At 59.8% G+C, this 49,454-nt stretch carries 43 protein-coding genes and 1 pseudogene; 25 read left to right on the forward strand and 19 right to left on the reverse strand.

The features are described from left to right. Positions 1-232 precede the first annotated feature (232 nt). Together HZA03_06400 and HZA03_06405 are read left to right on the forward strand one after the other, a co-directional pair. On the forward strand, positions 233-733 hold the full coding sequence (locus HZA03_06400; protein MBI5637581.1) for a purine-binding chemotaxis protein CheW: 501 nt from the start codon (positions 233-235) through the stop codon (positions 731-733). Positions 734-945: 212 nt separating this feature from the next. Next, positions 946-1,806, forward strand: coding sequence for a methyltransferase domain-containing protein (locus HZA03_06405; protein MBI5637582.1), 861 nt, complete (start codon positions 946-948; stop codon positions 1,804-1,806). Here the strand turns inward: HZA03_06405 and HZA03_06410 are convergent. Further along, positions 1,772-2,065, reverse strand: a complete 294-nt coding sequence (locus HZA03_06410) for a hypothetical protein (GenBank protein ID MBI5637583.1) — start codon at positions 2,063-2,065, stop codon at positions 1,772-1,774. The genes HZA03_06405 and HZA03_06410 overlap by 35 nt on opposite strands. 78 nt (positions 2,066-2,143) lie before the next feature. Here HZA03_06410 and HZA03_06415 point away from each other — a divergent pair, with 78 nt between their 5' ends. From HZA03_06415 to HZA03_06445, 7 genes are all read left to right on the forward strand, one after another. Then, on the forward strand, positions 2,144-4,174 hold the full coding sequence (locus tag HZA03_06415; GenBank protein MBI5637584.1) for a chemotaxis protein CheA: 2,031 nt from the start codon (positions 2,144-2,146) through the stop codon (positions 4,172-4,174). A 3-nt stretch (positions 4,175-4,177) separates the two neighbouring features. Then, on the forward strand, positions 4,178-5,068 hold the full coding sequence (locus HZA03_06420; GenBank protein ID MBI5637585.1) for a chemotaxis protein CheW: 891 nt from the start codon (positions 4,178-4,180) through the stop codon (positions 5,066-5,068). A gap of 14 nt (positions 5,069-5,082) precedes the next feature. Beyond that, entirely contained in the window at positions 5,083-6,138 is a 1,056-nt protein-coding gene (locus tag HZA03_06425) for a chemotaxis response regulator protein-glutamate methylesterase (GenBank protein ID MBI5637586.1), read from the forward strand. Positions 6,139-6,233: 95 nt separating this feature from the next. Continuing rightward, positions 6,234-7,814: a response regulator gene (locus HZA03_06430; protein ID MBI5637587.1), complete on the forward strand. Its 1,581-nt coding sequence runs from the start codon at positions 6,234-6,236 to the stop codon at positions 7,812-7,814. A 95-nt stretch (positions 7,815-7,909) separates the two neighbouring features. Then, positions 7,910-10,537 (forward strand): valine--tRNA ligase, encoded by a 2,628-nt coding sequence (locus tag HZA03_06435; GenBank protein ID MBI5637588.1) that lies wholly within the window; start codon positions 7,910-7,912, stop codon positions 10,535-10,537. Between the two features lie 172 nt (positions 10,538-10,709). After that, positions 10,710-12,050, forward strand: coding sequence for an NCS2 family permease (locus tag HZA03_06440; GenBank protein ID MBI5637589.1), 1,341 nt, complete (start codon positions 10,710-10,712; stop codon positions 12,048-12,050). A 5-nt stretch (positions 12,051-12,055) separates the two neighbouring features. Beyond that, positions 12,056-12,883 (forward strand): hypothetical protein, encoded by an 828-nt coding sequence (locus HZA03_06445; protein ID MBI5637590.1) that lies wholly within the window; start codon positions 12,056-12,058, stop codon positions 12,881-12,883. Positions 12,884-13,026: 143 nt separating this feature from the next. Here the strand turns inward: HZA03_06445 and HZA03_06450 are convergent, their stop codons facing one another. From HZA03_06450 to HZA03_06480, 7 genes are all read right to left on the reverse strand, one after another. Continuing rightward, positions 13,027-13,857 (reverse strand): TIGR00282 family metallophosphoesterase, encoded by an 831-nt coding sequence (locus HZA03_06450; GenBank protein MBI5637591.1) that lies wholly within the window; start codon positions 13,855-13,857, stop codon positions 13,027-13,029. A gap of 26 nt (positions 13,858-13,883) precedes the next feature. Continuing rightward, positions 13,884-15,437: a ribonuclease Y gene (gene rny, locus HZA03_06455; protein ID MBI5637592.1), complete on the reverse strand. Its 1,554-nt coding sequence runs from the start codon at positions 15,435-15,437 to the stop codon at positions 13,884-13,886. Between the two features lie 79 nt (positions 15,438-15,516). After that, a complete protein-coding gene (locus HZA03_06460; GenBank protein ID MBI5637593.1) occupies positions 15,517-15,834 on the reverse strand; it encodes a hypothetical protein in 318 nt (105 codons plus the stop codon). Between the two features lie 280 nt (positions 15,835-16,114). Beyond that, a complete protein-coding gene (locus HZA03_06465) occupies positions 16,115-17,704 on the reverse strand; it encodes a DUF1957 domain-containing protein (GenBank protein ID MBI5637594.1) in 1,590 nt (529 codons plus the stop codon). After that, positions 17,701-19,023, reverse strand: coding sequence for a DUF4912 domain-containing protein (locus tag HZA03_06470; protein ID MBI5637595.1), 1,323 nt, complete (start codon positions 19,021-19,023; stop codon positions 17,701-17,703). Before HZA03_06470 ends, HZA03_06465 begins: the two co-directional genes overlap by 4 nt. A 219-nt stretch (positions 19,024-19,242) precedes the next feature. Beyond that, positions 19,243-21,078, reverse strand: coding sequence for an ATP citrate lyase (locus tag HZA03_06475; GenBank protein MBI5637596.1), 1,836 nt, complete (start codon positions 21,076-21,078; stop codon positions 19,243-19,245). Positions 21,079-21,089: 11 nt separating this feature from the next. Further along, on the reverse strand, positions 21,090-22,295 hold the full coding sequence (locus tag HZA03_06480) for an ATP citrate lyase (GenBank protein ID MBI5637597.1): 1,206 nt from the start codon (positions 22,293-22,295) through the stop codon (positions 21,090-21,092). Between the two features lie 190 nt (positions 22,296-22,485). Between HZA03_06480 and HZA03_06485 the strand changes: the two genes are divergently transcribed. The 3 genes from HZA03_06485 (at position 22,486) to tsaD (ending at position 25,880) form a co-directional block, all read left to right on the forward strand. Beyond that, positions 22,486-23,904, forward strand: a complete 1,419-nt coding sequence (locus HZA03_06485) for a S41 family peptidase (GenBank protein ID MBI5637598.1) — start codon at positions 22,486-22,488, stop codon at positions 23,902-23,904. Positions 23,905-23,982: 78 nt separating this feature from the next. After that, entirely contained in the window at positions 23,983-24,870 is an 888-nt protein-coding gene (locus tag HZA03_06490; GenBank protein MBI5637599.1) for a divergent polysaccharide deacetylase family protein, read from the forward strand. Beyond that, on the forward strand, positions 24,870-25,880 hold the full coding sequence (gene tsaD / locus HZA03_06495; GenBank protein ID MBI5637600.1) for a tRNA (adenosine(37)-N6)-threonylcarbamoyltransferase complex transferase subunit TsaD: 1,011 nt from the start codon (positions 24,870-24,872) through the stop codon (positions 25,878-25,880). Before HZA03_06490 ends, tsaD begins: the two co-directional genes overlap by 1 nt. Positions 25,881-25,884: 4 nt before the next feature. Here the strand turns inward: tsaD and HZA03_06500 are convergent, their stop codons facing one another. Genes HZA03_06500 through HZA03_06510 form a run of 3 tightly spaced genes read right to left on the reverse strand, consistent with a single transcriptional unit; the run spans position 25,885 to position 28,789 of the window. Continuing rightward, on the reverse strand, positions 25,885-26,796 hold the full coding sequence (locus HZA03_06500) for a hypothetical protein (GenBank protein MBI5637601.1): 912 nt from the start codon (positions 26,794-26,796) through the stop codon (positions 25,885-25,887). Then, positions 26,793-27,812: a DUF58 domain-containing protein gene (locus tag HZA03_06505; protein MBI5637602.1), complete on the reverse strand. Its 1,020-nt coding sequence runs from the start codon at positions 27,810-27,812 to the stop codon at positions 26,793-26,795. Before HZA03_06505 ends, HZA03_06500 begins: the two co-directional genes overlap by 4 nt. Beyond that, complete coding sequence (locus tag HZA03_06510) at positions 27,812-28,789, reverse strand: MoxR family ATPase (GenBank protein ID MBI5637603.1); 978 nt, start codon at positions 28,787-28,789, stop codon at positions 27,812-27,814. Before HZA03_06510 ends, HZA03_06505 begins: the two co-directional genes overlap by 1 nt. A 176-nt stretch (positions 28,790-28,965) precedes the next feature. Between HZA03_06510 and HZA03_06515 the strand changes: the two are divergent. After that, positions 28,966-29,094, forward strand: a pseudogene (locus tag HZA03_06515) (transcriptional regulator). Between the two features lie 303 nt (positions 29,095-29,397). On the opposite strand, the gene HZA03_06520 reads toward HZA03_06515, so the two are convergent. From HZA03_06520 to HZA03_06530, 3 genes are read right to left on the reverse strand one after another with little or no spacing between them, the layout of a single operon-like run. Further along, a complete protein-coding gene (locus HZA03_06520; GenBank protein MBI5637604.1) occupies positions 29,398-29,925 on the reverse strand; it encodes an HAD-IIIA family hydrolase in 528 nt (175 codons plus the stop codon). Then, complete coding sequence (locus tag HZA03_06525) at positions 29,925-30,887, reverse strand: KpsF/GutQ family sugar-phosphate isomerase (GenBank protein MBI5637605.1); 963 nt, start codon at positions 30,885-30,887, stop codon at positions 29,925-29,927. The genes HZA03_06520 and HZA03_06525 overlap by 1 nt, the downstream gene beginning before the upstream one ends. Positions 30,888-30,896: 9 nt before the next feature. Then, positions 30,897-31,451 carry a phosphatase PAP2 family protein gene (locus tag HZA03_06530; protein MBI5637606.1) on the reverse strand — a complete coding sequence of 185 codons (555 nt, stop codon included), beginning with the start codon at positions 31,449-31,451 and terminating at the stop codon, positions 30,897-30,899. Positions 31,452-31,719: 268 nt separating this feature from the next. On the opposite strand from HZA03_06530, the gene HZA03_06535 reads away from it, so the two are divergent. The 4 genes from HZA03_06535 to HZA03_06550 are packed head-to-tail and all read left to right on the forward strand — an operon-like array spanning position 31,720 to position 35,856. Beyond that, a complete protein-coding gene (locus HZA03_06535; GenBank protein ID MBI5637607.1) occupies positions 31,720-32,676 on the forward strand; it encodes a peptidyl-prolyl cis-trans isomerase in 957 nt (318 codons plus the stop codon). A 14-nt stretch (positions 32,677-32,690) separates the two neighbouring features. Next, a complete protein-coding gene (locus HZA03_06540) occupies positions 32,691-33,608 on the forward strand; it encodes a peptidylprolyl isomerase (GenBank protein MBI5637608.1) in 918 nt (305 codons plus the stop codon). Between the two features lie 26 nt (positions 33,609-33,634). Beyond that, positions 33,635-34,657 (forward strand): hypothetical protein, encoded by a 1,023-nt coding sequence (locus HZA03_06545; protein MBI5637609.1) that lies wholly within the window; start codon positions 33,635-33,637, stop codon positions 34,655-34,657. A 26-nt stretch (positions 34,658-34,683) separates the two neighbouring features. Then, the gene (locus tag HZA03_06550) at positions 34,684-35,856 is read left to right on the forward strand and encodes an aminotransferase class V-fold PLP-dependent enzyme (protein MBI5637610.1); all 1,173 of its coding nucleotides are present in this window, start codon (positions 34,684-34,686) and stop codon (positions 35,854-35,856) included. Positions 35,857-35,880: 24 nt separating this feature from the next. Here HZA03_06550 and galU read toward each other — a convergent pair whose 3' ends face one another. The 3 genes from galU to HZA03_06565 form a co-directional block, all read right to left on the reverse strand. Beyond that, entirely contained in the window at positions 35,881-36,798 is a 918-nt protein-coding gene (gene galU, locus HZA03_06555; GenBank protein ID MBI5637611.1) for a UTP--glucose-1-phosphate uridylyltransferase GalU, read from the reverse strand. Between the two features lie 183 nt (positions 36,799-36,981). After that, positions 36,982-37,170, reverse strand: coding sequence for a hypothetical protein (locus HZA03_06560; protein ID MBI5637612.1), 189 nt, complete (start codon positions 37,168-37,170; stop codon positions 36,982-36,984). Positions 37,171-37,241: 71 nt separating this feature from the next. Further along, positions 37,242-37,409: a hypothetical protein gene (locus HZA03_06565; protein MBI5637613.1), complete on the reverse strand. Its 168-nt coding sequence runs from the start codon at positions 37,407-37,409 to the stop codon at positions 37,242-37,244. 278 nt (positions 37,410-37,687) lie between these two features. Here HZA03_06565 and lepA point away from each other — a divergent pair, with 278 nt between their 5' ends. From lepA to lepB (HZA03_06580), 3 genes are read left to right on the forward strand one after another with little or no spacing between them, the layout of a single operon-like run. Beyond that, on the forward strand, positions 37,688-39,469 hold the full coding sequence (gene lepA, locus HZA03_06570) for an elongation factor 4 (GenBank protein ID MBI5637614.1): 1,782 nt from the start codon (positions 37,688-37,690) through the stop codon (positions 39,467-39,469). Between the two features lie 5 nt (positions 39,470-39,474). After that, positions 39,475-40,053 (forward strand): signal peptidase I, encoded by a 579-nt coding sequence (gene lepB, locus HZA03_06575; GenBank protein ID MBI5637615.1) that lies wholly within the window; start codon positions 39,475-39,477, stop codon positions 40,051-40,053. 7 nt (positions 40,054-40,060) lie between these two features. After that, a complete protein-coding gene (lepB, locus tag HZA03_06580; protein MBI5637616.1) occupies positions 40,061-40,663 on the forward strand; it encodes a signal peptidase I in 603 nt (200 codons plus the stop codon). 82 nt (positions 40,664-40,745) lie between these two features. Here the strand turns inward: lepB (HZA03_06580) and HZA03_06585 are convergent, their stop codons facing one another. Then, positions 40,746-42,191, reverse strand: coding sequence for a mannose-1-phosphate guanylyltransferase/mannose-6-phosphate isomerase (locus tag HZA03_06585; GenBank protein MBI5637617.1), 1,446 nt, complete (start codon positions 42,189-42,191; stop codon positions 40,746-40,748). Positions 42,192-42,360: 169 nt separating this feature from the next. Between HZA03_06585 and HZA03_06590 the strand changes: the two genes are divergently transcribed. The 5 genes from HZA03_06590 (at position 42,361) to HZA03_06610 (ending at position 48,651) form a co-directional block, all read left to right on the forward strand. Further along, entirely contained in the window at positions 42,361-43,413 is a 1,053-nt protein-coding gene (locus HZA03_06590) for a c-type cytochrome (GenBank protein MBI5637618.1), read from the forward strand. A gap of 179 nt (positions 43,414-43,592) precedes the next feature. After that, the gene (locus HZA03_06595; protein ID MBI5637619.1) at positions 43,593-44,840 is read left to right on the forward strand and encodes a response regulator; all 1,248 of its coding nucleotides are present in this window, start codon (positions 43,593-43,595) and stop codon (positions 44,838-44,840) included. Between the two features lie 135 nt (positions 44,841-44,975). Next, the gene (locus HZA03_06600; protein MBI5637620.1) at positions 44,976-46,373 is read left to right on the forward strand and encodes a sigma-54-dependent Fis family transcriptional regulator; all 1,398 of its coding nucleotides are present in this window, start codon (positions 44,976-44,978) and stop codon (positions 46,371-46,373) included. 24 nt (positions 46,374-46,397) lie between these two features. Continuing rightward, positions 46,398-47,303 (forward strand): hypothetical protein, encoded by a 906-nt coding sequence (locus HZA03_06605; protein MBI5637621.1) that lies wholly within the window; start codon positions 46,398-46,400, stop codon positions 47,301-47,303. A 7-nt stretch (positions 47,304-47,310) separates the two neighbouring features. Continuing rightward, complete coding sequence (locus HZA03_06610) at positions 47,311-48,651, forward strand: NAD(P)-binding domain-containing protein (GenBank protein ID MBI5637622.1); 1,341 nt, start codon at positions 47,311-47,313, stop codon at positions 48,649-48,651. A 19-nt stretch (positions 48,652-48,670) separates the two neighbouring features. Here the strand turns inward: HZA03_06610 and HZA03_06615 are convergent, their stop codons facing one another. Further along, the gene (locus tag HZA03_06615; protein MBI5637623.1) at positions 48,671-49,270 is read right to left on the reverse strand and encodes a lipase; all 600 of its coding nucleotides are present in this window, start codon (positions 49,268-49,270) and stop codon (positions 48,671-48,673) included. Positions 49,271-49,454: the final 184 nt, after the last annotated feature.

Consider the following 49,454-nt stretch of genomic DNA (forward strand, 5'->3'; position numbering starts at 1 on the left):
GAAACAGGTTCAATTGGTCAATGCTCTGTAACTCGTTCAGGCTCATGATGGTATTCATCCCCCTATCATGAACAGCTTTCAGACTCATTTCATGTTGGAATCACGTCCCCCCTTCAGACTCATTCCATATTGGAAAAGGCTTTCGCTTGCGTCTTGTGGCAAGGTGGAATAAAATGTTGGCAGCGGCTAAAAAATATGTATCTGGTTGGAACATCCGAGGGAGGATTTTATAATGAGCCAGGCGGTGGAAACAAGATTTGACGCGGCCGAAGGGAAGGCCAAAGAAGGCAAGTACCTGACCTTCGTCCTGGGACACGAAGAGTACGGCCTTGAAATCCTCAAAGTGCGCGAAATCATCAGCGTAATGGAAATCACCGAAGTGCCGCAGGTTCCCCCGTTCATCAAAGGGGTTATCAACCTGCGCGGCAAGGTGATCCCGATTATCGACCTTCGGATGAAATTCGGCATGGCCCCGATCGAATACACCCGCGAGACCTGCATCATCGTCGTGAATGTGCATGAGCTTCTGCTCGGCATTGTGGTGGACACCGTCGCCGAAGTTTTGGATATCCCCGAAAAGGACATCGACCCCGCCCCCACCTTTGGCGGCTCCATCAAGACGGACTTCATCCTCGGGATGGGGAAAGTGAAGGGGAAGGTCAAGATATTGCTCGATATTGAAAAAGTCCTCTCGTCCGAAGAGCTTGAAGCCGTGGTCGCCGTCGAGGCGTAACCACCGGTTTTGATACGAGTCCGCGCCGCCGCCCCTGGGTGTCGGCGCCACGAGGGCCGGTGAAAAGTTTCCAGGGGCGGCACTCGTTTTTCCCGATGCCCTTAAAACCCGGTTAATAATGTTTTCCAACCGCTCCATTTTTCATTTCTTTCATTTGCTATAATGGCGCGGACAGACGATTGTCCGGGAATACAAAGAGGTTGAACATGGGGATGCTGGATACATTATCCGATGGTGATTTCGAGCAGTTCCGCCGCCTTATCTATGAGCAAAGCGGGATTGCCCTCAACGAATCGAAGAAGGAACTGTTGCGCACCCGCCTGCGGTCGCGGCTGGAGCGGGAGGGGTACAGCACATACCGCGAATATTTCGATCATATTAAATCGGACAGGACCGGGGACATGCTCGTCCCGCTGCTGGATGACATCAGCACCAATCTCACCAGCTTTTTCCGCGAGGTCAATCACTTCAACTTCCTCAAGAAGATACTGCCGGAATGGATCGAGCGCAAACAGCGGGCGGGGATAAAAAGCTGGCGTATCTGGAGCGCCGGCTGTTCCACCGGCGAGGAACCGTATACCCTCGCCTTCACCATGCTGGAAATGCTGGGAGCGCGGGCGGCAAGCTGGGATGTAAAGGTGCTTGCCACCGACCTTTCCACTGAAGTGTTGGGGCGGGCCGCGCAGGGATTGTACGACCGCGAGCGGATGAAGGATGTGCCAAAGTCGATGCAGAACGCCTATTTCACCGGAGAGCAGGCGGAACTGACCACCAAACAGGGGAAGCGCCTCGGCATGCGTCCCTGTGTGCGGGTGATTCCCGAAGTGCGGCGGATGATAACGTTCAAGCGGCTTAACCTGATGGCGCCGCAGTATCCGTTCAAACATTATTTTGATTTCATCTTTTGCCGGAACGTGATGATTTACTTCGATAAGCCTACGCAGGAAACGCTGGTGAACAAGTATTACCGCCATCTGGCCCCCGGGGGGTATCTCTTCATAGGCCACTCGGAAAGCCTGACCGGCCTTAAACATCAATTCAAATATATCCAGCCGACCATTTATCAAAAATAGCGTGGCGGCAAAGGGGGACGGGGAAGGGAGTGCGGGTGGTTGGCAAAAGCGGTACGGCGGCGCGCATATTGAACGGATTACGCAAAACACCGGCATCTTCGTCCGCTGCGGCGGGAACAAAGTGAAAATCGGCTTTGACATTAAAAAAATCAATGAATACAACGGGATGATTCAAGTTATAATGTCGGCTGACTATGTAACCATTGATAACAGATTGAATTGTTTTTACCGCTGTGGAAAGCTGGCCGGATGGAAGCATAGACCGAACGGCCTTATCAGATTGAAGAGCTAAAGAGATGGATAGGCATTGCGTTATACCGGTTCATAGGGGAAATGAATGTCTGAAGAGATGATGGATCCAGAGGTATTTAAAGAATACCTTGCGGAAGTTTTCGAGTCCCTCGCCGGCTTGGATGAGAAGTTCGTCGCGCTGGAGCAAGCCCCCGGCGACCTCAAAATTATCGATGGCATTTTCCGGCCCGTGCACAGCATCAAGGGAAGTTCGGCATTTTTCGGCCTCAACCACGTCAAGAGTTTCGCGCACATACTCGAAAATCTGCTCGACGACCTGCGCAAAGGGGTTCGCGTTGTAACTCCCGTCATCATCGATAACCTGCTGAAGGGAACCGATTACCTGCGGGCGATGTTCCAGCGCGTGGTGGATGGCGATATGAATTTCGTCCTCACCGATGATGAAGACACGTGGATCAAGGGGCTGGCCGGGCGTATTGGCGGCGGGCCGGTGGAGAAAGAGGAGGAATCGCTGGGCGGTTGCCTGAATCTGATGCACGGCCTGTTGGATGAACACAAAAAAACGGGGAAGTTGACCGGCGACATGCTTGATTCCCTGGATTATTATCTGAGCAAGGCGCGTAAGATGGCCGTCGAAGGGGGCCTCGCCGCCCAGAAAGAGACCGTCCCCGCGCCGCCGGAGCCAGAGAAAAAAACCCACGAAGAGGGCGAAGGGGAAGAGGAACCGGTCAAGGTGGAAAAACTGGGTGAAATACTCCTTGCCAGCGGCAAAGTATCCACCGCGCAGATCGAGGAGGCGCTGCGGAACAAGCTTGAGGGGGAGAAGCTGGGGGACGCGCTCATCCGGCAGGGGGTTATCACGCGGGAGGGGCTGACCGACGCGATGGAATCGCAGAAAAAGCAGGCCGAAGAGGCGGCGAAGAAGGCGGCTCCCAAAAAGACCATGCGCATCGAAGAAGAGCGGGTGGACGAATTCATGGCCCAAATCGGCGAACTGGTCATTATTTCCGAAACGCTTAATTATCTTGAAAAACGGCTTGATGCCATTCCCGGCGCGTCCGCCATTTCGAAGGAATTCAAGAACTCCAATATCACGTTCTCGGAGCTTACCTATCAGTTGCAGCGCGGTCTTTCCGAAGTCCGTAAGGTCAGCATCAAGGGGCTGTTCCAGAAAGTGCCGCGCATCATCCGCGATACCGCCACGTTGCTGGGAAAAAGCGCCAATGTGGAAATCGTTGGGGACGACGTCCTGCTGGACAAAAGTCTGCTGGAAAAACTGGAAAGCCCGATCGTGCATATGGCGCGCAACGCCATCGATCACGGCGTGGAGATGCCCGACCGGCGCGAAGCGGCGGGCAAGCCGCGTGTCGGCCAGGTGAAAATATCGGCCGAGATCATCGGCGAGAACCTGGTGATCAAGCTCAAGGACGACGGCGCGGGGCTTCCGCGCGCGAAGATACTCCAAAAAGCGGTCAATCGCGGATTGATCAGCCAGCAGGCCGGGGACCAGCTTGCCGACCGCGACGTGTTCGATTTCATCTTCGCTCCCGGATTTTCCACCGCCGAAAAAATTACCGACATATCGGGACGCGGCGTGGGGATGGACGTGGTGAAGAGCGCGCTGACCGACGTGAAGGGGAAAATCGTGATAGAATCGGCCGAGGGCGCCGGCACCACGTTTAACATTTCGCTTCCCATGACCACCACGCTGGTCACCATCAACGGCCTTGTCGTAATGGTGGGGGAATCGCGCTTCATCCTGCCGGTGGAGGACGTCAAGGAATCGATCCGCCCGCGGCGGGAAGAAATATTCACCGTGAAGGACGCGCGGGAAATGGTGAATATCCGCGGCGAACTATATCCCCTGGTCCGGCTGTACAAAAACTACCGGATACAGACGAACGTCACCGATGTTACCGATGCGGTGGGCATTCTCATCGAAAAGGGGGGGAAGCGGTGCTGCCTCATGGCGGACGCCATCGTGGAGCAGCAAAACGTGGTGCTTAAGGATTTGGGCCGCCCCTTCCGGAAGGTGCGGAGCATACGCGGCGGGGCGATCCTGGGAGATGGCTCCATCGGGCTTGTTATTAACGTCGAAGGATTGCTGGAGGTTTGACCTATGGCATCACCAGCGGCTTTGGCCGCCTTTTTCAGCGAAACCGATACCCATACCGAGGTTATCGAGCAGTCCCTGATCGCATTGGAAAAGGACAGCGCGAACCCGGAAGTCATTAACGAGCTTTTCCGGGCCGCGCACAGCCTGAAGGGGAACGCCGGCCTTGTGGGACTCATGGATATCCACGCTCTCGCCACCGAGATGGAATCGAAGCTCTCCGACATCCGGGAAACCGGCGCCGCAGTGGACCAGCAGGTGAAGGACAAGCTCTTCGAGTACCTGGACAAGGTCAAGGGGCTGGTTGAAAAGGCGCGGGGCGGATCCGGTGAACCGGCGCCCATACACAAGGACGAACCGCGGGCCGCCGCTGAGGAGCACGATGATGAGCATCACGACGATGAGCATCACGGAGGGGGGCACGAGGGCGCCGCCGCCGGGGGGGCGCGTGGCAAGCCGGCCGGGGGGCGTTGTTCGTATCTCACTTTTACGCTGGGCCGCGAGGAGTATGGTTTCGTCATCACGTCGGTGCGCGAAATCATCCTCCGCCGGCACATCACCCACGTGCCGAATACAAAGGACTTCGTCGCCGGCATTATGAATTTGCGGGGGATGGTGATTCCGGTGGTCGACGCCAAGCGCAAGCTCGGCTTCGCCGGAGCCGAGGACAAGGCCGAAAACATCATCATTTTGGAAAACGAGGGGATGGTGACCGGCGTGCTTGTGGATAGCGTAAAGGATATTGTCACGTTTGAGGAGAACATGATGGTGCCCGCCGAAACCGCGCTCGGCGCCATGCGGGGGGATTTCATCGACCGGATCGGCAAGTCCGACAAACACTCCATCCTGCTGCTCAATACCGGCAGATTCTGCGATACCAAGGAAAAGTACTATTAAGATGGAACGGCAATATGGCAAACGGTAAAATAAAAGTCCTCATCGTTGACGATTCGGCGGTCGTTCGCAATATCCTCTCCGAGGCGCTTTCCAGCGATCCGGAAATCGAAGTGGTCGGCACCGCGCCCGATCCGTTCGTGGCGCGTGAAAAGATAGTGCAGCTCAAGCCGGATGTGATTACGCTGGATGTGGAAATGCCCCGCATGGATGGCATCACCTTTTTGCGTAAACTGATGGCGGCGAAGCCGATGCCGGTGGTGATGGTAAGCGCCATGACCCAGAAAGGCGCGTCCACCACGATGGCGGCGCTGGACGCCGGAGCGGTGGAGATCGTCGCCAAGCCCCCCATCGACCAGCGCGTGGGGGTGCGCGAGATTCAGCAGGAAGTGGTGGACAAGGTAAAGGCCGCCTCCAAGGCGAAGATGAGTGTTTACGCCGCGCAGATCAACCGCAAGCTTGATACCACGGTCATAAAATCGTCCACGTCGCTGCTGAAGACCACCGATAAAATCATCGCCATCGGTTCCTCCACCGGCGGCACCGAAGCTCTCAAGGAAGTGTTGGTGCGGCTTCCCACCTCCACACCCGGCATGGTCATTGTGCAACATATGCCCGAAGGGTTCACCAAGGCGTTTTCCGAGCGGCTGAACAGCCTTTGCCAGATACAGGTCAAGGAGGCCGCGGATGGTGATGCCATTATTCCCGGCCGCGCATTGATCGCCCCCGGCAACAAGCAGATGATTTTCCGCCGCTCCGGCGCGAAATATTATGTGGAAGTAAAGGAAGGGCCGCAGGTGATGCGCCACCGTCCATCCGTTGAGGTTCTGTTCCAGTCGGTGGCCAAATTCGCCGGGGCCAACGCCGTTGGCGTGATGCTTACCGGTATGGGGAACGACGGCAGCACCGGCATGCTGGAAATGAAAAAGGCCGGGGCTTATAATATCGCCCAGGACGAAGCCTCATGCGTGGTTTTCGGCATGCCCAAAGAGGCCATCAAGCTGGGGGGGGTGGATCAGGTGCTCCACTTGGACAAGATTCCGCAGGCGATGCTCGACGCCGCAATGCGCTGACGGCCGGGAGTTTCCCCCGAAGACCGGCAAAAAACATGACGGATGCCGTCAAGTTCAGTTATACTTCTACCGATGAATCCTGCCGGGGGTGTTTTTTGAGTATTAAGCTTCTATTTGCCGATGATTCCGTCACCATGCAGAAGGTGATCCAACTCACGCTGGAGAACGAGAAAGTCGACCTTCTGTTCGCCAGTGACGGAAACAAGGCATTTGCCCTCGCGCGGGAAGAGCGTCCCGATGTGGTTATCGCCGATGTTTATATGCCCGGGCTGGACGGCTTTCAGCTCTGTGAAAAGCTCAAAAAAACTACCGAGACCGCCGCCATTCCGGTGATTCTTATTTCCGGCGAACTGGAAAACTACGACCCCGCGCAGGGGGCCGCCGCCGGCGCCGTAGGCCACATCACCAAGCCGTTTAAGAGCGGCGAATTCATAGAGCTTATTAAACAATATTCCGGTTCCGCCGCCGGGGAAGCGCCCAAGAAGGCGGGGAGGGGCAAGGTTAAAACCGTTCCGGCCCCGGTTATGGACACTGAGGCGGAGGATGAAGATGAAGCGTTCGAGCCGGCGGTGATCGAATTGATTGACCGCGCTGCGGGCGAACCGGCCGACACGCTGGATGCCGGCGAAGAGTTGGAAGTGGTGGACGAGGACATCGACGACTTGGCGGAAGACCTGGATGAACTTGATGAAGAGATAGAGGGGGAGATACTGGAAGAGGACGAAGCCGCGGATGAAGAGGAAGAGCCGGCCGCCGCGGCCGCGCCATCGTCCCGGAAGGGGAGGGTGTCCCTGGATGACGTACTCCCTTCCGCCGGCGAGGTGGACGCGGCTATCGCCCTTGAAGCTGTGCGGGAAACCACCGCTTCTCCCGCGGAGGATCTCCGGATTTATGATGACGGTGCGGGCGACCTGGTTGCGGAGGCCCACGGAGCGGATCTTCCTTCCGTCCACATGGAGGAGGGGGATGACGCCGCGCGTATTTTGGCCGATGTGCTGAATGTGGCCGAGGCGCCTCCCGCGGAGCGGAAAGAAGAGGTGCAGCGGGGGGATGAAGCGTTGGAAGACGCCCTCGATTCGCTGGATCGCGCGGCTACGGCCCCCACCCCTGAAAAACCGGCGCCGGCGAAGCCGGTGGCTGGCCGCGCCGCGGCGCATGCCCCCGAAGACGATTTGTGGGACAAATCGCTGGACGAGGTTGACCAGGCGCTGGCCGTTACCGAAGCGGAGCGGGAGCCGGTGAAGGAAGAGGGCAACGACGGCATTTGGAATGCCCCCAAACGGGAGTTGGAAGAAGCGGTGCGGCGCGCGGTGGAGACATCCGCCCCGGCGATCATCGCCGCGGAAACCGGCGGTCTGCCGCCGGAACGGTTGGAAGAGCTGTTCCGCGAAACGGTGGGGCGCGCGGTGGACGAATTTATCGCCGCGCGGGCCGAGGAAGTATTCCGCGGGGAGATGCGCCGCGCCATCGAGACCCGTTTCAAAGAATCGCTGGACACCCAGATGGAAAAGGTTTTCCGCGAGGAAATCGGCAGGGTGATGGCGGCCGGCTTCCAGAAAGCGATGCCCCGGATGCTGGCGATCATCGACAAGATCACTGTCCAGATCACTCCCCGCATCGCCCAGCACATGATAAAAATCGCCATTGAACGCATCAAGAAAGGCGAGATAAACTAATCACCGCCATTAACGCGGGGAATCCCTATATAATACCGCCATTACCGGCCGCCTTTTCATAAAGGCGGCCTTTTGCATTTATGAGGTGAGAAGACATGGAAGAATTGAGCACGCGGTACGAACCGGCTGAAGTAAGCAAACGCTGGTACGCCTATTGGATGGAAAAGGGCTATTTCAAGGCGAAGGACGGCGATACCCGCCCGTCGTTCTGCATCGTCATTCCGCCCCCCAACGTTACCGGCTCGCTCCACGTGGGGCACGCGCTGGATAACACCTTGCAGGACATCCTTATCCGCCACCGCCGGATGAGCGGCTACAACACCCTCTGGATGCCCGGCACCGACCACGCCGGCATCGCCACCCAGAACGTGGTGGAGCGTGAACTCAAAAAAGAGGGATTCGACCGCCATCAACTGGGCCGCGAGAAATTCATCGAGCGCGTATGGCAGTGGAAAGAGGAGTACGGCCACAAGATCATCAACCAGCTTCAGGAACTGGGGGCCTCGTGCGATTGGGACCGCCAGCGCTTCACCATGGACGAGGGGCTGTCCCGCGCGGTGCGCGAAGTGTTCGTCCGCCTCTATGAAGAGGGGCTGATCTACCGCAGCAACTACATCACCAACTGGTGCCCCCGCTGCCACACGGCGCTTTCCGACCTCGAGGTGGAATACGCCGAACGGAACAGCCAGTTCTACCACATCAACTATTCGCTGGCGGACGGCGGCGGCGCGCTCACCATCGCAACCACCCGCCCCGAAACGATGCTGGGGGATACCGCTATCGCGGTGAACCCCGAAGACGAACGCTATAAACGGTTCATCGGCAAAACCGTCATCCTGCCGCTGGTGGGACGCGAGATTCCGGTTATCGGCGACAGCTATGTTGCGGCGGATTTCGGCACCGGCGCGCTCAAGATCACCCCGGCGCACGATCCCAACGACTTTGAGATCGGCAAGCGGCACAACCTTCCGTCCGTGGTGGTGATAGGCCGCGACGCGCGGATGCAGAACTGCCCCGAAAAATATGTGGGGATGTCGCGCGAAGAGTGCCGCAAGGCGATAGTGGAAGACCTCAAGGAGCAGGGCTTCCTTGTGGAGGCGCGGGCGCACAAGAACGCGGTGGGCGAGTGCTACCGCTGCAAAACGGTGGTGGAGCCGAACCTTTCGATGCAGTGGTTCGTCAAGACCGCGCCGCTGGCCGAAGAGGCTGTGAAGGCGGTGAAAACCGGCGATATCAAGTTCGTCCCGCAATCGTGGGAGAACACCTACTTCGAGTGGATGAACAACATCCGCGACTGGTGCATCAGCCGCCAGATATGGTGGGGACACCGCATTCCCGCGTGGTACTGCGAGGACTGCGGCCATGTGAACGTGGCGCGCGAAGAGGTGGTGAAATGCGCCGAGTGCGGCGGCATCACCCTGCGGCAGGAAACCGATGTGCTCGATACCTGGTTCTCGTCGGGCCTCTGGCCCTTTTCCACCCTCGGCTGGCCGGATAACACCGAAGCGCTGAAGACCTTCTACCCCACCAGCGTTTTGGTGACGGGGTTGGACATCATTTTCTTCTGGGTGGCCCGCATGATAATGATGGGCATAAAATTCACCGGCAAGCCGCCGTTCAGCACGGTCTACATCCACGCCCTCGTGCGCGACGCCGAAGGGAAGAAGATGAGCAAGAGCAAGGGGAACGTGGTCGACCCCCTGCAACTGATGATGCAGTACGGCACCGACGCGCTCCGCTTCACCATCTGCGCCAACGAAACGCAGGGGCGCGACGCGCGGATGAGCGAGAAACGGATCGAAGGGTATCGCAACTTCGTGAACAAGCTCTGGAACGCCAGCCGCTTCGTGCTGATGAACAGCGGCGATTACGACGGCACGGCCGATCTCTCGAAAATGAAGCTGGAAGTGGCCGACCGCTGGATTTTAAGCCGCCTGCAAAAAACCATTGCCGAGGCCGACGCCGCGCTGGAACAATACCGGTTCAACGACCTTGCCAACGCGCTCTACCGCTTCACCTGGGGCGAGTTTTGCGATTGGTACATCGAGCTGACCAAGCCGCGCCTCGTGGCGGGCGACAAAGCCGCCGTCGCGGTGTTGACGCATGTGCTGGATAACATGCTCCGCCTGCTGCATCCGATAATGCCATTCGTCACGGAAGAGATTTACCAAAAACTTCCCAATCATGGCGAGTCGGTGATGATAGCCCCGTACCCCAAGCCGGATACCGCGCGCATCGACGCGGCGGCCGAGGCCGAGATGGAATTGGTGATGGCGCTTGTATCCCGTGTGCGGGCAATCCGTGCCGAACTTCAGATACCGTTCAGCGTGGAACTCCGCGCGATAGTGAAATGCCGCAACGCCGAAACCGAAGCAAAGGCAAAGGCGCACGAGCAGTCGTTCCTCAGCCTCACCAAAGCGGCCGGCATTACCTTTGATACCGCCGCCGCCCGCCCGCCGCAGAGCGCCACCGGCGTGCTGGCCGACGCGGAGATATATGTGCCGCTCACTGGCATCATTGATTTCGACAAGGAGATCGGGCGCATCCAGCGCGAACTGGCGAAGGTGCAAAAAGAGCTGGCGATGTTCGATAAAAAATTCGGCGACGAGAATTTCATGAAGAACGCGCCGGAAGAGGTGGTGGAAAAAGACAAGGCCGCTTACGAAGAAGCCCAACGCCGCCAAAAGGGCTTGGAAGACTCCCTCTCCTGGCTCAATCCCTGACCCGCTATCAGGTGGGTACACAATTCATTGTGTACATCATGCCGCGAGGCATGACCTGTTTGTCCAAGACAGTCGGTCCTGCGGGCCGATTTACAGACTAAATCCGTACTTAACCTAAGAAAGCACGGGAGAGCCTGCTGGAAGGGAAAGACGGGGGTATAATCATCCCAATATGCTCGAACGAACTTTTAAGATACGCGAGCGGGGGAGCAGCCTCTCCACCGAGGTGTTGGCGGGGCTGACCACGTTTGCCACGATGTCGTATGTGATATTCGTCCAACCGGCGGTGCTGGGCGCGGCCGGGATGGATTTCGGGGCGGTGCTCACCGCCACCTGTCTTTCCGCCGCTTTCGGCTCCATCCTGATGGGGCTTTTGGCGAACCTGCCGATAGCGCAGGCACCCGGCATGGGGCAGAATTTCTTCTTCGCCTTCACCGTCTGCGGCGGGATGGCGATGGGGGGATACGGTTTCACTTGGCAGCAGGCGTTGGGGACGGTGTTTTTTTCGGGCGTGATATTCGCGCTCTTCACGCTGGGCGGGATGCGCGACCGGGTGATGAAGGCGATACCCGCGTCGCTTCGATACGCCATCGGCGCGGGCATCGGCCTGTTCATCGCGTTGATCGGATTTGAATGGGGCGGCGTGGTGGTTGCCAGTCCCGGCACCATGCTGAAGCTGGGACACATCAGCCACGGCCCCGCCCCGATGGTGCTCGCCAGTGTGCTGGTCATCGCGCTGTTTATGGCGTTGCGGGTGCGGGGGGCCATCCTGCTCGGTATCGGCTTCGCCGCCGTCTGGTCGCTGCTGGCGGGGTATACCCGCTGGCACGGGGTGGCCGCCATGCCACCATCGATTATGCCCACGCTGATGCAGCTCGACCTTACGGGGGCGCTGAGCCAGCGGCATATCGGGGTGGCGGTTTTCACCTTCACCGTGATGGTTTTGTTTGACAGCATCGGCACCATCACCGCCATGGCGCACGAAGCGCAACTGGTGAAAGACGGCGAAATCCCCAAAGCGCGGCAGGCGCTGCTTTCGGATGCGGCGGCGACCATCGCCGGATCGCTGCTGGGGACAAGCACGGTGACCAGCTATATCGAAAGCTCCACCGGCGTGGCGGAAGGGGGGCGTACCGGCCTCAGCGCGGTGGTGACCGGCGGCATGTTTCTGCTGGCGCTCTTCATCTACCCGCTCGCGCGGATGATCGGCGGCGGCTATGAAGCCGCCCCCGGCGTCTTCCTTTACCCGATTATCGCCCCGGCCATGATCGTGGTCGGCTCCTTCATGGTGCCGCTGGCGGCGCAGGTGGCGTGGGACGAGCCGGCCGAGGCGATACCGGCTTTCCTCACGATGGTTGCCATGCCGTTCACCTTTTCCATCACCGAGGGGCTGGCGTTCGGCCTCATCGCCTACAGCGTTCTCCACGCCGGCATCGGGCGGCTGCCGAAAACGCATCCAATAATCCATTTACTGGCGGCGGCGTTTTTGCTCCGCTACCTTTTTCTGGGATAAACGCCATGCGCCGGATATTCGCCGCGTTGCTCTTGATAACGGCATTCGGCGCGGGTGCCGCGCGGGCCGAAATATCCGTGGAGGTCTTGCCGGTGTTTTACGGCAACGCAACGGCGCTGGTGGAGCCGCTTTCCAAGCTCCTTTCGGAGCAGGGGAAAATAGTCGTTGATCCCAAGAGCAACTCCCTCATCGTGCGCGACTGGTTGGCGAACATTCGCGCCGTGCGGGAAGAGCTGACAAAACTTGATGTCCGTCCCCGCCGCGTCCGGCTTATCGCGGCGTTGACGCTCCGCGCCCGCGGGGAGGATTCGGTTCGCTGGTTTTTCAGCACCCCGGATTGGGGACAGGGGCGGCTGAAGGATGGCCTTGACCTTTTTTTCGGCGTGGAAAGCACGCCGCTGGGAGCCGGGAAAGGGTTGTCCACGTTCGGGCGGCAGGAACTGCTGATCGATGCCGGCGCGCCGGGCAAGATAGTGATATCGGAGCGTGTGACGGACGCCGCGTTCCTGTTCCGCTATGGCATCGCGGAGGGATATATCGCCCCGCAAGCCCAATTCCGCGACATCGGCACGGTTATCACCGTCACCTGCGCCATAACCGACACCGGCGGGGTGGCGGCAACACTTACCCCCACGCTGACCCGGCTGGATGGCGGAAGCGCCATTCCATTTCCCAAAGCGCACACGCTGGCGGTGCTGGAACCGGGAAAAGCCGTCGTGCTGGGGGGAAGCAATAATGATCCCGAAAGTTTCGGGGCGCGGTTTCTGACGGTCTTTATGCCGGACGGCACATCGCAAAAGGTGCTGCTGATAATGACCGCCAGGGCGGAGTAGGCTGGATTTCACCAATTGGGTGATTGATCGACAGTTTGGTGCCGCAGGATTCATCCCGCGGTTGTTTCCGTAGGAAACAAGAACTCTTGGCCCTTGTGGGCCAACAACAGGTTGAAACCTGTTGTACCAACGCCACCGAAGGCTTAGCGGCGTTGGGTGTGGTGATGTTGCGGCGGGGCTTCGTCCTTCACTGTGTATTTCGGTGCGATGCGGGTGATTGATTCCGCATGGCCGGTTTTCACGTCCAATTCCACGATGACGGCGTTCATGATCGCTTCCCCTTTTGCCACCTCCATGAAGCGGTGGGGGATGCGGGTGTGGAACCGCTGCATTGCCTCGTACTTGTTCAGGCCGATGACCGAGTCGATGGGGCCGGCCATGCCGACATCGGTGATGTAGGCGGTACGGCCCGGCAAAACCCGTTCGTCGGCGGTCGGCACGTGGGTGTGGGTTCCCAGTATGGCGGTCACGCGGCCGTCCAGATAGTAGCCCATCGCCTGCTTTTCGCTGCTCGCCTCGCCGTGGAAATCGACGAAGATGATGTTGGTCTCGCTCCGCACACTTTGAAGCTGTTCGTCGGCTCCGCGGAAGGGATCGTCGTAAAAATCCATATAGACGCGCCCGATGAGGTTGATGACGCCGATGGCGGCGCCGTCCTTGGTGTATACGCCGGCGCCGCGTCCCGGCACCTTGCCCGGGGGGTAATTGGCGGGACGGAGGATGCGTTTGTCCTCCTCCACCAGTTTCAGCGCCACCTTTTTATCCCATACGTGGTTGCCGGTGGTGAGTATGTCGACGCCGGCGTCGAACATCTCCTGCGCGGTTTCCTTGGTGAGGCCGAAACCGCCGGCGAGGTTCTCGCCGTTGGCGATAACAAAGCCGATCTTGTAAAAGTCGATGGTCTTGGGGAGGAGGTTCTTAACCGCCTCCCTTCCGATTCTGCCGATGACGTCGCCGATAAAAAGAACTTTCATGCCGTATCCATGCCGCCTGCCGGTTGCTATTTCGCTATTTCGGTCACGCGCGTTTCGCGTATGACGGTCACTTTGATTTCGCCGGGGTAGGACATCTCGCTCTCGATTTTTTTGGCGATGTCTTTTGCCAGCAGGAAGGTCGCGCCGTCGCCGATGGTTTCGGGCACCACCGTGACGCGTATCTCGCGGCCGGCCTGTATGGCGAAGGTTTTTTCCACACCCTTGAAGGAGTTGGCGATTTCCTCAAGCTGCTGCAGGCGTTTCACATAGGCCTCCAGCATTTCGGTGCGCGCCCCGGGGCGCGATGCCGACAGGCTGTCCGCCGCCGCCACGAGGGTGGCTATGACGGTTTCCGCCTCGATGTCCTCGTGATGGCTGCCGATGGCGTTCACCACTATCGGTTTTTCGTTGTAGCGCCGGGCGAAGTCCGCGCCGATGGCGGCGTGCGAGCCTTCGATTTCATGGGTGGCCGCTTTGCCGATGTCGTGCAACAGGCCGCAGCGCCGCGCGACCTTCGGGTCGAGCCCCAGCTCCACCGCCATCATGCCGGCGAGGAAGGCCACCTCCACCGAGTGGAGCAGCACGTTTTGCGAGTAGGATGTGCGGTACTTGAGGCGTCCCAGCAGCTTGATGATTTCGGGATGAACCTGGTCGGCCCCCACTTCCATGACGGCCTTTTCGCCCGCTTCCACGATGACCTTGTCCAGGTCCTTGCGCACCTTGTTGACAACGTCTTCGATGCGGGCGGGGTGGATGCGTCCGTCGGCGATGAGGCGCTCCAGCGAAAGGCGGGCCACTTCGCGCTTGATCGGATCGAAGCTGGAGAGAATGACCGCTTCGGGGGTATCGTCGATGATGAGGTCGACGCCGGTGGCCTGCTCGATCGCCTTGATGTTGCGTCCTTCGCGGCCGATGATGCGCCCCTTCATTTCGTCGCCTTGCAGCGAGACGACCGAAACGGTCGATTCCGCCACGGTGTCGGCGGCGCAGCGCTGTATGGCGATGCTGATGATCCGCTGGGCCTTCTTGTTGGCTTCGGCGATGGCTTCCTCCTCGATTTTCTTCATCAGGATGCCGCACTCGTTGCGGGTGGTCTGCAGCAGGCGTTCTTTCAGGTCGGCCTTGGCCTCTTCCTGCGTCATGGCGGCGATGTGTTCCAGCTTGCGTATCTGATCCTGCAGCAGCGATTCGTAGCGTCCTTCGGCCTCGCGCGATTTATCCATCTGGCGCCTGAGGTCCTGTTCCTGCTTCTCCATCTCCCTTTCGCGCTGCTCCACCTGATCCATCTTTTTATCCAGTTGGCTCTGGCGCTGCTGGAGGCGGCGGTCGGCCTGTTCGCGGTCCTTTTTGGCCTCGCGCACTTCGCGGTCGAATTCGTTGCGGGCCTTGAGGATGAGGTCTTTGGATTCCAGCTTCGCGTCTTTTACGATGCTGGCCGCTTCTTTGCGGGCGTTATTGATGATCTGGTCGGCTTTTTGCTTGGCTTCGGCCGCTTTGTTCCGTTCGATCAGGAGACTGATACCGACGCCGATGCCGATGCCCACGGCGCCGATAACCGCGTAAATAATGATGTCGCTCATACCGTTCCATTCCCTTCCCAAAAACGCCAAAAAGGGGCGCGCCTTTCATGCGGCGGGAGGAGCAGACAGCGGCGGACGGTTATCGGACGGGAAGCGGTTGCGGCGTACCCGATGTGTTCGGGCTTGTGTCACGCATGATCGATTGCAACCCCGGCTGGGCAAGGAGGCGGCGCATGGCGGCCACCGTGGCGTTAAGGGCGCGAGCCGGAATACCTGGCGTCATCGGCGTGGCAAATAGGGCCGACACGGCATGGGAAAAAGTCTGGATAACCGTCTGGGTGCAAGTCTGTTCTCCGCCGCAAACCTTTTGTACCCTGATAACGGGGAGCGGCCGCGCCAAACGCCGTGGGCAAGCGAGCATCGTAACCGACATCACGATAAAAACGAGATTAATCACGGTTATTCCACCAACTTGCGCGTTTGTTCCAGCCGTTCCCGCCACCAAAGGATTGCGGGTGTTTTTTAACTTAAGGTAAATTACCATATTCCCCCGGTGAACTCAAGGTTAACTGACAATTTTTTGCGGGGTTCCGGGATATTGGGGAAGCGGGCGGCCATGGGCATACGGAATGTTGCATTTATTAAAAGAGGGTCTCCGGCTGGCGGGGGGCGCCAGCCGGAGGGGAGAGGGACAATCCGCGCCGGAGAACCCGGCGGGATTGGATTTGGGATCTTTTTTACGCGTATACCCGGAAATCGATCTCCGGAAAAATGTTGTCCAGCGATTCGATCCGCTCAAGCCATTCGTAATCGACCTGCCCGCTATCCGTCTGGTCGGCCAAGCGGTTGAAGCGCGAGATGTGGTCGTTGGTCCGCTTCACGGCGTATTCGACCATCGTGCCGGTCTTCATGATAAAGGCCCAGTCGGATGCCTGCGCCAGCAGCAGTTCGCGCGCCGCCTGGTTCAGCAGCCGTTCCTTGCCGTTGGCGGTGTTCCGGTGTTGTTGCGCCAGGGTTACCATCCGCTCGGCGGCCCGGGTAAGGTGCGGGTAGACCCAGTCGTTGCTTCCTTCCAGCCAGACCTCGTTGTACCCTTTGTAGCCCCACGAGCACATCGGCGGCTGGCAGACCTGGTTGCGCGGGAATTCCTGCAGGTATTCCGACGGCGTAATGGTCTTGAAAACATTCTGGTCGTAGTTGATCTTCCGCAGCAGGAAGTTTATCCACTCCGGCCCTTCGTACCACCAGTGGCCGTACAGTTCCGCGTCGTACGGGGCGACGATGATGGGCGGTTTGCCCCCCATCACCCCGTGCAGGTGTTCGATCTGCTTCTCGCGGTTGTACATGAAGTTCCCCGCGTGCGACGCGGCCTTTTCAAGGGCGGCGTACTGGTTGTACGGCTCTTTGTGGTTGCTCACGCCGGTGATCTTGTAATATTTGAGGCCGGTCATTTTCCGCAGCCCGTTCGGCTGGATGTAGGGGCGCACATACTCGAAGTCGAGGTCGTACCCCACGTCGCGGTAAAATTCGCGGTAATCGTAATCGCCGGGATAGCCTTCAACGGAACTCCAGACCTGCTTGCTGCTTTCCACGTCGCGCGCGAAGGCGGCCACGCCCGCGGGGGTGTAGACCGGCGCGTAGACGCCGTATTTCGGCCGCGGCGCGGCATGCAATACACCGTGGGTATCCACCACGAACCAGCGGATGCCTTCCTCTTTCAGGAGGCTTTCCACGCCGGGGTGATAGGCGCATTCCGGCAACCAGATACCGCGCGGGCGCCGCCCGAAATGTTTTTCGTAATGTTGCGCCGCCACCCGTATCTGGGCGCGGACGGCATTCGGTACGCTCTGCATTAGCGGCAGAAAGCCGTGGGTGGCTCCCACCGTGATGACTTCCAGCACCCCTTTGTCCTGGAATTCCTTGAAGGCGGTCACCAGGTTGCAGCGGTAGCGCTGGGCGAAGAGTTCCCGCGTCTTGGTCAATTTCCAGTGGTACATTTTCGCCAGGTCGTTGAATTGCGGCTCGAAGCGGGTCCGCTCAATCTCCTTGTTGGCAAGCTCTATAAGTTTGTTCAGGTGGCGCAGGTAGCGCTGTTGCAGCAACGGGTCGACAAGCATCGATATCAGCGAAGGACTCATCGACATGGTGATGCGAAAGTGAACGCCGTCGCGCACCAGCCCGTCAAACACCTCGATGAGCGGGGCGTAAGTTTCGGTGATCGCTTCAAACAGCCAGTCTTCTTCCAGGAAGTCGTCGTATTCCGGGTGGCGCACATAGGGCAGGTGCGCGTGGAGGATCAGCGACAGGTATCCTTTGGGGGCGCTCATTCTTCGGTTTCCTCTTTCAGTTCCGGGCGGTTCTGCAGCACCGTGGTGCCGCGGGAAACCGTGGGGGTGATGGTCTTTTCAAATCTCCGGTTGGCCGAGACCGCCTTGGCCTCGATTATTTGTATGCCGTCCGGCAGCGCGAAACGGGCGGTGAAAGTGCCGTCAGGGCGCAGTTGCATGGTCTGGCCGGCCAGCGTCACGTTGGCGTCCGGCTCGGTCGCCCCGTAAACGATCAGTTCGCAGTCAAGGCGGAACCAGAATTGATCCGGTTTCCGCGTGGGGCGCGTCGGCGAGCCGGCGAAGCTGCTCACCGCGCCGGAGCTGGTTTCACCCGAAAGACGCTGGCGCATCTGCTCCTGCATATCGATGCTCATCGAGGAGCCGCGGGCCTGGAAACCGCCGCTCAGGGCGTACATTTTCCAAAAATCATCGTCGGCTATCATCCAATCCTCATCCGTCCGGTTGGAGACGGAGCCGCGCCCCATCATGATGACATTCGAGCGGGCCATCATGAAGAACTCGCCCTTGCGGCTTTTCAGGCCGATTTCGGCCACCCAGGCGCGGTCTTCTTCCGGCACATTGACGTACCAGCTGTTTTTGAGGCCGTGTACGCCGATGTCGAAATGCTTGTGGGCGTTGCGGCCGTTGAAGGAGACATCGGTTACGTCGTACACCCGCAGGGCGAAGTGGCATTCGCCCAGATTGGTGCCGTTTCGGGCGGCGGTATCGGCTGGCAGGTTCGGATGCAGATCCCAGAAGGTGTGGCCCCAATAGGGGTCGCGCGCCAGCAGGACGATACGGTTGTCTTCGTAGCGGTCGGGAATGGTTGCCGCTTCAAGGTGTTCCTGTGTTTGGGCGACATGGTACTTGCTCTCTTCCACTACTTCTTCTTCTCCGGCACGGTATTTCGGCGACGGTGAAACGGTCGTTTTAACCTTGGCGGAGGAAAAATTTGCGGCAAGACCTGCTTTGGGAGAGGGGGGGGATACAGGCCTTGCCGCGTTTGTGGCAATTGATTTTGTTTTTATGGGGGCGGCCGCCTTGGGGGCGGATATTACTTCGGCTTTCTCAGAAGCGGCGGCCTTGGCTGCGCTTTTCTTAGCCGCGGGAGCTTTGCTCCCGCTCTTGCCGGCGGTCACCGTTTTCTTGGCAACAACTCCGTTCTTGGCCGGAGCGGCCTTTTTGTCGGCTTTAAGGATCGCCGCCATCATCTCATCCTTGGAGAGAGTGGCTTTTAGGGTAAGGCTGTAAACCTTTCCCAGACGGGCCAGTTCTTCCTTGGTTTGTTTCGCCAGTTTTGCTTTATTTAATTTTTCCATACCCCCATATAGAGCCATATCCATGCCATGCTGGCGTATGTGTAAATAGTTTTAAAACAATGCATTGCGTTTAATTATGCATTGACGTGTCATGTGATGGGGTGTAGATGCCCCATTTATTGGGGTATATATGCCCGATTTGCCTTCCCTGAAAGTGGGTCGGAAATAAAAAAGGCGGGTGGATTGCTCCACCCGCCCTTGGTTGGCTGAAATCGCCGTTTATTTTTTCGGCAGTTTCGGCACCGGGCGCCGGGGGGTGACGGCCCAGTTGATAAGGTAGTTGTACATGCGGATGAGGCGGCCCTGATTGCGCTTCTGGTCTATCCAGTGGCCGATCATGCCGATGGTGCGCGCCAGCATGAAGAAGCCGTTCAGCGAATCGACCGGGTAGCCCATGTCGAGCAGCACACAGCCTATCGTGCCGTCCACGTTGAGGATCAGGTTGTCCTTCTTCGTGGTGGTGATGGCTTGCACCTTCAAGGCGTAATCCAGGCGCGGCGAGGTGATCTTGTTCTCGCGCACGAACCGGATGATCTCCTCCACCCGCTTGTCGGGGTTCTTGAGGCTCTTCACGCGGTGGCCGATGCCCGGAACCGGTCCCACTTCCTTCTTCATATAGGCAAGGAAGCCGGGAACGTCGTTCGGGTAGTTCCTCAGGCCGTAATCCATATAGACGGCCGCGTCGGTTACCGCGCCGCCGAAGCGCGGTCCGATCATGATCATGCCCGCGGCGACGGATTGCGGCAGGCCGATCCCCGCGCAGGCGGCGAGAATGGTGCCGAACGCGCCGGAGACGGCGGGTCCGTGGTCGGCGGAGAGGATGATTATCCGCTTGATGAGTTCCGCTTCCAGCGGGGTGGGCAGCTTTTTGTTCCAGAGCAGGCCGATGACGTGGGGAATGTCGTATCCCTCGTTAATCAGCTCGCTGGCCGCATAGCCGCAGTAAAGCGGTTCTTCGCCGCGGTCGTCGGTGATGGTGTTTTTGAAAAGCGGCTCCACGGCGATGGTGCCGGACTTGAGCCCTTCTTCCACCTTTCTGGGAAGCTGCGGCAGCTCGGACGGCGCGAGGTCTTCCACTTTTGTCGTCTGGCCGACGGCCTTCAGGTCTTCATACACCTTCTTGATGGCCGGTCCCAGCGCGCCGAAGGTTTCAGGGACGATGGCCCCGGCCTTTTTCAGCGCTTCCGCCTTGGAACGGGCCGAGCCTTCGCCGTGGGCTCCTTCTTTTGCGCCCGCGTGGCCGAACTTCATCCCCTTGGGGAGTTTTTCCTGGCAGAAGCCGCCCACAACGCCGATCAGCTTGATGCGGCGCGGTTTAGCGGCAAGCCATGCGGCGGCCCCTTCTTCGAGGTTGCCCCCCATTTCGCCCACGATGACCACGGCCTTGGTGTCCGGGTCTTTTTCGAAAAGCTCAAGGTAGTCCACGAAGTCGGTGACCGGGTAGGAGTCGCCGCCGATGCCGATGGCGGTGGTGATGCCGTCGGCGAACTGCGAGATGATCCACATGATTTCGTTCGAGAGGCCGCCCGACTTGGTGATGACGCCGAACGAGCCTTGGCGGTAGAGCTTCGAAAGGATCAGGTTGTTGTACTCGCCGCCGATCACGCCCAGCCGGGCCTTGCCGGCGGACATGATGCCGATGGCCGAGGGGCCGTTGAGCAGCTTGCCGGTCTTCTTGGCTTTCTTGATCATCAGCTTGGCGTCTTTCTCCGGCACCCCTTCGGTGATCATGGAGATCGATTTGATGTTCGGGTTGTCCATCGCTTCCATCGCGGCCGCCGCGGCGCGGGCCGGGCCGATGTAGACCAGCGCGGTGTTGATGCCGCCGTGCGCGGCGGTTGCCTCGCCCAGCGTGGCATAAATCGGCACCGCCACGATCTGGCTGCCCACCGGGATGTCGTAGGTTTTGCCGGCGTCCGGCGGATAGACGAACGCTTCGACATAGAACGGGAGGCGGCAAAGGTGGCAGAATTCCCCCATGCGGCGCGCGGCGTTGACGGCGGCCTGGCCGCCGAGTATCACGACCTTCGTATTATCATTTGCTACAATAGCCATCGTTCTGCTCCTCAGACTTTCTTCTTGCCGAGCGCCATGTCGACGATGTCGGTCAGCGGGGTATAGCGGTCGAACACTTCAATATCGAAGCCCTCGTTTTTCAGTTCACGCATGGCGGCGAGGCCGATGGCCTCGTTCGGGCCGCCGCGGCGCACCCAAATCTTCACGCCTTTGAGGAGCCCCTTGTCCCTGGCGATACGGAAGCCCGCGATGATTCCCTGGAACGTCACCTTCACGTCGGTGAAGTTGGCGATGGCGCCGCCGACGATGATGTGTTTGATGCCGGGGAGGGCGGCGACCCGTTCAGTCAGCGCTTGCACGGCCCATCCTGGCGGATCGCCGGAATATTCGGAATAGTTCGCTATGGTGCCGCCGAGGTTCACCACCGCGTCGGAGTAGAACACCGATGCGCCGCCGCCCGCGGGGAGCAGCGCCACTTCACCGCCGGGGATTTCAATCAGTTTCACCGATCCCTTCACTTTGGAATCGATTTCCATGATCTCTTTTTCCGCTTCGGTGTAGGCGCGGCCGAATTCCGCCGCCCAGTTGAAATTCCAGTCCTTGTGGCGGAAGCGGGCGTCGCCGTCCAACATGGTCACGGCGTCCAGCGCCACCACGTTGCCGGTTTTCTTGTCCACAACGACGGGATTTATCTCTATATACTGCCCGTCTTCGTTGTCAAACATGTCAAAAAGCGAATGCGCGCATGCGGCCATCTTTTGCGCGATGTCGCCGGTGAAACCGCATCGTTTGGCAAGCTCGGTGCATTGTCCCGGCGCCGACTTTTCGCCGACTTCCACGAAATTCCGCTGCACCTTGTCCCAGTTGGATTCAACCTCGATGCCGCCGAACTTGGCCATCAGGATTTCGGCCCCTTCGCGCACGGATTTAACGCACAGGTAGTATTCCTCGGTGTGTTCCACCATCTCGGCCACGATGACCTGCGTTATCTTCATGCCGTCGACTTCGCGCGCCAAAATCTCCTTCGCGGCGGCCTTTACCCCGGCCAGATCGAGGTTCATTTTCACCAAGCCCAGTTTGAATCGGCCGCCAAGCGCTTCGTGCGCCTTGGCCACCATCTTGGTGTTTGTCATCCACGGATTGGCCGCCGCCAGTGTATCAAGCTGGGCGGGATCCGAGATGACCACATGATGGGGTACGTTAATGCCCCACTTCTGGAACAGTCCCATTGCGGGGCCTTCTAACAATTTGGCCACTTTGTCCTCCCTATATAACACATTGAGTTTATGTCATTGCGCGGGCCGGGAAGACATCGCATAAAATAGCGCGGATTCACTCCCCCCGGCGCGAGGTATTTTCACTTAAAATCACCGGCAAGTCAAATGTAATCACCGGGTAAATCCTGTGTGGATTCCGCGGCGGCAAACGTGCTACTATTTTCTCCTTATGGAAGAGAAAAAAAGTTCGTGGGCCGTTAACGCGGCAAAAAAGTTTCTTAAAACCGTTTTTTATGTGGTGTTTGCCGCATTCTTTTTCGGCGCCGGCCTTGGGCTGGCGGCGGCGTGGCGCACGCCCGCCATGGCGGCCGAAAGCTCCTATGAAAACCTCAAAGTTTTCGCCGAGGTAATGGCGCTGATCCAGAACTATTACGTCGAGGAAAAATCGAGCAAGGACCTGACCAAAGGGGCCATCCACGGCCTGTTGCGCACACTTGATCCGCACTCCGCTTATATGGACCGCGATTCCTACGACGCCCGGAAGCAGGAAACCGAAGGGCAATTCGGCGGCTTGGGGATCGAGATCACCGTGCGGGACAACTACGTCGTCATCGTCGCCCCCATTGAAGACACCCCGGCCGAGCGGGCGGGGCTGATGGCCGGCGACAAGATCATCAAGATCGACGGGACGGTGGCCAAGGATATGGATATTATGGATGCCGTGAAGAGAATGCGCGGCAAGATCGGCACCCCCGTCAAGCTGAACATCTACCGCGAACAGGGCGACAAGACCTTCGACGTGGAAATCGTCCGCGCCATCGTGAAGGTGAGGTCGGTGAAATTCGGCATGATCGATAACGACACCGGCTATCTCCGGATAGTGAGCTTTACCGCCGAAACTTCGCGCGATGCCCAGGCGGCCCTGAAGGACCTCAAGGCAAAGGGGATGAAACTGCTCGTCCTCGATTTGCGCAACGATCCGGGCGGCCTCCTGAAAGAGGCGGTGGAAGTATCCGAACAGTTCATCAAGGAAGGCGAAGCAATCGTCAGCACCCGCGGGCGCACGAGCGACCAGAACTCCCGCTTCATTTCGCGCAATTCCCACGCCGACACTGAAACGCCGGTCGTGGTGCTCATCAACGCCGGTTCCGCTTCGGCCTCCGAGATCGTCTCCGGCGCGCTGAAAGACCACCACCGCGCCGTCATCGTCGGGGTGCGGTCGTTCGGAAAGGGGTCGGTGCAGACTGTGCGTGAGTTGAGCGATGGCGGCGGCCTGAGCCTCACCACCGCGCGCTATTACACGCCGGCCGGCACCATGATCCACGGTGTCGGCATCGAGCCGGATGTTGAAGTGAAGCTGGACATGCCGCCCGGCACGGAACAGGGGCCGGAGCCGTTGCGTGAAAAAGACCTGATGGAGCACTTCAACGGCACCCGCGACGTGCGCCAGGACAACCTGGAAAAGAAGAAGGAAAAGACCGCCGCCGACAAGGCGAAGGAAAAGGAAAAAGAGAAGGAGCCGCTGCGCGATCCGAAGAAAATCTTTGACATGGAAAAGGATAACCAACTCCAAAAGGCCGTCCAGATTCTCAAGGATCCGTCCACCTACAAGCACATCAAGGATCAAGGGGGCAAGAAATCCGCCTGATCCCGCCCATCGCATGAACGCAGCCGCCGGACGCACGATCCAGGCGGCTGTTTTGTTTTTACCCCGGAAGACCAGCCGATGAAAAAGAAACCCGCCCCCGCCCGCCGCCGCATGGGGGTTTTGCCGGTACTGGTGATCGTGTTTTTCGCGGGGGGGGTATTCGCCGCCTGGCTGATCGCCCGCTATCACGCCGCGCCGGTTGAAAAAAAGATCGCCGCCCCGTATTCAGCCGGGCGGAACGCCGATGCGGGCGCCGCCGCCGTAGCCCCGCCACCCGCCATGCCGCCGAAGCCGGGGGAACGCGGCAAGCGGCTGGCCATCATCATCGATGACATAGGCCTTCGGCGCGACCCGGTGGAAAAGCTGCTGGCGGCGGGCATCCCGCTCACCTTCAGCGTGATGCCGGATCAGCCGCGCACCAAAGAGCTTGCCGCCGAAATCGCCGCGGCCGGGCAGGAGGTGATGCTCCACCTGCCGATGGAGCCGGAAAACGACCGGATAAACAATCCCGGCGCGGGGGCGCTGCTGGTGACGGAGCCGGATGAAGACATTCGCGCCGCCATAAGGCATGATCTGGGGCAGGTGCCGCAGGCGAAAGGGGTCAACAATCACATGGGCAGTCTTTTCACGCGGGATGAGCGGAAGATGGAAGTGGTGCTGGCGGAGTTGAAAGCGCGCAACCTGTATTTCGTCGACAGCCTTACCGCCCCAACGAGCGTCGGCCATGCTGTCGCCCGGCGGCTCGGGCTGAAGAGCGCCGCGCGCCGCGTTTTTTTGGATAACGACCCCAGCGCGGAAGCGATCGCCCAACACCTCCGGCTCGCCATCGGGTTGGCCGTTAAAGAGGGGGCGGTGGTGGCGATAGGCCACCCGTATCCGGCAACGGTGGCGGCGATTGAAAAGCTGAAGGACGAACTCGTCAAGGCCGGGGTAACGCCGGTTTTCGCGTCGCAGGTGGTGCGCTGATGCTGGTGTTGGGCATCGAAAGCTCGTGCGACGAAACCGCCGCGGCGGTGGTGCGGGACGGCGTCCAGGTGCTCTCGAACGTCATCGCAAGCCAGCACGACAGACACCAACAGTACGGCGGCGTGGTGCCGGAGCTGGCCTCGCGCCGCCATGTGGAGAACATGCCGGTCATCGTGCGCGAAGCGCTCGGCCGCGCGGGGGTGACGCTGAACGATATCGACCTCTTCGCCGTTACGCGAGGGCCGGGACTCTTGGGGGCGCTGCTCGTCGGCCTCTCCGCCGCGAAGGGGATGGCTTGGGCGTTGAAAAAACCGCTGGCGCCGGTGCATCACCTGCACGGGCATGTCGTGGCGGCGCGCTTCAATTACGAAATAGTCTATCCGCACCTCTGCCTGCTGGTCTCCGGCGGCCATACGTCGCTGTACAAAGTGGATGGCCCCGCAAAACTCACCGAGCTGGCATTCACGCGCGACGACGCGGCGGGGGAAGCGTACGACAAAGTGGCGAAGATGCTCGGCCTCGGCTTTCCCGGCGGCCCCGCGGTGGAACGCGCCGCGAAGGAAGGGGACGAAAAAGCGGTGCCGTTCACCGTGCCGCGGGTGAAAGGGAGCGCGCTCGATTTCAGCTTCAGCGGCCTGAAGACCGCCGTGCGCGAAGCGATGAAGAAAAACCCCCGCGTGGCGGATGTCGCCGCGTCGTTCCAGCGGGTGGTGACCGAAACGCTGGTGGCGCATACGCTGCGCGCGGCGGCGCTGCACGATTTTAAAGAGATAGTGATTGCCGGCGGCGTGGCGGCGAACGGCCACCTGCGCGCCGGAATGACAAAAGCGGGGGAGGAGCACGGCCTGCGGGTGGTCTGGCCCGCGCCGGTTTATTGCACCGATAACGCCGCGATGATCGCCGCCGCCGGTTATTTTCTATATCAGGAAAACCCCGATGACCCGCGCTGGCGCGATTTCAACGCCCTCGACGCCGTCGCCAATTTGCCGATAGACACGCTTGCGGGGTGAGCGGTTAATCGACGGAGTTGATGGGGGGAACGCTTTTTTTCTTCGGGGAGTTTTTCACGAAGTACATGGCGACGGCGAGGGCGCTGGTGGCGTCTTCGCGGTCGGGAAGTTTTTTGGTGAACTTCGCCACGTCGCAGGTGCGCAGGAGATAGAACACGCGTTCGCGGTGATCTTCCAGCGCGGCGGGCCACGCCGCCTCCAACTCAATGGTGGTTTTTTCCGGCGCATCGACGCCGTATTCGGCGTGCAGATAGACGCGCACGGTATCGGCGATGGCGGCGAAGTATTCCTTCCCCCGTCCGGCGGCGTAGAGGTTTTCCGCCTCTATTTTTTCCAGCGCGGCGAGGGCGGTTTCAAGCGGCGAATGGGCCGGAACGGAGGGGGAAACCGCAGTCATTTTTCGTGCCCTCTTTTTTAGCTGATGCGCCAGCGCCGCCAAAAGCGCCACCAGCGCCAAAACCGCCAGGACGGGCCAGCGGTAGGCCTTCCAGTCGAAGACCGGATCCGCCACATCTTCGATCGGCATCATCGCCGGCTCTTTGGCGTCCGGTTTCAGCACGGAGCGGATTTCCACCGTTACGGGGGGCGCGGAGACGGTTTCCGGTTTGCCGTCCGCGCCGGTCGACAAAACGGAATAGGCGGGGAGGGGGAGTGTGCCGGTCTTGAACACGGTGAGCGTGAAGACCACTTTCTTTTCGCCGCCGGTGTCATCCGCCCGCGCGTCCAGCAGTTCGAACGGCGCGGGATTTTCCAGTTTCAGCGGCAGTTCGACGCCAGCGGCATCGCGCGCGGTGATGGTGTAGCGTAAATGATCGCCGATGGTGGCGGCCGGGGGATCCACCGCGGCGGCAAGGGTGAGCGCGGCGGCGGGAGCGGCATAGAGCGCCAGCAGCAGCAGAGTGAAAATACGTTTCATCGGCCCGCCAGGATTTTCTTTTCACGCCGCTTGAAAAACTTTTCCAGCGGGGCCACCGGCGAGCCGGCGGTATCGACATCGATGAGGTCGACGCCGCACGTTTGAAAAAAGCGTTTCAGCTCCGCGTCGCGCCGCCGCGCCATCTCTTCGTGGCGGCGGCGGAAATCCTCGTTGCCGGTGTCGGCCAACACCTCGTCGCCGGTCTCCGGGTCGCGCAGCAGCACCAGTCCCGCGTCGGGAAGCCGCTGTTCGGCCCGGTCGCGGATGCGGACGGCGATAAGATCGTATTTCCTCGCCGCCACGCGGAACGGCGGCTCGAACCCGGCATCGGCGAAATCCGACACGAGAAACACTATGCCGGAGCGCCGCGCGGTGTGGAGCAGCCGCTCCAGCGCGTTCTTGATGTTCGTCTTTTTGCCTTGCGGGCGGAATCCCAATATCTCGCGGATGATGCGGAGCGCGTGGCGGCGTCCCTTGGCGGGGGGGATGTGCAGTTCCACCGTATCGGTGAAGATGTACAGCCCCACCTTGTCGTTGTTGCGGATGGCGGCGAACGCGATGGTGGCGCAGAGTTCCGCCGCCGTCTCGTTTTTGAAATTGCCGGCGGTGCCGAACGCGCCGCTGGCGGATGCGTCCACCATGAGGATCACCGTCAGTTCGCGCTCCTCGTTAAAGATTTTGATAAACGGCTCGCCGATGCGGGCGGTCACGTTCCAGTCGATGGCGCGCACGTCGTCGCCGGGGGCATAGGGGCGCACTTCGGCGAACTCCATGCCCATCCCTTTGAAGACGGAGTGGTACTCGCCGGAAAAAACGGTTTCGACCAGTTTCTTGCTGGAGAACTCGATTTGCCGAACTTTGGCGAACAGTTCGGGCGGGATGGTTTTGATGCCGCCGTCCGGCGCGGGAAGATCGCGCGCCGCTCCGATCTCGATTTTTTTGCGGAAGACGGCCAGCGCGGCGGCAATCGCCGCCGCCAGCGCCAGCGGAATGAGCCAAAACGGCGCGAACGGCATTATGGCACCGGTACGGTATCGAACACCCGTTTCACGATGTCCTCGTTGGTCATTCCTTCCGCTTCGGCTTCGTAGGTGGGGATGATGCGGTGGCGCAGCACGTCGGGGCCGATGGCCTTCACGTCGTCCGGCGTGACGAAGCCGCGATGGCGCAGGAATGCGTGGGCTTTCGCCGCCAGCGCGAGGTAGATGCTGGCGCGGGGCGACGCGCCGTATTCGATGATCTGCGGCATGGCGGTGTGCGGCTTGCGCGTGGCGAAGACCAGATCGACGATGTAGCTGAACACTTTTTCATCCACGTAGATTTCGTCTATGACGGCGCGGGCCTGATCCAGTTCTTCAGCGCCGGTCACGCCTTGCGCGTCGTGGGCGGCGGCGGACGCCATCCGTTTCACGATCTGCAGTTCCTCCTCGCGCGACGGGTAATCCATGAAGAGCTTGAACATGAAGCGGTCGACCTGCGCTTCGGGGAGCGGATAGGTCCCCTCCTGCTCGATGGGGTTCTGCGTCGCCAGCACCATGAACGGCTGGTCGAGTTTGAATTGCTGGCCGCCGATGGTTATTTGCCGTTCCTGCATTGCCTCCAGCAGGGCGCTCTGAACCTTTGCCGGGGCGCGGTTGATCTCGTCCGCCAGCAGGATGTTGGTGAAGACCGGCCCCTTCTTGATGTGGAACGCCCCGCCCTTCGCGTCGTACACTTGCGTGCCGATAACGTCGGCGGGCAAAAGGTCGGGCGTGAACTGGATGCGGCCGAACGACAGCTTCAGCGCTTTCGCCAGCGTGTTCACGGCGAGGGTTTTCGCCAGTCCCGGCACCCCTTCGATGAGGACGTGTCCGCGGCAAAGCATGGCGATGAGCATTTTTTCCAGCAGGGGCCTGCGCCCCACGATGACCTTGCCGGTCTCGGCGAACAGCGGCTCCACAAACGCCGAGTGCTGCTGCGCCCGCGCGTTGATTAATCCCACATCGGTAGCCATATCCAAAGCCTCCTAATTTAAGGAAGCCATTATAACGCTCCCGCGCGTTGTTTTGCATTCTCGGTTGGCTCCGCGATAAATATAAGTAGTGGCTTATAATAAGTTGTAAATTATAATATTCCGGTTGTTTCAGCCTGGTGCCACAGGATTCATCTGTGGCACCAGGCTGCGCGGGATTTGCCGAATTGCCCGGCGTCAGCAAGAGACCATTGCAGGAATGGGAACAGGGGCGGTGCAAGCCGACCGGCGCGGCATTGAAACTTCTGATTATCGCCCACCGCCATCCCGAAGCCCTGTACGCTTAATCAGGACGTTGGGCTGTTTACGGAACATGGTTGCTCGGTAATTATTGATCCGTATACTGTGCGAGACGGTAAATCATGTCAAGTTCAACGCGGTGGGCGGGAAGAGAGCTTTGAAAATATTGCTGGGTGCCGTACCCTTGAAGGGCACTTCCGCGGCGGTTTGTACGCGGCTGGCTCCATTGCATTACGCCGCCGCATATTTATTCCGCCGCTCCCAAGTCAAGCGCGGCATGACAGGGAAATCGGCGACAGGAGTGTCGCCGCTACCGAGAAAAGTGGGATGACGGGGGAGGGGGAAAAAGGTTAATCGTTGGCGGTGTAGGGCCACTTGTGCTGGGTTTTCATGATGAACTCTATCATCTCGCGCACCGCGCCAGCGCCGCCGTTGTGGCGAGATACCCAGTCGGCCTCGGCGCGGACGGTTTCGTCGGCATCGGCCGGGGCGGCGGAGAAACCGGCGGCCTTCAGCACGGCAAGGTCGTTCACATCGTCTCCCATAAAGGCGGCCTGGCTGGCGTTTAGCGAGTGTTTTTCCAAAATCTGTTCGAATATCCCCAGCTTGTCGCCCACCCCCTGACGCACTTCATGTATTCTGAGTTCCCGCGCCCGGTGTTCCACCACGGGGGAGTGGCGGCCTGAAATAATAACCACTTTGTATCCGGCCTTGACCGCCTCGGCGATGCCAAGCCCGTCGCGCACATAAAAGTTTTTCGATTCCTGCCCATCACCATCGAGAATGATCTTGCCGTCGGTCATGACGCCGTCCACGTCCAACACGAACATGGCCACGCCGCGGGCCAGCGTTGCGGGGGCGGGATTCGCGGCGGGCATCAGACCACCCCCGCCCGCAGCAGGTCGTGCAGGTGTATTATCCCCGCCAGTTTGCCGCCGGCATCGATTACCGCCAGCGCGGTGATTTTGTTGTCTTCCATCAGTTTCACCGCCGCCCCCCCCACCGCGTCGCGGCCGATGGTCTTGGGGGTTTTGTGCATGATGTCGCCGGCGGTTTTTTTCATGGCGTCGTCCATCGTCTGGAAAATCCGGCGGATGTCGCCGTCGGTGACGATGCCGAGCAACGTCCGGTCCGGGGCGCAGACCAGCGCCACCCCCAGCTTTTTGCCGCTCATCTCGGTTAGCAGTTCCTTCATCACGATACCGGGGGAGACCACCGGCAGTTGCTCGCCGGTATGCATCAGGTCTTCCACGCGCACCAGCAGACCGCGCCCCAGCGACCCGCCGGGGTGGAAATTGGCGAAATCATTTTTATTGAAGCCCTTTTTCTCCATCAGCACCAGCGCCAGCGCGTCGCCCAGCGCCAACACGGCGGTGGTGGAGGAGGTGGGGACGATGTCCCACGGGCAGGCCTCGGCTTTAACACTGGCGTTCAGCCAAACGTCGGCGCCGCGGCCCAGCGTCGATTCTTTTTTGGCGCACAGGGCGATCAGCTTGAGGCCGAACCGTTTGATGACCGGTATCAGCCGGACGATCTCTTCCGTTTCGCCGGAGTTCGATATTGCCAGCACCACGTCGTCCCGCGCGATCATCCCCAGGTCGCCGTGGATAGCCTCGGCGGGGTGGACGAAGAACGCGGCGGTGCCGACGGAGGCCATCGTGGAGGCTATTTTTTGGCCGATGTGTCCGCTTTTTCCCATGCCGGTGACCACCACGCGGCCGGTGGATGCGAGGATGAGTTCCACCGCCGCCGCGAAGTTGCCGTCTATGTTGGCGGCGGCGTCCGTCAGCGCGTCGCGTTCAATGGATACGATGGCGCGGGCCCGTTCGATAATGTTCATGGGCGGATTTTACTTGATAGGGGGGGATGCCGCCACCGGTTTCTTTTGCGCGAAGCCGGAAAGGCGCATCGCCCCATACGCGATGGCGGCCCCCACCAGCGCCCCGCCAACAACGTCGGACGGGTAATGCACCCCCAGATAGAGGCGGGAGAGCGATACCAAAAACGCGGCCAGCATCCCAAACCACCAGAAGCGGCGGTCATAGAGCCCCAGCATGGTGGCGATGGCGGCGGAATTGGCGGCGTGGGAGGAGGGGAAGCTTCCGGAGTTCGAGCAACCGGGCCATCCGGGAAGCATATGCACGTCCGGCAGGGTGATGCAGGGGCGCGGCACGGCGAAGGCCTTCTTTAATATACCGGAGCAGACGAAATCGCTTGCCGTGACCGCCGCGATGACAAGCAGGAAAAAAAGAATCCCCCTCTTTTTATCGCGGTAAATGAAGTAGCCGAAGATTGCCAGCAACAGCGGCATCCAGCTCGGGTAGCGGCTGACGAATGGCATGAAAACATTGAAGAAAGGGTTTTGCAGCCCGTGGTTCACCGCATAAAAGAGCGTCGTATCCATGCGGGGCATTGTGCCATTGTTTGGCGGCGCGTGGCAACCATTCTTGCCCCGGGGGAGGATGTGGTTTAGCCGGACTATTCACGGCGTTGCCGTTCATAATCCGTAAACCGCCGATCTTTTGAAAATTATCGCGTTGGCTCGCATTTTTCTTAGTCAACATACTGTCAGTATGTTTCCCTCGAAAAACGCTTCACCGCCGCGTCTTTTCAAAAGCTTGACGGTTTTCCCGCTTTATTCCGTGAATAAAGCGGGTTAAACTATCCCCCTTATGCGTATACAATTAAAATTGCTGATTCCGCTGGCGGCGCTGGTTCTGATGCCGCTTGCCGCGTGCAGCAAGGACGAAGAGGAGGCTATCCCCGCCCGGCAGGTGGTGGCCGAAGTGAACGGCGCCAAGATCATGGGAGACCGCTTTCTCGTCGAATACGCCCGGTTCAAAAAGCGGGTAAATATCCAGCAGGGGAAAGACGAAGGGCTGGAAAAGGAGCTGCGGAACGGCCTGTTGGACAACTTGATACGGGACACGCTCCTGGAACAGGAGGCCGCGAAGGCGGGGATCAAGATCACCCCCGAGATGGAAGAAGAGGAAGTGCAGTCGATGCTGAAGGGAAACTCCCCGGCGCGGCTGCAGGTGATCCTGCAGGAGCAGGGGCGGACCTACGAGGAGTGGAAGGCGAGCGTGAAACAGAACCTCACCGTTGAGCGGCTGTTAAAGCAGAAGGTGGCGCCGCTGGTGCAACTGACCGACACCGAGATGAAAGAATACTATGACGGACACGCCGACGAATTCCGCAAGGATGCGCAGGCGCATGTGTTTCACATTCTCCGTTCCACGTTTATCGATGCCGACCGGGCCCGGATGGACCTGGCCGAGGGCAAAAAATTCGAGGATGTGGCCAGGAGCGTCAGCACAAGCCCGGAGGCGGAGAACGGGGGCGATCTGGGATTCATCGGGAAGGGGCAGATGCCCAAAGAGCTTGACGAGGCCATTTTCCGCCTGGGATTGAACCAGGTGAGCAAGGTGATCGAATCTCCCTACGGATTCAACCTGCTGAAAGTCACGGAATTCGTCAAGCCGCGGCTGATGACATTCGCCGAGGCGAAGGACGGTATCCATAAACGGTTGTTCCAGGAGAGACTGGAAAGAAAGTTTGAAGAATGGTTGCAGGAAATAAAGAAAAACGCGCAGATAAAAATATATTCCGACCGCTTGTACCGGCTCTGACGCTGCTGGCCCTGTTGCTGACCGCGCCCGCGCGGGCGGAAGAGGCCATCGACAGCATCGCGGCCGAGGTGAACGGCGAGATTGTCCTCCTGAGCGAGGTGAAGGAGCGCCAGTTCCAGATGCGCGCCATGGGGGCCGATGAAGGGCTGACGGGAGCGGATCTGTCCCGCCGCGCGCTCGACGGCCTCATCGAGGAAAAGCTGGTTATCCAGTTCGGCAAGGATAGGGAAGAGTACAAGGTCGCCGATATGGAGGTCGACCAGGCGGTGAACGAGATGAAGAAGCGGGTCGAGGCGCAGGGGGGGGATATTCTTGCCCTGCTGTCCCGCTCGGGGCTTACGATGGAGCGCTACCGCCTGATGCTCAAGGACCAGATACTCGCCCGCAAGGTGATCGGTAACGAAGTGCGGGGCCAGGTGAAAATTCCCGAAGAGTCGGCCCGCGAATATTACGAACAGCATGGCGCGGAATTCGCCGGCCGCCGGAGTGCGCGGATTTCCCATATCCTCAAATTCGTCCCCAAAAAAGGAACCGAGGCCGATTGGCGGAAGGCCTATGACGAAATCGCCGCCCTGCGCGACAAGATCGCCGCCGGCCTCGATTTCGCGCAGGCGGCCAAGGAGCATTCCGACGACCCCTCGCGCGATACCGGCGGCGATCTGGGGGAGGTCGTGCAGGGGGAGATGGTGGAGGAGTTCGAGAATGTCGCGTTCGCGCTGGAACCGGGGATAGTGAGCGCGCCGGTCAAATCGCCGTTCGGCTACCACCTTATTTTGGTGAAAGAAAAGCTGCCGGCCACGGCCGCCCCTTTCGAGAAGGTAAAAGGCGAGATTGAAAACAAGATGTTCGGGGAGATGATACAGGCCGTCCGCGAGGACTGGCTGCGGCGCGTGAAAAAAGACGCGTTCATAGACGTAAAAGCCCGGTTTTAACGGACAACACATTTGATGGGAGCATCATGGACAGGAAAGACATAAAATGCCTCGGCCTCCTTTCCGGGGGACTGGACAGCAACATCGCGGTGAAGCTCATGGTGAAGCTGGGCTACGATGTGACCGTGCTCAACTTCATGAGCCCCTTTTGCAATTGCACCACGAAGCAGGCCGACAGCTGCAAAAGCGCCGCCCACCGCATCGCCGAGGAGATGGGGCTGCCGATCAAGACGCTGTTTATGGGGGAGGAGTACATCAGCATGCTCCGCGCCCCGAAGCACGGCTTCGGCCAAGGGCTCAACCCGTGCGTTGACTGCCGCGTCATGATGTTCACGCAGACGAAAAAGGTGATGGAGGAGATGGGCGCGAAATTCATCTTCACCGGCGAGGTGCTGAGCCAGCGCCCGATGTCGCAAAAACGCGACCGGCTTGCCATCATCGAGCGGGAATCGGGCCTCAAGGGGCTTATCGTCCGGCCGCTTTCCGCCGCGCTGCTGGAACCGACCATCCCCGAGAAGGAGGGGTGGATCAACCGCGAAGAGATGCTCGCCATTTCGGGGCGCTCGCGCAAGCCGCAGGTGGAGGTCGGGCGCGGGCTGGGCATCGAGGAGGAACACCTCTGCTCGTCCGGCGGCTGCATGTTGACCGACCGGCAATTCGCGCATAAGATGCGCGACCTGCTGGATCATTCGACCGATACCACCGTGAAGGAAGCGCGGATATTGCGGGTGGGACGGCATTTCCGGGTTTCCGACACCGCCAAGGTGATCGTGGGGCGCAACAACGGCGAAAACGAAAAACTTCTGAAGATGCTCCAGGGGGACGATGCCGTGATTTGGGTGAAGGATCACAAGGGACCCTGCGTGGTGATCCAGGGCGCGCATGAAAACGGCGTCACGGTCACCGCCTGCATGATCGCGGCCCGCTACAGCGATGCCCCCGCGGGGGAAGAGGTCGATGTGGAAGTCGGCTCCGCCGCCGGCGGCGAAAAATCGGTCATCCGCGTGCGCGCCATCAGCGAAGAGCAGCTCGAAAAGATGCGGATGTGACTCCCCGCGCGGAGATGGAGAAGGAGATGGGCGCCCAGCCACGGGAATTCCGGCGGGTATACCTCGATAACAACGCCACCACGCAACCGCGCCCGGAAGTGGCGGAGGCAATGTTGCCGTACCTCCGCGATCATTACGGCAACCCGAACAGCGGCCACTGGTTTGGCCGTTCCGTCCGCGCCCGCGTTGAGGAGGCGCGCGAAAAAGCCGCCGCGCTCATCGGCGCGCAGCCGGATGAAATCTACTTCTGCGGCGGCGGCAGCGAATCGGACAACACGGCGCTCAAAGGGGCCGCCTTCGCGAAACCGCGCGACGGCGCGTGGCGGGTGGTCACCACCGCCGTGGAGCATGCGGCGGTTCTCTCCACCGCCGGATACCTTGCCCAAAACGGTTATTGTCAGACGGTGGCGGGGGTGGACCGGTACGGCATGGTTGATCCGGCCGAGATGGCCGCCGCCTTTGACGATAAGACCGTGATCGTTTCAGTGATGCACGCCAACAACGAAACCGGAACCATCCAGCCGGTGCGCCAGATCGCCGAAGCGGCCAGGGCGCGCGGCATTCTCATGCACACCGACGCGGCGCAGAGCGCCGGAAAGATTCCCGTCGATGTGAACGATCTGGGGGTGGATATTCTTTCGATGTCCGGACATAAGCTGTACGGCCCCAAAGGAACCGGCGTGCTCTACATTCGCAAGGGGGTGAAGATACATCCGCTTATAAGCGGCGGCCACCACGAGCGCGGCATGCGCGCCGGCACCGAGAACGTGGCGGGCATCGTCGGGTTGGGAACGGCGTGCGAGCTGGCCCGGAAGCACCTGGCGGAAGATTCAAAGAGGATCGCCGCCCTGCGCGACCGGCTGCAAGCGGGTATTTTTGAAAAAATTCCCTTCGCGCGCCTCAACGGCCACCCGGAGCGGCGGCTGCCCGGCACGCTCAATATCGGCATCGAGGGGGTGGAGGGGGAAACGCTTCTCATCCAGTGCGACATGGACGGCATCGCGGTATCCACCGGCTCGGCCTGCTCGTCCGGCTCGCTGGAGCCGTCCCCCGTGCTGGTGGCAATGGGTATCCCGCGCGAGGTGATTCAAGGCTCGCTCCGCCTCAGCTTGGGCATCTACAATACCGCCGAAGACGTTGATTATGTCATGGAACGGCTGCCGAAGATCGTCGAGGCGGCCCGCGCCGCCCTCCCCTGAAAGGGGTTTTCGCTATGCCGGCCTTTACCGGCTGGGGGCTGTACCGCTTTTTCGGCGCTCCACTGGCGGTTTCAGCGAGGAGAGGTATGCGCGGAATTCGTCCCCAAGGTCGCTGCGCCGCAACGCGAATTCCACGGTGGCCTTGAGGAAGCCGAGTTTGTCGCCGGTGTCGTACCGTTTGCCGTAAAAGTCGCGCGCGTAGACCGGAGACTCTTTGCAGAGCATATTCAGCCCTTCGGTGAGCTGTATCTCCCCCTTATGGTCGTGTTCCACTTTTTCAAGCCAGTGAAATATTTTCGGGGTGAGGATGTAACGACCCAGAATGGCCAATTTTGACGGGGCCATTTCAAACGGCGGTTTTTCCACAAATCCTTTTACCAGTACAGAGTCCCCCTTCTGGCTTCCAGGAACCGGATCGATCACTCCGTATTTGGAAATCTGCGGCCCCTCCACCGTCTGCACGCCAATGACGCTGGCCCCGGTTTCAAGGTGGGTTTCGATGAGCTGCATCAGAACCGGTTCGCGGTCGGAGTACATGACGTCGTCCCCCAGCAGCACGGCGAACGGCTCGTCGTCGATAAGGTCGCGCGCGCGCAGGATAGCATGGCCCAGTCCCAGCGGCTCTTTTTGGCGGATGTACCAGAAGTCGCACAGATTGGATATTTTTCTGACGCTCTCCAACTCGGTTAGCTGGCCCCGTTTTTCCAAATGGTTCTCCAGCTCGATGGAGTGGTCGAAATGGTCTTCGATGGCGTTCTTGCCCCGCCCGGTGATCATGATGATTTCTTCGATGCCGGAGGCGATAGCCTCCTCCACCACATATTGGATCACCGGTTTGTCGACGAGGGCCAGCATTTCTTTGGGCATCGCTTTGCTGGCCGGCAGGAAACGGGTACCCATCCCCGCGACCGGCAGTATCGCTTTTTTAATCTTATGTACCACGCTCATCCCCCCGTAAAACCCCGATGATTACCCTAGGGGGGTATTTAACCCCAAGGCGGATTGCAATGCAACACGGTCACCGTTCATTGCGGCTGGATATGTGGTTAATTGGGAAGGGGGGACGGCCCGCCATGCGGGGTGGAAACTATTTTCCCTCCCCCCGGATGGCGCTGTTCCGGCGATTCAGGCCTGAACGTCGACGCCGCCGCTCTTTTCGCTGGCTTTTGTTTTGGCCGATTCTTTCGATTCGGTGTCGCCGTCGCGATCCGGATCCTGTCCGGCCCCTTTGGCGGGGGCGCTTGGCGCCGCGTTGGCCGGCCTTTGAGCCGCTTGGCCCGCCACGTTATTTAGGGCTTCGCCGCTGATTTTCATTGGACTGCCTCCTCTAAGGTTTATATACGTTCGGTAAACCGATCCGGCCCGCCGCCGTTTGTGGGACGGTATCAGGCGGTAACGTTAACGTTTTCGCCTTTACCGGCTTCAGAGGCTTCGCGGGTGCCGTCGTTGTCGCCGTCGGAGTCATTTCCCTTGGCGGCTTTGGCCTGCTTGTTCTGCGATGCGTCCAAAAGCTGCTTAATGTTAACGCCGCCGCCGTTTCCTTGAACTTTCATGTGACTCATCATTCCTCCGGTGATTATGTGCAGTCTCAAATTATGAACCGGTATTATTATCGGATTGGAACATTAAAAACTTTAGGGCGGGCGGCAAAAACAGCGCACGCATCGAATACCTCCCATAAAAACAGCAAGTTGCCAGGTCGGTGTATGGGCAGTTTCTCCTCTTTCCCTCCAAGGAAATCGTCCGTCATGCGGGCTTTTTTAACGTTCGGCGGTTGACCTTTTCAAGTGATGGGCGGCCGCCGCCTTGTGTTAAGATATACAGTTCATTTATGGAAAACATCAGGAACTTTTCGATCATCGCCCACGTCGACCACGGTAAATCGACGCTGGCCGACCGTATTCTCGATATTTGCGGCGCCATCACCGCGCGCGAGAAAAAGGAGCAGCTCCTCGATAACATGGAGTTGGAGCGCGAGCGGGGGATCACCATCAAGGCGCAGACCGTCCGGCTCAACTACACGGCGGAAGACGGCAAAGACTACATCTTCAACCTCATCGATACGCCGGGACATGTTGACTTCTCCTACGAGGTTTCCCGCAGCCTCAAGGCGTGCGAAGGGGTGCTGCTGCTCATCGACGCATCGCAGGGGATAGAGGCGCAGACGCTGGCGAACCTGCACCTGGCCACGGAACACAATTTGACGGTCATTCCGGTCATCAACAAGATAGACCTGCCGAACGCCGATCTCGACATGGTGAAACACCAGCTTGAAGACATCCTTTGCATTGACGCCGAGGAGGCGATACTCACCTCCGGCAAGTCCGGCATCGGCGTCAAGGATTTGCTGGAAGCGGTGGTCAAGAGAATACCCGCGCCGAAGGGGGATCCCGCCGGGCCGCTGAAAGCCCTGGTGCTGGATAGCTGGTACGACAGCTACCGCGGCGTGGTGGTGCTGGCCCGCATCTTCGAGGGGACGCTCACCCCAGCCATGAAGATACGTTTCATGGGAACCGCCACTGAATATCCGATGACGCAGATGGGGATATTCGCCCCGTTCGCCCGCGAGGTGAAATCGGCCGGCCCCGGCGAAGTGGTTTTCCTCGCCGCGGGCATCAAAACGGTGGCCGACACGAAAGTAGGGGATACCATCACCGACGCCGCCAACCCCGCCGCCGCGCCGCTGGAAGGATTCAAGGAGGCGCGGTCGATGGTCTTCAGCGGCCTCTACCCGGTGGAAGGCGACAAGTACGGCGCGTTGCGCGAGGCGCTTGAGAAACTCCACCTCAACGACGCATCGTTCGAGTTCCTGCCCGAGACCTCCGCGGCGCTCGGTTTCGGCTTCCGCTGCGGCTTCCTCGGCCTGCTGCACATGGAGATCATCCAGGAGCGGCTGGAGCGCGAATTCAACATGAACCTCATCACCACGTCCCCCACCGTGAGCTACCGCCTGACGGTGACGCCGGGAGACGTGCGGATCATCGACAACCCGAACAGCCTGCCGGAACAATACGAGATGATAGAGGAGCCGGTCATACGCGCCACCATCTTCACGCCGGACGAATATGTGGGGCCGATCTTCGCGCTCATAGAGGAAAAACGCGGCGTGCAGGAAAAGATGGAATATATCGGCGTCAAGCGCGTCATGCTGGTGTTCAAGGTGCCGCTTAACGAAGTGGTGCTTGATTTTTTCGACAAGCTCAAGACCGCCACCAAAGGGTACGCCTCGGTGGATTACGAACCCGCCGGTTATCAACCCGCGCAGCTGGTCAAGATGGACATCCTGGTGAACGGCGACCCGATAGACGCGCTCGGCTTCATCGTGCATAAGGACAAAGCCTACAATTTCGGGCGCGACATCGTGAGCAAGATGAAGGAGCTGATCCCGCGCCAGATGTTCGATGTTGCGATACAGGCCGCCATCGGCGCCCGCGTCATTTCGCGCGAGACGGTGAAGGCGCTGCGCAAAAACGTGCTCGCCAAGTGCTACGGCGGCGACATCTCCCGCAAGCGGAAGCTGCTGGAAAAGCAGAAAGAGGGGAAAAAACGGATGAAACAGATCGGCAACGTGGAAATTCCCCAGTCCGCGTTCCTCGCGGTGTTGAAGCGGTAAGCCCCGTGTCGAAGAAAGCGCTGTTGTGGGATTACGCCAAGGCGATTATCACGGCGCTCGTTTTCGCGTACATCTTCCGCGCCACCATCGCCGGGAGTTACGAGATACCGAGCGAATCCATGGTTCCCGCGCTCCAGGTCGGCGACCGTCTGCTGGTGGACAAGCTGGCCTACCGTTTCCGGAACCCCGTGCGCGGCGACATCGTCGTTTTCAAGTATCCCAAGGATCCCAGCCGCGACTTCATCAAGCGGATTATCGCCCTGCCGGGGGAAACGCTGGAGATACGCAACCGCGTGGTTTATATCGGCGGTGTGCCGCTGGCCGATTCCACGTTCGTCTATCACAGCGACCCGGCGTGGCAGCGCGTTCCGGTACGGGATGACTACGGCCCGGTGATTGTTCCGCCGGACGCCTATTTCATGATGGGGGACAACCGCGAGAACAGCGCGGACAGCCGCGTGTGGGGCTTTCTGAACCGGGATATGGTGGTCGGCCGCGCATTCGTCATTTATTGGTCGCGTAATCCTGAAACGGCGTTCCCGCGCGAGATACGCTGGGACCGTTTCGGGAAATTGTTGGGCTGACGCGGCAATGGCAAACGGCACGCAACCGCCGCGGCAGCGGGGAAAAGGGCTTCTCCGCGAATACATCGAGGCGATCCTCGTCGCCCTTATAGCCGCGTTGCTCATCCGCACCTTCGTGGCGCAGGCGTTCCGCATCCCCAGCGGCTCCATGATCCCCACGCTGCTGGTGGGGGATCAACTGCTGGTGGACAAGGTGGCCTACCGCTTCCGCCCGCCGGCGCGCGGCGACATCGTCGTCTTCAAGTATCCCGGCGACGAAAGCCGCGATTTCATCAAGCGGGTTATCGGTCTTCCCGGCGACATCGTGGAGGTGCGCGCAAAGGCCGTTTACATCAACGGCGCGCCGCTGAACGAGCGATATGCGTTCCACGACGCGTTCGACCATATGCGCATCATCCCGCGCGACGATTTTGGGCCGGTGACGGTGCCGCCGGACAAATACTTCGTGATGGGGGACAACCGCGAAAACAGCCAGGACAGCCGCTTCTGGGGTTTTTTGGAGCGCGACAAGATTATCGGCCGCGCCTTCATCCTCTACTGGTCGCGCGATGTGGATCCCATTTTTCCGCTCGGCATCCGCTGGGGCCGCTTCGGCCTCCTCATCGAATAACCGCATGTCATCCTGAGCCGGAGGCGAAGGATCCCTTTCCGGAAAGAGATTCTTCGCTAACGCTCAGAATGACAACAGCCCGCTACGGGCGCTTGTACTTGTCGTCGAAGCGGATGATGTCGTCCTCGCCGAGGTAGGCGCCGGACTGCACTTCGATCATTTCCAGCGGTTCCGTTCCGTGGTTTTCCAGACGGTGCATCGCCCCGATAGGAATGTATGTTGATTGATTCTCCGTAAGGTCGAACACCTTTTCGCCGCAGGTAACCTTCGCCGTTCCCTTCACCACGACCCAGTGTTCGGCGCGCCGCAGGTGTTTTTGAAGCGAAAGCGATTGGCCGGGCGTTACCATGATCCGCTTCACCTGATAGCGTTCTCCCGCGTCGATCACCTGGTAATACCCCCACGGGCGGAACACCCGCTGGTGGCTGATATGCTCGCGGCGTTTTTTTTCCTTGAGCCACTCCACCACATTGCGCACCTGCTCGGCGTGCGATTTTTTCGCCACCAGCACCGCATCGGCCGTTTCCACGATCAGCACGTCTTCCAGCCCCAGCGCCGCCAGCAGGCGCGTTTCGGACAGCAGCAGCGAGCCGCGCGTGTCATGCGCGAAGACGTCCCCCCATGCGGCGTTTCGGTTTCCGTCCTTTTCCAGCAGTTCCCACAAAGCGGACCACGAGCCGACGTCCGCCCATCCCGCGTCCAACGGCAGAACCGCGCCGATCCGGTCCGCGGCCGGCCCGCCGAGTTTTTCCATCACGCAGCGGTCTATGGATTCGCCCGGACAGCCCGCAAAAGCATCCCCGGCGTGGAAAAAGGGGGTGTCGCGCTTGCCGCCGTCATGGGCGTTGGCAACACAGCCATGAATGTCGGGCCGGAGCCGCCGTATCGTCTCCAGCCATACCGATGCCTTGCAGATAAAAATACCGCTGTTCCAGTAGTAACCGCCCGCGCCAAACCACTCCCGCGTTTTTTCCATCCCCGGTTTTTCAATGAACAGCTCAATTTCGTGCGCCCCTTCTCCATCGATAAGCGCCGTTCCCCGTTTGATATAGCCGTAGGCGGATTCCGGTCTTGCCGGTTCAATGCCAAAGGCCGCTATCATCCCGCGCATCGCCAGCGGCATGGCCCGCCGGATGGATTCATGAAGGCGTTCCGGATGCCGGATGACATGGTCGGCGGGAAAAACCCCCATGACCGCGTCGCCGTGCCGGGCGACAATCTCAAGCGCGGCAAGCGTGAGGGCGGGGGCCGTATTCCGGCCCGCCGGTTCCAGGATGATGGAATAACCGCGCCGCTCCATCTCCTCCATCTGCTCCTTGACCAGAAAGCGCGATTCACCGCCGCAAACGATGAGCGGCGGGTCAACGCCGATTCCCTCCAGCGACATGCCGTCCAGCCGGCAAACCGTTTCCTGCAGAAGCGTCTTTTCAGCCGTGAGGGAAAGAAACTGTTTTGGGTAAAGCGCGCGCGATAGGGGCCACAGCCGCACTCCATCCCCGCCTGAAAGTATCACCGGCGCAAAATTCATTTTTTAAATATAGACCACAAACGCGCGATTGGAAAAGCATTTCTGAAAATCTTCCTCCCTGCGCGGTTGGCAATAAGGGTTATAATGAATGGCGAAATAACAGCGTCGGCGCCGGTGTCTGCCGCGCGCCGATAGGCGCATCACCTTAAATCGTGAGGAGGCATCACCAATGAAACTTTGGCACAACACCGCGTTTGTTATGGCCGCCGCGGCGCTTATCACCGTGGCCGTTCCCGCCGAAGCGAAAAAACACGCGAAAGAGGGCGGCTACAAATGGGATTTACCGGCGGGTATCGCGCGGGGCGATCTGAAAATTCCCGCCGATAACCCGATGACCAACGCGAAGGTGGAGCTTGGCCGCCTCCTCTATTTCGACAAGCGCCTCTCCGCCGATGACACCGTCGCCTGCGCCTCGTGCCACGCGCCGGAACATGGCTTCACCGACAACGCGCCGGTTTCCACCGGCATCAAGGGGCAGAAGGGGGGCCGCAGCGCGCCGACCGTCATTAACCGCGCTCTTTCCGAAGGCCAGTTTTGGGATGGCCGCGCCATCAGCCTCGAGGCGCAGGCCAAAGGCCCCCTCACCAACCCGATTGAGATGGGAATGCCCGATCACGACGCCGTTGTGGCGAAGCTGAAGAACATCAAGGGCTACCAAAAAATGTTCGCCCGCGCGTTCGGCAAGCCGGGCGTCAACATCGACCGGGTGGCGCAAGCCATCGCCGCGTTTGAACGGACCGTGCTTTCGGGCAATTCAAAATACGACCGCCATCAGGCGGGCGATAAAAAGGCGATGAACGAAGCCGAGGCGCGCGGCATGGAGCTTTTCAACGGCAAGGCCCGCTGCGCCACCTGCCACAACGGCGTGAATTTCACCGACGAGCAGTACCACAACATCGGCGTTGGCATGGCCGCGAAGGAACCGGATGTCGGCCGCCAGAATGTGACGAAGGGCGATGCCGACAAGGGGGCGTTCAAGACCCCGACCGTCCGCGACATCACCGCCACCGGGCCGTATATGCACAACGGCCAGGAGAAGACACTTGAGGAAGTGGTGGCGTATTACAACAAGGGGGGCTTCCCGAACGCCAACCTCGATCCGTTGATGGAACCGCTCAACCTGACCGACGGCGAGCAAAAAGACGTTGTCGCCTTTATGAAGGCGCTCGACGGGCAGGGGGGGTGGAAGAACATCACGGCCCCGAAAAAGTTTCCGAAGTAACGAAACCGTATTAACAAAAAAGGCCGGGAGAACTTCCCGGCCTTTTTTGTTTGCGCGCCGCGCCGCCGGCTGCTCCGGTGTTTTAAAGGCGTTTCCGCGCGCTTTATAAAACCGTTTAGCGTCTTCGCCCACAAGCCGGTATAATTAACTGGTCCATTATTTTTCCGGGAGATGGCCGAATGCCGATTAACAGCGTATTGGTGGTGGATGACGAGCCGGATGTACTCGAAATAACGGCGCATTTTCTCCACGGCAAGGGGTTTGATGTGGCCCGCGCCACGAATGGCGCGGATGCTTTGCGGCTGGCGGCCGGCAACGTCCCCGATGTTGTGTTGTTGGATATCTCCATGCCGGGGATGGACGGCATTGCCGTGCTCAAGGAACTGAGGGTGAAGCACCCCTCCACTGAAGCCATCATGATCACCGCCCACAACGAGGTGGCGACCGCCATCACGTGCATGCAGGAGGGGGCTTACGGCTATCTGGTGAAACCGCTCGATTTCAATCAGCTCCATCTGGAGGTGAGCCGGGCGCTGGAACACCGCCGGATGGCGCTGGCATTGGACGATTTCCACAAAAACCTGGAACTGAAGGTGGAGGAGCGCGCCGGGGAGGTGCGGCGGCTCAACGAGAAGCTCCGGGAGAATTTTCTCGCCTCGGTCCGCGTGCTGATGAGCCTGCTGGAAGTGTATGAGCCGTACATGGGGAGCCACCTCAAGCGGGTGGGGGCGCTGGCGGTGGAGATGGGGCGCGCGCTGAACCTGCCGGAAAGGGAGCGCGAGGACCTGGAGATCGCCGCCCTGTTGCACGATATCGGCCGTGTGGCGCTTCCCGACGAGCATGTCCACGCCGGTTTTAACGAGCTCCCGGCGGAACACATCTCTTACGTCAAGCAGCACACCGTCATCGCCCAGCATATCCTTTCCCCTTCCGGCGAGCTGGAGAACGCGGGGAAAATCATCCGCAGCATGCACGAGCATCTCGACGGCAGCGGCTTTCCCGACGAGTTGCGCGATGATGATATCCCGCGCCTTTCCCGCATACTCGGGGTGATAAACGCCTACGACGAGCTGGTGCATCGCCGCCGTTTCACCCACGAGCATATCGGCAGCCACGAGGAAGGGGATGTCTTCGCCCTGCGGCACCTCTATTCGGTGGCGGGACGGCATTTTGAGCGCCGCATCATCGAGGCGCTGGAGAAGGTGCTGGAAGACGTGCGGATTCGCGAGCGCAACGAGGTGAGGCTGACCGTGCGGGAACTCAAGCCGGGTATGCAATTGGCGCGGGACATCTACACGCACGAGAGGCTGTTGCTGCTTGGAAAGGGGAGCACGCTCACATCGTTGCACATCAAGCGGATCGAGGCGTTTTGCCGGATGAAAATGGTGAATAACGAATTTTTCACCGTACACGGCGGCATCGCCTGATTTTTTTCAACAACCTGTCGGTGACAATGACGGGACAGGAGTGTTCTGATTCCGGGCAACGGCGTGGCGGGGTGTCCGCAAAACGCCGCCGGCGGTTACAAAACCGGTCATGCATTGTGTTAACATGGGAAACTTATGGAAACCCCTTTAATACTGATAGTTGACGATGAACCGGACAACCTTGAGGTACTGGAAAGCCGTTTGACCCGGCGCAATTACCGTGTCGTCTCAGCCGATAGCGGCGTGAAGGCACTTAAATTGCTAGAGGAAGTAGAGCCGGATATGGTTTTGCTGGACGTGATGATGCCGGGGATGGATGGGTTTGAAACACTCACCCGGATGAAAGAGATGAGAAAAGGGGTTTTTATGCCGATCATCCTCGTTACCGCGCAGGACGACAAGGAAAGCCGCATCAAGGGGCTTGATACCGGCGCGGACGATTATGTGACCAAGCCGGTCGATATAGACGAACTGATGGCCCGCATCCGGGCGATGCTCCGCATAAAAGACCTCAAGCGGCAGATCACCGCCAAGGACCGCGAGATCAGCCGCCTTTCGCGCGAGTTGAAGGAAACCAACCGTTATCAGGACATCATCGGCGCGAGCGCCGTGATGAAAGAGTTGGGCGACAGGATACGCGGCGCCGCCGGCATCGGCAGTCCCGTGTTGATCGAAGGGGAGAGCGGCACCGGCAAAGAGCTGGTGGCCAAGGGCATCCACTACGCGTCGACGCGGGCGGAGCGCCCCTTCATCGCGGTCAACTGCGCCGCGCTTCCCTCCGAATTGATCGAGAGCGAACTGTTCGGGCACCGGAAGGGGGCATTCACCGGCGCGATGGTTGCCGCCGAGGGACTTTTCAAGGCCGCCGACGGCGGCACCATTTTTCTGGACGAAATCACCGAAATGCCCGTGGAGGTTCAGGCGAAGATGCTGCGCGTGCTGCAGGAGGGGACGGTTCGCCCCGTCGGCGGCACCGGGGAAACGCCGATCAACGTCCGCGTCGTCGCCGCCACCAACATCGATGTGGGGCGCGCCGTCAAGGAAGGAAAGCTGCGCGAAGACCTGTACTACCGCATCAATGTGTTGAACATCAAGCTGCCGCCGCTGCGCGCCCGCAAAGAGGACATTCCGTTGCTGGCGCAGGGGATTATCGAGCGGCTCAATGCCCGTTTCGGCCGGCGGGTGAAAGGGATCTCCGCCGGGGCGCTGGCGGCTCTCGCCCGGCACGATTGGCCCGGCAACGTGCGCGAACTGCAAAACGTGATCGAGCGCTGTTTCTCCCTTCCCGATATCGAGGTGATTGAAGAGCGGCACATCCAGATAGCGCCGCTGGCCGGTTCGCGGGAGACGCCCGCCGCCGTTCCTGTTCCGGCGGATGGGGGGGATGTTCTTTCGCTCGACGAGGCCGAGAAGAAACTGATACTTTCCGCCCTGGCAAAAACCGGCAACAACAAACTCAAGGCGGCGCAACTGTTGGGCATCCACCGCTCCCGGCTTTACAAGAAGCTGGAGCGGTATGGCATTAAAGATTAGGCATCAAAGGAGGGTATTCAGGCAATGAGCGAGCACAAGAAACTGGTTGCGGAGGGGAGCCCCCTCCTCCCGTTGATTCTCACCGCCATCGGTATCATCGTTTTGGCGCTGGTATTCGCTGAGAGCTATTTGGAACTGACGGGACAACCGTTCACCTTTCTGGATGTAGCGCATAAAAGCGGTTTGCTCACCGGCTATCAGGTGGCTACCCAACCCAACCGCGGCATCTGGCATCTCGTTGGCTGGATAGGCAGCGCCTGTTTCGTTATCATGATGCTCTATTCGATGCGGAAGCATTTCAAGTTCATGCAGAACGTCGGTCCCATCCGCTATTGGCTCGACATTCACATGTTTCTGGGAATCGTCGGCACCCTGCTGGTGACGGCGCACAGCACCTATAAGTTCGGCGGCATCGTGGCGCTGTCCTACTGGTCGGCCGTGCTGGTGGCGGTCAGCGGCTTCCTGGGCCGCTATCTGTATGTGCAGATTCCCCGCTCCATCTCCGGGCAGGAACTGAAGATGGACGAGATCAACGAGATAATGGACGACATCACCCTTGAGATCGAAAAGTTCGCCAAAGGGCAATACGACGTCCAGCATTATTTCGAGCGGATAGCCGGGCCAAAGCCCGATCGCCAGCTCAGCGCATTCGGCGCGTTGATGGCGCTGTTCACCACCGACATAAAAAACATGGCCACGATGTATGGCATATGGCGCGGCCTCAAGGCCAACAGGCGGATACCCGATCATGTGCGGAACCGCATCTTCAAGCTGATACGGGAAAAGGGGCGGCTGGTGCGCTCCATCGAGTTCCTCGAGGCGTCGCACAAGCTGCTGCACTACTGGCACGTGTTCCACAAGCCGTTCGCCATCATCATGTTCATCGTCATGTTCCTGCATGTCGGCGTGTACTACGTCTTCCGCATCTGAGGCATCCATGGACGCGTTGCTGAACCTTGTCATTCAAAACATCACCCTGATCGCGGGGGCGGTGATCATTCTGGCGGTGGTGGGACCCTACCTGCTTCTGCAAAAGCGCGGCTCCCAAAAAATGTCGAAGGAGATCGAGCGGGCCAAGCAGTACGGCCTCTCCGAGCCGGCCACCATCCATCCCAAGGTGAACCGGGCCATCTGCATCGGTTCCGGCAGCTGCATCAACGCCTGTCCCGAAAAAAATGTGCTGGGGATCGTGGATAACAAGGCGGAAGCGGTTTACGCATCCCGCTGCGTCGGCCACGGCGCCTGCGCCCGCGCCTGCCCGGTGGGGGCCATCGAACTGGTGTTCGGCACGGAAAAGCGCGGCGTGGACATTCCGCAGGTGATGCCGAACTTCGAATCCAACATGGAGCATATATTCATCGCCGGCGAACTGGGCGGCATGGGGCTTATCCGCAACGCGATGACGCAGGGGATGGAATCCGTCGGCTATATCGAGGAAGACCTCAAGGCCGGGCATTTTCCCAAGGAGCCGGGCGTATACGATCTCCTCATCGTGGGCGCCGGGCCCGCCGGGCTGGCCGCCTCGCTTACCGCCAAGAGCAAGAACCTGAATTACATCCTGCTCGACCAAGAAGAGGAATTCGGCGGCGCGATCCTCTCCTATCCGCGCGCCAAGGTGGTCATGACCCGTCCGGTGGAAGTGCCGATCTACGGAAAAATAAGAACCGGCGAGTTGAGCAAGGAACAGCTTCTTGCGCTCTGGAAGGACATCATCGCCAAGGCGCAGCTCGAAGTGAACGGCAACGAAAAGGTGCTGAGCCTCACGCGCGATACCACGAAGTTCATCGTGAAAACCTCCAAGAGGGAACTGTTGACCCGCTTTGTGCTTCTGGCCATAGGCCGCCGCGGCACGCCGCGCAAACTGGGGGTGCCGGGCGAAAAGCTCCCCAAGGTCATGTACCGCCTGCTGGAGCCGGAGCATTACAACGGACAGAAGATATTGGTGGTGGGCGGGGGCGACAGCGCCGTGGAAGCGGCCGTCGCGCTCGCCAAACAGGAGGGGAACGAAGTGACGCTCTCCTACCGCGGCCCAACCTTCTCCCGCATCAAGGCGGGGAACCAAACACGGATTGACGCGGCGGTGAAGGCCGGCAAGGTGACGCTGATGATGGAATCAAACGTGCGGGAGATCAAGGCAAATGCGGTGACGTTGGAACAGAAGGGGCAAACCGCCGCCATTCCCAACGACTCGGTGTTCATTTTCGCCGGCGGCATCCTGCCGAACGACTTCCTGAAAGAGTGCGGCATCGCCATCGAAACCAAGTTCGGCACCCGTTAACGGGCGTCGCACCGGGTATTTAGCGGAACCACCACTGTTCCCACTCCAGCACCAGCGCGGCGAGAAGCGTATAGCCGCCGCCGTCGGGGTGGTGCTTGTCGTGGCCGTCAATTTCCTCCATCCACAAGGCCGATTTGCTCAAGGGGGTGAAGATGTCGAGGTATGGCACGCCCAGCTTTTTGGCGGCGGCGGCGTAAGCGGCGGAAAGCCGGGCGATCCGTTTGTTGTGCGCCGGGTCGGATACCGGCGGCGGACCGACCATGATGACGCCATACTGTTTCATCGCGGGGGTGAGGATGGCCCGCAGGTTCTTGACGGAATCGCCGAAGGATACCCGCTGCTTGCCTTTGACGATGGCGGTGTCGTTTACGCCAAAGGAGAGGACGATCCGTCCGCTGAACGGCCCCGTCAGCCGGCTCGCGGCTTCACGCTTCCAGCGCAGCTTCACGTCCGCCGAGGTGTCCCGCCGCACCCCGAGGTTGTAAAAAGTGATTTTACTCCCCTTGCTGTTGGCGATCTGACAGACCCGGCCGGCCCATCCGAGACACTCGGTGTCGCCCGTTCCATTGACGAACGAGTCGCCGATAAAACAGATGCGGATATCGTCAGCGTTTTGCATACCGGGACATTACCATCCCGGTGGGGAAAAATAAAATAAATTAATAATTGGAGCGGGAGTGCGTAGCCGAAGGCGGAGCCTGCCGGGAGCCGCGTCAAAGCGCGGTTTGGGTTTGGGATTATTTTTAGGGATGTTCTTGGAGCGGGAGACGGGATTCGAACCCGCAACCTTCAGCTTGGGAAGC

This window comes from Nitrospinota bacterium, assembly GCA_016217735.1.
Taxonomy (GTDB): domain Bacteria; phylum Nitrospinota_A; class UBA7883; order JACRGQ01; family JACRGQ01; genus JACRGQ01.

Bases quoted from the DNA above. Each gene is read 5' to 3' on its own strand.
- HZA03_06405 (MBI5637582.1), top strand. From the start codon at position 946: ATGCTGGATACATTATCCGATGGTGATTTCGAGCAGTTCCGCCGCCTT.
- HZA03_06550 (MBI5637610.1), top strand. From the start codon at position 34,684: ATGGGCGCCCAGCCACGGGAATTCCGGCGGGTATACCTCGATAACAAC.
- HZA03_06535 (MBI5637607.1), top strand. From the start codon at position 31,720: ATGCGTATACAATTAAAATTGCTGATTCCGCTGGCGGCGCTGGTTCTG.
- HZA03_06435 (MBI5637588.1), top strand. From the start codon at position 7,910: ATGGAAGAATTGAGCACGCGGTACGAACCGGCTGAAGTAAGCAAACGC.
- HZA03_06475 (MBI5637596.1), bottom strand. From the start codon at position 21,078: ATGGCTATTGTAGCAAATGATAATACGAAGGTCGTGATACTCGGCGGC.
- HZA03_06520 (MBI5637604.1), bottom strand. From the start codon at position 29,925: ATGCCCGCCGCGAATCCCGCCCCCGCAACGCTGGCCCGCGGCGTGGCC.
- HZA03_06470 (MBI5637595.1), bottom strand. From the start codon at position 19,023: ATGGAAAAATTAAATAAAGCAAAACTGGCGAAACAAACCAAGGAAGAA.
- rny (MBI5637592.1), bottom strand. From the start codon at position 15,437: ATGAGCGACATCATTATTTACGCGGTTATCGGCGCCGTGGGCATCGGC.
- HZA03_06585 (MBI5637617.1), bottom strand. From the start codon at position 42,191: ATGAATTTTGCGCCGGTGATACTTTCAGGCGGGGATGGAGTGCGGCTG.
- HZA03_06590 (MBI5637618.1), top strand. From the start codon at position 42,361: ATGAAACTTTGGCACAACACCGCGTTTGTTATGGCCGCCGCGGCGCTT.
- HZA03_06440 (MBI5637589.1), top strand. From the start codon at position 10,710: ATGCTCGAACGAACTTTTAAGATACGCGAGCGGGGGAGCAGCCTCTCC.
- HZA03_06500 (MBI5637601.1), bottom strand. From the start codon at position 26,796: ATGAAACGTATTTTCACTCTGCTGCTGCTGGCGCTCTATGCCGCTCCC.
- HZA03_06525 (MBI5637605.1), bottom strand. From the start codon at position 30,887: ATGAACATTATCGAACGGGCCCGCGCCATCGTATCCATTGAACGCGAC.
- lepA (MBI5637614.1), top strand. From the start codon at position 37,688: ATGGAAAACATCAGGAACTTTTCGATCATCGCCCACGTCGACCACGGT.
- HZA03_06505 (MBI5637602.1), bottom strand. From the start codon at position 27,812: ATGCCGTTCGCGCCGTTTTGGCTCATTCCGCTGGCGCTGGCGGCGGCG.
- HZA03_06610 (MBI5637622.1), top strand. From the start codon at position 47,311: ATGGACGCGTTGCTGAACCTTGTCATTCAAAACATCACCCTGATCGCG.
- HZA03_06565 (MBI5637613.1), bottom strand. From the start codon at position 37,409: ATGAAAGTTCAAGGAAACGGCGGCGGCGTTAACATTAAGCAGCTTTTG.
- HZA03_06465 (MBI5637594.1), bottom strand. From the start codon at position 17,704: ATGAGCGCCCCCAAAGGATACCTGTCGCTGATCCTCCACGCGCACCTG.
- HZA03_06545 (MBI5637609.1), top strand. From the start codon at position 33,635: ATGGACAGGAAAGACATAAAATGCCTCGGCCTCCTTTCCGGGGGACTG.
- HZA03_06605 (MBI5637621.1), top strand. From the start codon at position 46,398: ATGAGCGAGCACAAGAAACTGGTTGCGGAGGGGAGCCCCCTCCTCCCG.
- HZA03_06530 (MBI5637606.1), bottom strand. From the start codon at position 31,451: ATGGATACGACGCTCTTTTATGCGGTGAACCACGGGCTGCAAAACCCT.
- HZA03_06595 (MBI5637619.1), top strand. From the start codon at position 43,593: ATGCCGATTAACAGCGTATTGGTGGTGGATGACGAGCCGGATGTACTC.
- HZA03_06510 (MBI5637603.1), bottom strand. From the start codon at position 28,789: ATGGCTACCGATGTGGGATTAATCAACGCGCGGGCGCAGCAGCACTCG.
- HZA03_06400 (MBI5637581.1), top strand. From the start codon at position 233: ATGAGCCAGGCGGTGGAAACAAGATTTGACGCGGCCGAAGGGAAGGCC.
- HZA03_06425 (MBI5637586.1), top strand. From the start codon at position 5,083: ATGGCAAACGGTAAAATAAAAGTCCTCATCGTTGACGATTCGGCGGTC.
- lepB (MBI5637616.1), top strand. From the start codon at position 40,061: ATGGCAAACGGCACGCAACCGCCGCGGCAGCGGGGAAAAGGGCTTCTC.
- HZA03_06485 (MBI5637598.1), top strand. From the start codon at position 22,486: ATGGAAGAGAAAAAAAGTTCGTGGGCCGTTAACGCGGCAAAAAAGTTT.
- HZA03_06420 (MBI5637585.1), top strand. From the start codon at position 4,178: ATGGCATCACCAGCGGCTTTGGCCGCCTTTTTCAGCGAAACCGATACC.
- HZA03_06450 (MBI5637591.1), bottom strand. From the start codon at position 13,857: ATGAAAGTTCTTTTTATCGGCGACGTCATCGGCAGAATCGGAAGGGAG.
- tsaD (MBI5637600.1), top strand. From the start codon at position 24,870: ATGCTGGTGTTGGGCATCGAAAGCTCGTGCGACGAAACCGCCGCGGCG.
- HZA03_06490 (MBI5637599.1), top strand. From the start codon at position 23,983: ATGAAAAAGAAACCCGCCCCCGCCCGCCGCCGCATGGGGGTTTTGCCG.
- HZA03_06560 (MBI5637612.1), bottom strand. From the start codon at position 37,170: ATGAAAATCAGCGGCGAAGCCCTAAATAACGTGGCGGGCCAAGCGGCT.
- HZA03_06600 (MBI5637620.1), top strand. From the start codon at position 44,976: ATGGAAACCCCTTTAATACTGATAGTTGACGATGAACCGGACAACCTT.
- HZA03_06615 (MBI5637623.1), bottom strand. From the start codon at position 49,270: ATGCAAAACGCTGACGATATCCGCATCTGTTTTATCGGCGACTCGTTC.
- HZA03_06415 (MBI5637584.1), top strand. From the start codon at position 2,144: ATGTCTGAAGAGATGATGGATCCAGAGGTATTTAAAGAATACCTTGCG.
- HZA03_06410 (MBI5637583.1), bottom strand. From the start codon at position 2,065: ATGCTTCCATCCGGCCAGCTTTCCACAGCGGTAAAAACAATTCAATCT.
- HZA03_06445 (MBI5637590.1), top strand. From the start codon at position 12,056: ATGCGCCGGATATTCGCCGCGTTGCTCTTGATAACGGCATTCGGCGCG.